Source organism: Kutzneria buriramensis (assembly GCF_003387475.1).
Taxonomy (GTDB): domain Bacteria; phylum Actinomycetota; class Actinomycetes; order Mycobacteriales; family Pseudonocardiaceae; genus Kutzneria; species Kutzneria buriramensis.
The window spans coordinates 226,830-284,346 of the sequence record NZ_QUNO01000016.1 but is presented as its reverse complement, the minus strand read 5'-3'; the positions used below and the strand labels follow the sequence as shown (position 1 = coordinate 284,346).

Sequence of the window (57,517 nt, the reverse complement as noted above, 5' to 3'; positions counted from 1 at the left end):
GGCCACGGGGCGATGGGCTGGTCGTGGGCGTGGAAGATCGCGCTGCGGGCCCGGCTCGGCGACGGCGAGACCGTGCGGTCTCGCTTCTGGAGGCGAACCGGCCGCTGGGTCACGACTGGGACGTCGACGCCCCGGGCGACGACTGGCAGTGGGGCGGTCGGCTGCCGAACCTGTTCAGCTCGCACCCGCCGTTCCAGATCGACGGCAACTATGGCTTCTTGGCCAGCATCACGGAGATTCTGGTGCAGAGCCACAACGGTGTGATCCGTGTGCTGCCGGCGCTGCCCGGCAGTTGGCCCAGCGGAGCGCTGACCGGCGTCCGCCTGCGTGGCGGCCTATGGGCCTGCCTCACATGCAGCGGAGCTCTGGCGTCCCTAGGTATTCGCCGGCTGAGTGGCGATCCACTTCGTACGGTCACAGTTGTCTACACCGGCAGACGCGAGGAGATCTTCCTCGCGATCGGCGAGGAGAGGTGGCTGGTGTGCTAAACATCTGGGAATACTGCAGCTCCTACCAGGAACCGGAGGACTTCGACGACTTCTGGACGTCCACCATCGCCGAAGCTCGGCGGCACGAACTGGTCCTGAAGATCGAACCGGTCGAGACGTACCTGGTCACCGTCGAGGTGTTCGACGTGACGTTCCCTGGTTTCGGCGGTCACCCGATTCGCGCCTTGCTCCGGCTACCCCAGCACTGTAAGGGAAAGCTGCCGGCGGTGGTGCAGTTCCACGGTTACTCCGGCGGTCGTGGCGCGGCCATGGAGGACTTGTTGTGGTCCTCGGCCGGCTACGCCCACCTGTACATGGACGTGCGGGGCCAAGGCGGCGACTGGACCAGTGGCCACACGCCCGTCCCGGTCGGCAGCAGGCCGGCCTACCCGGGCTTCCTCACCAAGGGCATCGAGAACCGGGACGACTACTTCTACCGCCGGGTCTACACCGACGCGGTGCGGGCCGTGGACACCGTGCGCAGCCTGGACTTCGTTGACCCTGAGCGGGTCGCAGTGATCGGCAACAGCCAGGGCGCGGGCATCGCGCTGGCCGCCGCCGGGCTGGTGCCCGACCTGGCGGCGGCGCACTTCCAGGCCCCGTTCCTGGCCGACATCCAGCAGGCCACGCGCACCGTGCGCGCTTTTGCGTACGAGGAGATCACCAAGTACCTGGCGGCGCGGCGGGACAGCGCCGACCGGGTGTGGCAGACGCTGGCCTACTTCGACGGCATCGCCTTCGCCCGCCGGGCGCAGGCCCCGGCGTGGTTCTCGGCCGGCCAGCTCGACGACGTGGTTCCGGCACACGCGGTGTTCGGCGCGTACCACGAGTACAGGGGACCCAAGCAGATCCGGTTGTGGGAGCACAACGGGCATGAGGCAGGCGGCGCCGAGGACCTGGCGATCGCGTTGTCCGCGTTCGCGAAGGTGCTAGGCCCGGGCAGCCCCACCTATCCGGGCAGTCCCACCGACACGAGGAATAGCTGATGACGAATGAGCTGCTCACGGCCACCACGGCGACCGTGTCCGTCGTCGGCCTGCGGCAGCTCCGGCTCCGGGTCGGCGACTGGCACGATCAACTGGTGGACCTGGGAAGACAAGCAGACCTGTACTGTGCCAAAAGTCGATGCGTAGGCGATGTCCAGGAGTTTCGCCAGCCAGCTCAGGCGACTCTGCGCCTGCCGGAAACCTCATCCGCGCCGCCCGCAATCCTCCGCCGCCGCTGAGCGGGTCCAGCGCTACGGCTGCTGCCGATCGGTGACAGGGCCAAAGACATCGAGATCCTTGCCCTGTGCCATCAGATCACCGTGTGGGTGCCTGATACTCGGCCATGGGCGTTGACCTGGGCGATGGCAGGTGGATCGCGTTCGGCATGATCGACGGTCGTGGCGTTGCGACTCGTGTACCTGATCTTCTATCGACTCCTGTCCTGGACAGCCCTATTGGTCCGCTCGGACACCGCCAAGGACGCGGAGATCCTGGTACTGCGCCATCAACTGGCCGTCTTACGGCGGCACGTCGCGCGGCCCCGGCCGTCCTGGGCGGATCGCGCCGTCATCAGCGCACTGGCCCGATTGCTGTCCACCGCGCGCCGTCGGCACTTGTTCGTCACCCCAGGCACGCTCCTACGCTGGCACGCCGACCTGGTCAAGCAACGCTGGACTTACCAGCGCCGACGACCAGGACGACCAGCCACGCGGCCGTCAACTCGCGAGCTGATCCTGCGCATGGCCCAAGACAATCCTGGCTGGGGGTACCGGCGCATCACCGGAGAACTCGCCGGCCTCGGTAACAAAGTCGGCGCCTCCACCGTCTGGGCAATCCTCAAACGAGCCGGAATAGACCCGTGTCCCCGACGCTCGGGCCCAACCTGGGCCGAATTCCTGCGCGCCCAAGCACACGGCATTCTGGCCTGCGACTTTTTCCATTGCGACACCGTCATGCTCACACGACTGTACTGCTTCGCGGTCGTCGAGCACGCGACCCGCCGGGTCCACGTCCTCGGCGTGACCGAACATCCCACCGCGGACTGGATCGCCCAACAAGCACGGAACCTCCTCATGGACCTCGGCGACGGTGTGTCGCAGTTCAAGTTCCTGATCCGCGACCGGGACTCGAAGTTCACGGCGATGTTCGATGCAGTGTTCCTCAGCGAGGGCATTCAGATCATCAAGACGCCGATCCGAGCGCCTCGCGCGAACGCGATCATGGAACGCCGGGTGGGTAGCTGCCGCCGCGAGATCCTTGACCGCATCCTCGTCGTCAATGTCTGGCACCTCCGCCAGGTCCTCGCCGAGTACGAGACCCACTTCAATACCCACCGACCGCACCGAGCCCTCGCCCACGCCGCCCCGCTTCGACCACTCCCCCAGCCCGAAACCATCGACAGCAAGATCATCAGACGTGACCGCCTCGGCGGAGCCATCCACGAATACCGGCAGGTCGCGTGAGGTGGCCGAGTTTCGGGCACCCACAGGCGGCTGAGCGGGTCTCGATCATCCAGGCCTGGAAATGCTCGATGTGGGCGCGCGTGACGTCGGTCGGGTCGTCGGCCGCGTCATTCGCCTCGGGGTCGGGGGAGTACTCCGCGAGGTAGAGCGCGAGCTGTCGGGCGGCGAGCAGGTAGTTGTAGCGGGTGGTCTCCGGGCGGTTGGCCGAACGGAGGGTCCGATCCCAGCTGCGGAGGTAGCTGTCCCACAGTGTGGGAAGGTCGTTGGTGATCTTGTCCAGGTCCAGGAGTGGCATGTGAACCTCGTCAGTCAAGGTGTCCAGGAGCGGCGTGCTTGAGCTCGACGAGCGGAACAAGATCACAAAAAGAGGGTCTTCACAGCGTCTGAGCTGCGAAGACCCTCTCGACCGTCGGGACGACAGGATTTGAACCTGCGACCCCTTGACCCCCAGTCAAGTGCGCTACCAAACTGCGCCACGTCCCGGTCTGGCACTCGGTGTTCGTTGAGTGCTGGGACAGCTTAGCGCATTCGGCGGCAAGATCGAAATCGGGGGGTTGGGGGGCGCTGAGCTGGGGAGATGGGGCGGGACGGGGTGGAGGTGGGGCCTGGAGGGGAGGAGGGTGGGGTTGTGTATAAGGAGACCGACTGAACTGGTGCGGTGGTGGGGGAGCGACGGTTGATGAAACGAACGCTGGGCGCGGTGCTGGCGTGCGTGGTGGCGCTGGGTGTGACGGCGTCGGGAGGGCCGATGCCGACGCCGGCGGTGGCGAAGGCGGCGCTTACGACGCTGGGCCTGCAGGGGTGGCAGGTGCAGAGCAGCGCGGACGCGACGCAGCCGGGCGAGGAGGTCTCGAAGCCGGGGTTCGACACGAGCGGGTGGCTGCAGGTACGGCCGGACGACGCGGGAGCACCGGGTACGGAGATGGGGGCGCTGGTTCAGAACGGGAAGTGCCCTGACATCTACTTCTCGGACAACATGCGCAAGTGCTTCGGTTCGCTGCCGACCGGCGCCAGCCCGATCACGGACGGGCCGTTCGCGGCTCCCTGGTGGTTCCGCACCGACTTCGCGCCGGACCTCGTGAACGGGGAGACGGCGCAGCTGGTCGTGAACGGCGTCATCGGCAAGGCGGACGTCTGGGTCAACGGCCACCGGCTGGCGACCAGTGACACGGTGACGGGCGCCTACACGAAGTTCACCTTCGACGTCTCGAAGATCCTCACGAGCGGCCGCAACACGGTGGCGCTGGAGATGTACCCGAACGACCCGGGGTCCATGTTCACGGTGTCGCGCATCGACTGGAGCCAGATCCCGCCGGACAACGAAACGGGCATCCACTACCCGGTCCAGCTCCGGGTCTCGGGCACCCTGACGAACGGCAACGCACACGTCCTCCAGGACAACGCGAAGGACCTGAGCAGCACCACGCTGACGCCCAAGACGGACGTCACCAACAACACCGACAAGCCGCAGACGACGCTGGCGAAGGCGACGGTGACCGCGCCGGGCGGTCGGCAGTGGACGGTGGCCCAGACGGTGACGGTGCAGCCGCACAGCACCCAGACGGTCACCTTCCGCACCATCACCATCGAGCGGCCGAAGGTGTGGTGGCCGTACTACCTGGGCGCACAGCCGCTGTACACGCTGACAACCGAGGTTGCGGGCAGCGGCACGCGTGAGCAGTTCGGCATCCGCACGGTCACGACGGACCTGGTCGGAAAGTCGGACATGGCTCCGGACGGCGTCCGCAGCTACTCGGTCAACGGCCAGCGGCTGGTGGTCCGCGGCGTCGGCTTCGACGAGGACCTGCTGCTGCACTACGACTCGGCGGACATCGCCCACCAGATCCAGTTGCTGAAGAACATGGGCATCAACCTGGTCCGCGTGGAGGGCCACTTCCTGCCGGACGACTTCTACGAGCAGATGGACCGCGCGGGCATTCTGGTCAACGCCGGCTTCTCGTGCTGCGACCGCTGGCAGCTGCCGCCGGACGAGAGCAGGGTCACCGACGCCGACTTCCGCGTCCTCCAGCTGTCGGCCCAGACGGTCGGCGAGCGCCTGCGCGACCACCCGAGCGTGATCACGTTCAGCTGGAGCGACAACGTCCCCACGCCGCGCCAGGAAGCGGTGTCGTTGCAGGCGTTCCAGGACGCGGACTTCACCGTGCCGCTGGTGGCCTCCGCCGAGTACCAGGGCACCGACAAACTGGGGCCGTCCGGCGAGCGGGAAGGCCCGTACGACTATGTGCCCCCGAGTTGCTGGTACGACACCAGCCACTACGACCCGGCGGACCCCGGCCGCACCAACCTGTGCGCCTCCTGGGGCTTCGACAGCGAGCAGAGCGCGGGTGACACGGTGCCGACGCAGGACTCGCTCAACCGCTTCCTGAGCGCCGACGAGCAGGCCGCGCTGTGGCAGGACCCGAACTACAACCAGTACCACGCCAACCCCTCGGTCGAGGGTCCCAACGGCTACCACTTCGGCACGCTGTTCAGCTTCGACCAGGCTCTGCAGAGCCGGTACGGCCAGTGGTCGGGCCTGGACCAGTACGTGCAGCGGGCGCAGGTGCAGAACTACGAGAACACGCGCTCGCAGTTCGAGGCGTTCATCGACCACTCGACCAACCAGCCGACGCCGGCGACCGGCACGATCTACTGGCAGGGCAACAAGGGCTGGCCGAGCCTGCTCTGGAATCTCTACAACAACGACGGCGACCAGGCGGGCAGCTTCTTCGGCGCCAAGAAGGCGAACGAGCCGCTGCACGTGTTGTACGCCTACGACGACGGCGGCGTGACCATCGACAACATGGGCGCCGACAGGCAGGACGGCCTGACCGTCGAGTCCAAGGTGTACGACTTCGACGGCAAGGTGCTGGACGACCAGCGCTCGCAGCCGGCCGGCCTGGACAGCCAGCAGGTGCGCAACGACGTCCTCAAGCCGAACACGCCCGCGGTCACCACGCCGCCGGACGGGGCCAGCACCTACTTCGTGGAGCTGTTGCTGCGCAAGGGCGATCAGGTCGTGGACCGGAACGTGTACTGGCTGTCCACCCAGCAGGACGTCGTGGACTGGTCGGCCGGCTTCAAGACCCCGCGGGCGACCATGGCGCAGTACGCGAACCTCCAGGACCTCCAGAACCTCGACCCGGCCAAGGTGTCCGCGGTGGCGGCCTCGGAGCAGCAGGACGGCGGCAAGCAGGTCACGAAGGTGACGATCACGAACACCTCCCAGAAGCCGGTCGTCGGCTTTTTCCTGCGGGCGGACATCCGCCGCGGCAACGCGGACGGCACCGAGCAGCAGGGCGACAACCAGGTGACGGCCGGCCTGTGGAGCGACAACGACGTCAGCCTGTGGCCGGGGGAGTCGCAGACGCTCACCGTCACCTACAACACGGCCGATCTGCACGGCGCGACGCCGGTGGTGAGCATCCAGGGCTGGAACCTGGCCAGGTTCGACGTGAAGGCGGGCACGGACGCCGGCTCCGTCGGCGCGCAGCGCGCGGCGGCGACGAAGGCGAACATCCTGCACATCGGGTGATCGACCGCTGACAGAGCGGCGCCGGCGGGGCTTCCTGCCGGCGCCGCTCCTTGTCGACACCGACTGGGAGCGCTTCCAGAAATCTGGTTACGGGATGGCCTCCGACCGTTGACACGGGCGACACAGAGGCTACAAACTCGCCCGCAGCGTCTGGAAGCGCTTCCAGAATGGAGCGGAGCACATGCGTCAAAGACTTCTCGCGACCGCCATCGCGACGGCCCTGGTGGCGGCAACCGCCGCCGCGTGCGGCGCCGGCGACGCGGCGGACAGCAAGATCCACTTATCCATCGCCACGTTCGGCGAGTTCGGCTACGAGGACCTGCTCAAGCAGTACCAGGCCGAGCACCCGGACATCGTGATCACGGCGCACAAGGTCGGCCAGGCCGCGCCGCACCACCAGGAGCTGTTCACCAAGCTGGCCGCGGGCTCGGGCCTGGACGACGTGGAGGCGGTGGAGGAGGGCTACCTGGCCCAGGTCCTCACCAAGGCGGACAAGTTCAACGACCTGAGCAAGATCGGCCCGGCCGACGCCGGCCCGGACCGCTGGCTGCCGTGGAAGTACGACGCCGGCAAGTCCAAGGACGGCAAGCTGATCGGCTACGGCACCGACATCGGCCCGCTCGCCATGTGCTACCGCACGGACCTGTTGCAGCAGGCCGGCCTGCCGGCCGACGCCGACGGCGTGAAGGCGCTGTTCGCCAGCTGGCAGAGCTACTTCGCGGCCGGCAAGACCTACGCCCAGAAGACCGGCAAGGCGTGGTTCGACACCTCCACGCAGATCTTCAACGCCATGCACAACCAGCACGACGTCGGCTACTACGACACCAACAACACCCTCGTGGTGAGCTCGAATCCCGACATCAAGTCGGACTGGGACACGGTCACGCAGGCGATCGCCGACAAGGAGTCCGCGAAGCTGGTGTCCTTCAGCAACGAGTGGCAGGCCGGCTTCAAGACCGGCGCCTTCGCCACCACCGTCTGCCCGGCCTGGATGCTGGGCGTGGTCGAGCAGAACTCCGGCCCGGACAACAAGGGCAAGTGGGCGGTCACCGACGCGTTCCCCAACGGCGGCGGCAACTGGGGCGGCTCGTACCTCACGGTTCCGTTGCAGAGCAAGCATCCCAAGGAGGCCGCGGCGCTGGCCGCCTGGCTGACCGCGCCGGCGCAGCAGATCAAGGCGTTCGTGGCCAAGGGTCCGTTCCCGAGCCAGGTGCAGGCGTTGCAGGCGCCCGAGCTGCTCAACACCACCAACGCCTACTTCGGCGGCGTGAAGACCGGCGCCCTGTACGCGGAGCAGGCCAAGAAGGTGGCCAAGGCGCAGTACAAGGGTCCGCAGGACGGCCAGATCCAGGACAACGTGTTCGCGCCGGCCCTCCAGGCCGTGGAGCAGGGCAAGTCCACCGCCGACGGCTGGCAGCAGGCCGTAGCCGGCGCCGAGAAGGCCGCGAAGTGACGCTGACCCAACTGCCCGCGCGACGACCGGAGTCCGCCACTCCGGCCGTCGCGCGGCGGGATCGCTGGGCCAAGCTGGATCTGAAGGTCTCGCCCTACGTCTACGTCGCGCCGTTCTTCGTGGTGTTCGCGGTGGTCGGGCTGTTCCCGTTGCTGTACACGGGATACGTGTCGCTGTTCGACTGGCAGCTGGGCGACGACACGGCGAAGTTCCTGGGCGCCGGCAACTACACCGAACTGCTGACGGATGCGCAGTTCTGGAACGCGCTGGCCAACACCGTCAGCATCTTCCTGCTCTCCAGCGTGCCGCAGGTGATCGTCGCGATCGGCGTGGCCGCGCTGCTGAACACGAACCTGCGGCTGCGCACGGGCTTCCGGATGGGTGTCCTCGTCCCGTACGTGGCGAGCCTGGTCGCGGTCGGCATCATCTTCGGCAACCTGTTCGGCGTCAACTACGGCCTGGTCAACTCGGTGATGGACCTGATCGGGATCGGCCCGATCGACTGGCAGGGCAACCGGCTGGCCAGCCACATCGCCATCGCCACCATGGTCAACTGGCGCTGGACCGGCTACAACGCGCTGATCGTGCTGGCCGCGATGCAGGCGATACCGCCGGAGCTGCACGAGGCGGCGATGATCGACGGCGCCGGCCCGTGGCGGCGGTTCACCAACATCACCCTGCCGATGCTGCGGCCCACCATCACCTTCGTGGTGATCACGTCCACCATCGGCGGGCTCCAGATCTTCACCGAGCCCAAGCTGTTCAGCGCCCAGCCCGGCTCGAACACCGGCGGCTCCACCAACCAGTTCCAGACCGTCACGCTGTACCTGTACCAGTCGGCGTTCGAGAACCTGCGGCTCGGCTACGCCAGCGCCATCGCCTGGGCGCTGTTCCTGGTGATCGTGGTCGCCGCCGTCGGCAACTACTTCCTCACCCGGAGGCTGAGCCGATGACCCGCCGCCCCGGTTTCCTCGTCTACGGCCTGCTCGGCGCCTTCGTGCTGGGCTCGGTCTTCCCGCTGTACTGGTCGTTCCTGGTGCCCAGCCACGGCAACGACATCCTCACCGACAAGGTGCCGCCGCTGTGGCCGGGCGGCAACTTCCTGGCCAACGCCCAGCAGGTGCTGGACACCGTGCCGTTCTGGCACGCCATGCTGAACAGCCTGATAGTGTCCGGTTCGGTGGCCCTGTCCGTGGTGGTGTTCTCCACGCTGGCCGGTTTCGCCTTCGCCAAGCTGAACTTCCGCGGCAGCAATGTTCTTTTCGTACTCGTGGTCGTCACCATGGCGGTGCCGACCCAGCTCGGCATCATCCCGCTCTACATGGCCATGTCCGAGTTCGGCTGGGCCGGCCACCTGCAAGCGGTGATCGTGCCCAACCTGGTCAGCGCGTTCGGCGTGTTCTGGATGCGCCAGTACCTCGTGGACGCGGTGCCGTCGGAGCTGATCGAGGCGGCCCGCGCCGACGGCTGCTCGATGATCCGCGTCTTCTGGCACGTCGCCGTGCCGGCGGCCCGGCCGGCCGCGGCCATGCTCGGCCTGTTCACGTTCATGCAGTCCTGGAACGACTTCCTGTGGCCGCTGATCGCGCTGGACCAGAACAACCCGACCATTCAGCTGGCCCTGGAGCAGCTCCAGGCCGGCTACTACGTCAACTACGCGCTGGTGCTCGCCGGCACCACGCTGGCCACGATCCCGATCTTCCTGCTGTTCGTCGTGGTCGGCCGTCAGCTCGTCGCCGGCATCATGCAGGGCGCCGTGAAGGGGTGACTGTGTTCCCGGAGGGATTCCTGTGGGGAGCGGCAACGGCCGCGTACCAGGTGGAGGGCGCGGCCGTCGAGGACGGCCGGTGCGAGTCGATCTGGGACGTGTTCTGCCGCATGCCGGGACGGGTTGTCAACGGCGACAACGGGACCGTGGCGACGAACCACTACCACCTGCTCGACGTCGACCTCGCGCTGATGAGCGAGCTCAACCTCAACGCCTACCGGTTCTCGGTGTCCTGGCCGCGGGTCGTCGACGACGACGGCGGGGTCAACCGCAAGGGCCTCGACTTCTACGAGCGGCTGGTGGACGGCCTGCTCGACCGGGGCATCCGCCCGTTCCTGACGCTCTACCACTGGGATCTGCCGCAGCGGCTGGAGCACCAGGGCGGGTGGGCGCAGCGGGACACCGCGCTGCACTTCGCCGACTACGCCCAGGTCGTGCACGAGGCGCTGGGCGACCGGGTGGACGACTGGACGACCCTGAACGAGCCGTACTGTGCGTCCCTGCTGGGTTACGCGGCCGGCGTGCACGCTCCCGGGCGGCGCGAACCGCGCGCCGCGGCGGCCGCCGTGCACCACCTGCTGCTGGCCCACGGCCTCGCCCGCAAGGTGATCGACAAGAGGGTCGGCATCTCGCTCAACCTGTACGCGGTCGACCCGGTCAACCCGGACGACCCCGTCGACATCGACGCCGCATGGCGGGTGGACGGCCTCCAGAACCGCCTCTTCCTGGACCCGGTGCTGCTCGGCAAGTACCCGTCCGACGTGCTCGGCGACCTCGCCCCGCTGGGCTTCGCCGACCACATCAGGGACGGCGACCTGGCCCTCATCGGGGCCCCGCTGGACTGGCTGGGCGTCAACTACTACACCCGTCACCGCGTCACCGGGCACGCCGGCGGCCGCACGCCGGAATGGATCGGCGCCGAGCACCTGCACAACGTGCCCAGCGGCCTGCCGACGACCGCGATGGGCTGGGAGGAATTGCCGGACGGATTGTTCCGCACACTGAACCGCCTGCACACCGAATACCCCCGCCTGCCGATTCACATCACTGAGAACGGGGCGGCCTACGACGACGCCCCCGACGCGGCGGGATTCGTCGAGGACCGGGACCGGCAGCGGTATTTCGAACAGCACCTGCACTGCGTCGAGGCGGCCATCACCGCAGGTGTGGACGTGCGCGGCTACTTCGCGTGGTCGCTGCTGGACAACTTCGAGTGGGCAGAAGGTTACGCGAAACGGTTCGGCATCGCGCATGTCGACTTCGGCACCTTCGCCCGCACTCCTAAGCTGAGCGGCAGGTGGTACGCGAGGGTGGCGGGGGCCAACGCCCTGCCGGAGTAGGGGTTCAGCGTGGTCGAAGACGGCCGGGAGATTCCGACGCTCGACGAGGTGGCCAGGGTGGCCGGGGTGTCCCGGTCCACCGCCTCGCGGGTGATCAACGGCCGCACCTACGTCAGCGCGAAGGCCCGGGAGGCGGTCGCGCAGGCCGTGACCAGCCTCGGCTACAGCCCGAACATGCTGGCCCGGTCGCTGGCGATGAAGCGGACCAACTCGATCGCGCTGGTGGTCTCCGAGCACGGCGACCGCGTGCTCGGAGACCCGTTCTTCGCCCGGGTGCTGCGCGGCGTGCACGCCGGCCTGGCCGGCAGCGGGCTCCAGCTGGTGCTGCTGATGGCCCAGGACGAGCAGGACCACGGCTCGATGGCCACCTACCTGACGTCCGGGCACGTGGACGGGGCACTGGTGGTCAGCCTGCACGGCGAGGACCCGCTGCCGGCGCAGCTGGTCGCCTCGGGGCTGCCGGTGGTGCTGTGCGGGCGGCCGCTGGCCAAGGTCGAGGTGCCGTACGTGGACTCCGACAACTTCAACGGCGCCGGGCAGGCCGCGCAGTACCTGATCGACCAGGGCCGCCGGCTGATCGGCACCATCGCCGGGCCGCGGGACATGGCCGTGGGCATCGACCGGCTCAGCGGCTGGCGGCGCACGCTGTCGATGGCCGGCCGGCCCACCGACGCCATCGCGCACGCGGACTTCAGCCTGGAGGGCGGGATGGCGGCGATGGAGCAGCTGCTGACCGCCTTCCCGGCGCTGGACGCGGTGTTCGTGGCGTCGGACCTGATGGCCATCGGCGCGCTGCACGTGCTGCGCGGCCGCGGCATCCGAGTGCCGGAGGACGTGGCGGTGGTCGGCTTCGACGACTCGGGGCTGGCCGCGACCTCCGTGCCGCCGCTGACCACGGTCCGCCAGCCGATAGAGGAACTGGGGCGGACCATGACGTGGCGGCTGCTGGCCCAGTTCGAGGGGGACGCGGACCTGCCTCCGTCGGTGTTGCTGCCGACCGAGTTGATCCGCCGGGACACGGCCTGAGCGGGTAGCGTTCCGCCCGTGACGACACCCGAGGCACTGGAGCCCGTGGACGAGTCCTGGGCCACCGCGCTGGCCTTCGTCGCCCATCCCGACGACCTGGAGTACGGGACGGCGGCGGCGGTCGCCCGCTGGACCGCCCAGGGCAAGCGCATCGTCTACGGCCTGGCGACCAGCGGCGAGGCCGGCATCGACGGCGTGGACCCGGAGCAGTGCGGTCCGCTGCGGGAGGCCGAGGAGCGGGCCGGCGCGGCGATCGTCGGCGTGGAGACGGTGGAGTTCTACGGCTTCCCGGACGGCACCGTCGAGTACGGCCTGCCGCTGCGCCGGGCCGTCGCCGACGCGGTGCGCCGGCACCGCCCGGACGTCGTGCTCACCGGGAACTACCGGGGCTTCTGGGCCCCGGGCCAGCCCAACCAGGCCGACCACATCGCCGTCGGCCAGGCCGTGCTGGACGGCGTGCGGGACGCCGCCAACCGCTGGATCTTCCGGGACCTGGGGGATCCATGGCACGCCCGGCGCATCCTCGTCAGCGGCAGCCCGGAGGCCACCCACGGTGTGGACGTGACCGACACGTTCGACCTCGGCGTCGCGTCGCTGGAGGCGCACGGCGAGTACCTGCGGGGTTTGGTCGACAACCCGATGAGCGAGCCCCGCGAGTTCCTGGAGTCGATCGCACGGCAGGTCGGCACTCGGGTCGGCGCCAAGTTCGGGGTGTCCTTCGAGGTAATCGAGTTGTAGGCGGCGGCTAATCTCGCCGCATGACCGCACGTCTGGTGAACGTCGTCGATGTCGAGGCGACGTGCTGGCAGGGCAGCCCGCCGCCCGGGCAGGTCAGCGAGATCATCGAGATCGGGTTGACCGTGGTGGACCTGGTGGCGCGGGAACGCCTTGCCAAGCACCGGATCCTGGTGCGGCCGGCGGTGTCGGCGGTGAGCGGGTTCTGCACCGAGCTGACCGGGCTCACCCAGTCCGAAGTGGACGGCGGAGTGTCCTTCGCGGACGCCTGCGCGACGCTCGTGGCGGAGCACGACGGCCGCAAGCGCGGCTGGGCGAGTTGGGGCGACTACGACCGCAAGCAGTTCACGCGACAGTGCCGGGCGACCGGAGTGGACTATCCGTTCGGCAACCGGCACACCAACGCCAAGGCGGTGTTCGCGGGCGAGGGCCGGCAGGTCGGCATGGCCCGCGCGCTGGACATCGTCGGCCTGCCGCTGGAGGGGCGGCACCACCGGGGCGACGACGACTCGTGGAACATCGCCGCGTTGGTGCTGCACATGGTGGAGCGCGGAAGCTGGTCCTGACCCGCTGCTACGGTCGGCACCACACAAGATCGTGCACGGAGGCAGCACCATGAGCGACGCGCCCACCTCGGACCTCACCGGCTGGCGCCAGGCGCCGTTCACCGGGGCCGGCCTGACCTACGACTGCTACGAGAAGGGCGAGGGGCCCGGCGTCGTGCTGGTGCCGGAGGTGCCGGGCATCACGCCGGAGGTCCTCGGCCTCGCCGACCACCTCGTCGACCAGGGCTTCACGGTGGTCGTGCCGTCCCCGTTCGGCACCCCGGGCAAGCCGATGACCGCCGGCTACGTGCTCGGCGTGATCGCCCGGCTGTGCGTGTCGGCCGAGTTCAGGGCGTTCGCGGTGAACGCCCAGCGGCCGATCACCCAGTACCTGCGGGCCGTCGCCCGGGACCTGGCCGCCCGCACGCCCGGCAAGGGCGTCGGCGTGATCGGCATGTGCTTCACGGGCGGGTTCGCGCTGGCCACGGCCGTCGAGGACGTCGTGCTGGCGCCGGTGATGAGCCAGCCGTCGGTGCCGTTCCCGCTGGGCGCGGCCCGGCGCGCCGACCCCGGCCTGTCCGAGGACGAGATGCAGACGGTGGTGAAGCGCACCGAGGACGGCCTGTGCGTGATGGGCCTGCGGTTCACCGAGGACCCGGCGGTGCCCGGCGCGCGGTTCGACACGCTGCGCAAGCGGCTGGGCGACGCGTTCGAGGTGATCGAGCTCGACTCCAAGCCCGGCAACCCGGGCGGCTTCGGCAAGGGCGCGCACTCGGTGCTGACGGCCGAGGTGCGGGACCGGCCCGGGCACCAGGCGCTGGCCGCCCGCGAGCGGGTGGTGGAGTTCCTGCGCGAGAGGCTCACGGCGTGACGGTCGTCCGCAACGTCCACCAGGACGGCCGGCTGGTCGACGTGCAGATCAGCGGGGGAGTCGTGACGGCGCTGACCGAACCCGGCTCGCTGGGCGGTGAGTGGATCGACGGCCACGGCGGCTACCTGCTGCCCGGGTTCGTGGACGCCCACGTGCACATGCAGCAGTGGGCCGCCACGCGGCGGCGGATTCCGTTGCAGACGGCCAAGTCCGCCGCGGAGGCGGTCTCGTTGGTCGCCGGCTCGGGCGAGGACTGGGTGTTCGGCGCGAACTTCGTCGACGGGCTGTGGCCGGACCCACCGCACAAGGACCTGTTGGAGCGGGCGCTGCCCGGGCGCAAGGTCGCGATGTTCAGCAGCGACCTGCACACGCTCTGGCTGAGCCCGGCGGCGCTCCAAGATCTTGGCGTAGATCACCCGACTGGCGTACTGGTCGAGGCGGAGTGCATGGCCGTCACGGCCCGGATCCCGGCCGGCGACCCGGACGCCTGGGTGCTGGAGGCGGCCGACGCGGCGGCTGCGCGCGGCGTGACGAAGATCGTCGACTACGAGCTGGCGGACACGGTCGTGGACTGGCAGCGGCGGCTCGGCCTGCGGATGCCGGCGGTGCGGGTGGCGTGCGTGATCGCCAAGCACCTGCTCGACGTGACCATCGAGCGCGGGTACCGGACAGGTTCTGCGGTGCCGGAGGGCGACGGGGTGCTGAGTGTCGGGCCGTACAAGCTGTTCGTGGACGGGTCGCTGAACACGCGGACCGCCTACTGCCACGATCCTTACGACGGCGACGGCCATGGTGTGGTCGTCGTGCCGCCGGGGGAGCTGGTGCCGCTGATGCGCCGGGCCTGGTCGCACGGGATCGTGCCGGCGGTGCACGCGATCGGCGATCACGCCAACAAGATCGCCCTGGACGCCTTCGAGACCGTCGGCTGCCGGGGCCGCATCGAGCACGCCCAGCTCGTGGCGGACGAGGACCTCGGGCGGTTCGCGGAGCTGGGGGTGATCGCCTCGGTGCAGCCCGCGCACGCCCCGGACGACCGGGACGTCGCCGACCGGCACTGGGCCGGCCGCACCGGGCGGGCATTCCCGTACCAGTCGCTGCTGGCCGCCGGCGCGACGCTGGAGATCGGCTCGGACGCCCCGGTGTCGCCGCTGGACCCGTGGGACGGCATCGCCAGCGCGGTCACCCGCACCGACGACGACCGGCCCGCGTGGCACCCGGAACAGCGGATCCCGCTGGCGGTCGCGCTGGCGGCGGCGTGCGGCGGCCGCAGCGCCGTGAAGGTCGGCGACGTGGCGGATCTCCTGGTGGCGGAGCGGGACCCGTACGGTGGCGAGCTGAGGGACATGCCAGTGGTGTTGACGATGCTAGGGGGACGGATCACTCATGGCTGAACTGTCGTACTCGACGTACTGCGACGGCATCGAGCGGGAGGTGGCGCGGATCGTCGAGGTCGCCCGCGCGCACGACCGCGCCGCGGCGGTGCCGTGCTGCCCGGACTGGACGATCGCCGACGTCCTGCGGCACCTCGGCCTGTTGCAGCAGTGGTTCGCGGCGATGGTGGACCGGCGGTCGCCGCAGCGGCTGGAGTTCGGCGAGGTCGACTTCGGGCTGCCGACCGACGCCGCCGACTACCCGGACTGGGTGGAGTCGCGGCACGTCGAGGTGGCCAAGGTGCTGCGCGCCGCCGACCCCGACGCCGCGATGTGGACGTGGGGTCCGGGCGGCCAGGTGCGGTTCTGGGCACGGCGGATGCAGATGGAGCTGCTGGTGCACCGCTACGACGTCGAGCTGGCGGCCGGCGAGGTGACGGCCTTCGACCCGGCGGTCGCCGCCGACGGCGTCGCGGAGTTCCTCGTCAACCTGCCGTCCGCGGTGGGCTTCACGCCGGCGGTCGCCGAGCTGCGCGGCGACGGGCAGACGATCGGGTTCGGCGTGTGGGGCACCGAGATCTCCTGGGCGGTCCGGCTCGACCCGGACTCGTTCGGGCTGACCCAGGCCGTCGCCGAGCCGGACGCGACCGTCAGCGCCGAGACCCCGGACGCGCTGCTGCTGCTCGTCTACGGCCGGATCGGCGTCGACGACCCGCGCATTCGCACCGCCGGCGATGCCCAGCTGCTGGAGAAGTGGTTCACGCACTCAAAGTTCTGACCCACTCGCGCTGCTGCTCGGTGTCCGGCACCTGGTGTCCGCGGGCCTTGGTGATGCGCGCCCAGGCATCGTCCGGTTCGAGGCCGGACAACACCATGATCGACGCCGCCAGCAGCGACGACCGGCCGATGCCGGCCCAGCAGTGCGTGACGATGCTGGCGCCGGCGTCGAGCCGGGCGGCGAGGTCGCGCAGCGTCGGCAGGATCTCGTCCCGGTCCGGCACCGTCCAGTCCGGGATCGGGAGGTGCACGAACTGGAGGCCGGCGGCGACCGCTGCCCGCGGCTCGTCGGCCAGGCCGGCGTCGGCGAAGTCCTCGGCGGTGAGCGCGCACACCAGGACGTCCACGCCCGCCTCGCGCAGCGTCGGCAGGTCCCGCAGCCGCGGCTTGGCCATCGTGGCGAGCCGGCCCGGCCCCGGCAGCTCGACGGTGTAGATCACTCCTCGGCCATCCGCGCCAGCTCCGCCGCGGCCTGCTGCGCCGTCGACCGGGCGGCGACCAGGCGGCTGCGGAACTCGTTGTGCAGGGCCTGCATCCGGGCCGTGTGCTCGTCGGCGGCCGAGGTCTGCTGCCGCGCGTGCTCGTCCGCCTCGCGCACCGTCAGCGCCGCCCGCTCCTCGGCGAACCGTGTCACCTTCGCCGCCTCGGCGCGGGCCCGAGCCATCAGCTGCTCGTGCTCGCGGCTCAGCTTCAGCTTCAGCTCGTCGTACTCGCGGTCCAGGACGTCGTTGTGCTCGTTGTACTTGTGCTCGAGCTGGGCCCGCCGCTGCTGGAGCGCCGCCCGCTGCTCGGCGAGCTCGCGCTCGGCCGACCGGCGCTGCTCGGCGATCTCCTCCGCCGCCAGCTCCATCATCATGCGCACGCGCTCGTTGACGTTCTCACCGGTCAGCGGCTCGTCCGCGAACTTGCGGACGCGTTCGCGCAGCGCGGTGAGCTCCTCCTCGGCCGCGCCCAGCCGCTTGGCCAGCTCCGCGTTGCCGGCGCGGGCGAGGTCCCGCTCCCGGGTGGCGGTGCGCAGGTCGAACTCGAGGCGTGTCACCCGCTCGTTGACCTGGCGTGTGTTGTAGCCACGGAGGACCACGTCGAAGTGATTCGGTCTGCGGGCGTCCGGGCCCGCCGCTTCGTCGGCTCCTGCCATACCTCCACCCTACTGAGACGATCATCGCCCCGTTCACCCGAACCGGGGATCGGGATCCTCCGGGTAGCCGTCTTGCGCCGACCATCCCGTACAAACGGGCAAAGCGCTCCTAACGGACGCTCATCTTGACGGGTCGGCGGCGGCGGTCCTAGCGTTGCGTAATCCGTCAGGAAGGTTTCCTATCCAATGCTGGAAACGTTCCCAACGGACCGCAGTTCCCGCCGCCTTCCTTGTTCCCTGCTAGGAAGGAACCCTGTCCATGGCAAGCGCAGTTCGTCGTGCCCTCACCATCGCCGCCGCGGCCATGCTGCCCGCGGCCGCGCTTGCGCTGGGCGCGACCGGGGCCACCGCGGCCACGCCCAAGTCCTTCCCGGCCAAGTTCGCCGCGCCCTACCTGGAGCTGTCCAGCGGCTCCGCCGGCGACATGGCCTCGGACAAGAGCGCGTCCGGTGTGAATCACTACACGCTGGCGTTCCTCATTCCCAAGAGCGGCTGCACGCCGCAGTGGGAGGACGGGGGCGCCGCCGTCGGTGCGTTCAAGTCCCAGATCAGTTCGCTGCAGTCCGCGGGCGGCGACGTGATCATCTCCTTCGGCGGCGCCGAAGGCGGTGAGCTCGCGCTCACCTGCACCAGTGTGTCGAGCCTGCAGGCCGCGTACGCCAACGTCGTCAAGACGAACAACGTGCACCGTCTCGACTTCGACATCGAGGGCGGCCCGCTCGACAACAAGGCCTCCATCACGCGGCGCGACCAGGCCCTGGCCGCGCTGCAGAAGGCCGACCCGTCGGTGCAGGTCGACTTCACCCTGCCGGTCGACCCGACCGGCCTGGAGAGCAACGCCCTCAACCTGCTCAAGGACGCCAAGGCCCAGGGCGTCAAGGTCAGCACCGTCAACATCATGGTCATGGACTTCGGCAACGGGCAGAACGCCCTCAACGACGCCGAGTCCGCGTCCAAGGCCACCGCGAAGCAGCTGTCCAGCCTGTACGGCGTGTCCGCCGCCCAGGGCTTCGCGTTGCAGGGGCTGACGCCGATCGCCGGCAAGAACGACGACAACGAGAACTTCACCCAGGCCAACGCCAAGACGCTGGAGGCGTTCGCCAAGTCGAACGGCGTCAGCGAGCTCTCCTTCTGGGAGGTCGACTCCTACGACAAGAAGGTCGGCTACGCCTACTCGAAGATCTTCAAGGGCATCGAGGGGTGAGTTTCACGGCGGAAAGGTGGGCCCCCGTCGCGCGGCGGGGGCCCGCTGTGTTGTTGGCGCGCTGGCGCGCGCGGCTCGGCCCCTTCGGGGGCCGACGCCTCGCCCTTGCTGGATTTCGATCGGCCGCATCGGGCTCGGGTTGTGGGTGCGTGGGTGGCGGCCGATCGAAATCCAGCAACCGGGCGAAGCATCGGCGGGGCCTCGCACTCGGTTGGTTGCCGGGATCTCATCGGGCGGGGGTTGCACTTTCGCAACAGTGTTGATTAAGTCGGGGGCATGGCTGACCCCGACCTGGACGACCTCCGTGACCAGGAACACCGCCTGGTGTTCGCCGGCTTCGACAACGCCGCGGCCTGGGAACTGGGGGCGCGCATGGTGACCGCCGCGCGGGAGCGCGAGCTGCCGGTGGTGGTGTCGATCGAGCGCAACGGCCAGCGCCTGTTCCACGCCGCACTGCCCGGCACCTCCGCCGACAACGACGCCTGGGTGGAGCGCAAGTCCCGCGTCGTCCGCCGCTACGGCCACAGCTCGTACCTGGTCGGCTGCCAGTTCCGCGCCGGCGGCGGCACGTTCGAGGAGAAGTCCCGCCTCGACCCCGACCTGTACGCCGCGCACGGCGGCTCGTTCCCACTGATCATCCGCGACGTCGGCGTCGTCGGCTCGATCACGGTGTCCGGCCTGCCCCAGGCCGACGACCACGCCTTCGTGGTCGAGCAGTTGGAGGCGTTTCTCGGTTAGCCCCGCTCGTCGACCAGCCGGATGAGCTTGCCCGTCCGGGGATTCGTCACGAGATCCCCCGTCCGCACAGCCTCGACGGCGAGCGGCTGGATGAGGCCTCGTCGCACGTGGTCGGCGAACATCGGCCGCACCTGGTCCAGACGCGCCCCGATCGCCCTGGCGTCGATCCCCTCAGCGGTCACGACTCGAACCACCAACTGGTCCTTGGCGTCGACCCGCCGCAGCACGACCTGCATGCCGCTGACCGCCCCGACCACCTGCTCCACAACATCCCGCAAATCGTCCAAGTAGACGGTCACCGGCCCTACCCGGGCACCTTCATCGGACCGCCCGAGCAGCCGGAAGACACCGGCATCACGGTCGACCCACTCGGCGAGATCTCCCACCGGATACCGAATCACCGGCTGAAGCCGCCGTGACAGGTCGGTCACCACAACCCGTCCGGCGACTCCCGCAGCCGTCACCGCCGCGCCGGTCTCGGGATCGACGATCTCCAGGATCCGGCTAGGGCCAAAGGCCCGGTGCACACGGGAATCCGTCGAGTCGGCAACGGGTGCGCCCAGCGCGCCGCCGTCGACGCTGGCGTACCCGATGGAACGGACGACGGCGTTGGGGAACGCGGCGGCGAGCAGCGCCCGCTGGTCGCCGTAGAACGACTCGCCGCTGAACAGAACCACCCGCACCGCAGGCAGCAATCCCACGGTGTCGAGCACGTGCTGGGCCAGCTGACAGAGCGAGGTAGGCGGCGCGGCCACGACGGTAGCGGCGAACTCCTTCATCGCGCGGACGGAGAAGTCGGCGGGGGCGCTGCCGGCGATGGGCAGCTGCACAGTGTCGACCGCCGCCTCCTGCAACAGGTTCAACGTGAAGATGAAGCTGGAATACAGCTCGCCGGCATAGAACAGATTCGCCACACGGTCGCCGGAACGAACGCCGGCGGCGGGCAGCCCGGTGGCGAACGTCGTGACCATGTCCCGCCACTCGGCCCGGGTGTACACCGACACCCGCGGCGCGCTCGTCGTGCCGCCGGTTTTGAACACCATGCCGTCGGTGACCTCGCCGGTGAGCAAGGTGTTGTCGTGCAACGAGTTGGCCGCCCAATAGGTGGCGTGATCGACGATCGGAAGGTCCGCCAGCTCCGGCACCGGCGGCAGGCCGGCGTAGAGCTCCTTGTAGTACGGCGAATTCTCCCGCGCATAGGCGACAAGTTCAGTGAGCATCAGATGTTCCTGGTCCGGCGGTCGACGACGGTCAGTAGCTTGCCGCTGGCGGCGGTGTGCTCGAACTCCTCGACCGGCAGCACCTCGACGTGCAGTTGGAGCTGTCGGTCGCGTTCGACGACGATCCGCAGATCGGGGTAGCCGTCCAGAATGCGGCGGACGCCGTCGTCGAACTGCTCGGTGACGCGGACGGTGAGGTGCTCGAACCGCTCGTCCTCGGTGAGCACGGCCTGCACGGCGCCGGTGTAGTCCAGCGTGTCCTCGACGACGGCGACGAGCCGCCGGTAGTTGAGGAAGTGGCCGCCGCTGCGGAACACGTCGCCGGTCCGGCCGAGCAGCTCGAACCGGGGAGTGCGCCGCCCGCACGGGCAGTCGTCGTCGAGCCAGCGCCCGAGGTCGCCGATCTCGTACCGCTCCAGGCGCTGCCCGCGTCGGGTGTGCGAGGTGATCACCAGCCGTCCCACGCCGTCCACCGGATCGACGATCTCCACCGTGTGCAGGCCGGTGAGCATGTGGTGCACGCGGGCGGGGGAGTGCTCGCACTGGTAGCCGAGCGGGCCGGCGTCCACGCTGCCGTAGCAGGCAGACCGGATCACCTCGACGCCGAAGTCCTCGGTCAGCCGCCGGCGCTGCCGCTCGCCGAAGTGCTCGCCGCCGTAGAAGATCTTCCGCACGCCGCCGTGCGCGCCGAGGATGTCGCCGGCCTCGTCGAACATGCGCAGCAGGTAGCTGGGCATGCCGACCAGCGTGTCCACCCGGTTGTCCACAATGGACCGGGCGACGTCCCGGTGCATGTGCGGCTGGGCGGCCATCGGGAACTGCACGGCCCGCAGCGCCTCGAGGGTGGAGAAGAAGCTGGGGAAGCCGCCGTAGAGGTGGCCGCCGAAGAACAGGTTCATCACCCGGTCGGATCGCGGGTCGAGGCCGGCGGCCAGCAGCCCCTCGGCGGTGAACCGCATGTGCTCGTGGTAGTCGTCCCAGCTGAACGCCGACAGCTTGGGCGCGCCGGTGCTGCCGCCGCTGCGGAAGAAGACCTCGGCCCGGCTGATGTCGTCCTGCAACCGCTCGAACTCGGCCTTGGTGGTGACGGGCACGTCCGGCGCGTCGAGCTGCCGGGTGCCGATGAGGTCGTCCAGGCACGCGTCGGTGCGGAAGCGGTCGTCCAGTTGGACGTCCACCCGGCGGCTGTAGCGCTGCATGGCGTACACGCCGTCGTGCGGCTCGCCGTCGTAGCTGGACAGCATCTCGCCGGGCACGGTCACCCGCTGCACGCCGATGCCGACCAGCAGCCGGGCCAGCGCGGCGGTGTCCCGGCGCGAGGCGCCGAGCCCGACGGTCTGGAGGTATCGGCGCATCGGGCGCAGCGTGGCGGCGATCAAGTTGCGGGGCAAGGGCTTCACCCACACCGTGCGATAGAGCGGCGAGGCCCGTAGCGCGGATCGGACGTCGGCGAGCACCCGCCAGCCGCCCGCTGGATCGGCGACGACCCTGGTCAGGCCGAGGTGTTCCTCCAGCCCGGTCACCACGACGGTGTTGGTGATCTCCGCCCACTCCGCGTCACTTGGCTCGCGCCGCTGCACGTCCGGCGACACCGCGGCCAGCACCGCGGCGAACCGGTCGGCGAACGCGAATACCTCCTCGGCTGAGTCGGTGTCGAGGTAGATCACCTGCGGGCTGGAACAGGCCTGCTGGTCGAGCCGGCACACGTCATCCGCGACGGCGCGCAGCTCGTCCGGCGACGACCAGGAATCGGCGGTGAGATAGGCGAAGGAGAGCTTCGGACCCCAGTCGACGAGCCGACAGCCGGGCGGCAGCAGCTCGGCGACGGCGGCGAGCGCCTCCTCGCCGCCCCACGCGGCGACGGCATCGGCGGGCGCGCACATGCGTTCCAGCCAGTCCCGTCGGCTGGACGGACAGCGCAGCACGATCAGCCGTGCCGCGATCGCGCCGGTCCGGTCGTGCGAGGCGAGTTCGGCCAGCAGTTCCGCCGTGAACGACGAGTCGTCGCCGCTGGTCTTGATCACGTTGAGGTTGCCGGCGAGCAGCCCCTCGATCGCGCTCAGCGCCCCCGCCGCCGGTGCGTTGCCGGGCGCGAAGTGCACGAGCAGACCCACCGGCACCCACGCCTCGAACACGGGCCGCCGCAGGTCGAACCGGGCCAGGCGGGCCGGATCGAGGCCGCCGAGCTCGCGGACGACCTTCTGTTCCAACGCCTCCCGGTCCAGCGCCTTGGCGAGATCGCGGAACGTCCGGTCGATCTCGTCGGCGGGCAGCTCCCACTCCCGCAACCGGGCAGCAAGCCGGTCTCGAACCGGGCCGCCGGCGAGGTCCCGGCCGAGGCGGGCACAGGCCGACAGCACGACGAGTGGGCTGAGCGGCCGACCCGTCAGCACCTCCTGGGCGCACTCGGCCAGCGTGTCCAGCAGCTTGCCGGCGGCCTCGTCGTCGACCGTCTCCCCTTGCCAGTAGTGCATCAGGACCGTCCCTTGAGCATCTCGGCGGCGGCGATCGCGCAGCTGCGGTTGCGGCTGACGCCGGCGCGGCCGTGCACCACGAACCACGGCGTGGGCAGGCCGCAACCGCACTCCTCGGCGGGGTGCAGCGAGGCCAGATCGCCCATCAGCACGCTCTGCGCCGGCACCGAGGTGATGTACGGCGACAGGAACTGGAGGTAACCCCTTTCCCCGTACGGCAGCGGTTCCAGCGTGCGAACGGACCGGATCAGCACCCGCGACCAGCTCGGCACGTGCAGGTTGTGCCGCACGCACTCGAAGTACGGCACCGAGTGCTCGACCGAGCCGAAGCCGTCCCGGATCCGCTCGTCCGGGATGCCGAGCCGGTCGGTGATCCGCCGGTACAGCTCGGCCTTGCCGACCTGTTTGTCGGCGTTGCCCTTCCAGCCGCCGCCGAACAGCACCAGCGATCGCGGCGACAGCTCGATCGGCGGCAACCCCATGTCCCGCATGCGGTCCAGCGTGAACGCCAGGAACGCGGGGAAGCCGAAGATCCGTACGGGGCGGCCCTCCTCGGCGAACCGCAGCAGCGCCCGGACGCAGCCGAACGGGTCGAACTCGTGGCCGGAGCCGGTGTTCGGCAGCCCGTACTCGATGGCGTTGACGGGCGCGAACTGGCAGGTCAGCTGGCCGGTGGCGGACGTGCCGAGGGACAGCCCGGGTTGCGGCTGGTAGTGGTAGAGCAGGTAGTTGACGGGCTCGTCGTCGATCCAGCCGTTGTGCTCGAACAGCCGCGCCACCATCCGCCGGCCGGCGCCGATCGTGAAGGCGTCGAAGAACATCTGCGACTTCTGACCGGTGGTGCCGGACGACGTCAGATGCGCGGTGACGTCCTTGTCCGACACCGACACGATCTCGTGCATCTTGAAGAAGTCGGCGTGCACGAAGGGCTGGTCCTCGAGACGCGTCAGCGGGCCGAGATCCCCGACCAGGGAACGGAAGAACGGCGACCTCGCGGCGTGCCAGGCGTTCGACTCGGTCATGGCCCGCAGGAACAGCCCGTCGTCGTGGGTGTAGCCGTCGGCGATGTCGCACAGCCGCTGCACGTCGGCCAGCGCGACCGGATCCGGCACGGTGACCGGGTCGGAGAGCAGGTTCATCGGTAGACCCCGTGGGTGTTGAGGTACTGCTGCGTCCAGGCCTGGATGTACTGCTCGGTGAACGGCCGGAAGGCGGCGTCGATGGCCAGGCCGCGGAAGTCCAGCGGCTGCACGGTCCGGGCCATCACCACGTAATCGCGGAAACCGTCGCCGTCGCGGCGCATCGCCGGGTACAGCGCGGCCGGAATGAAGCCCCGCGTCAGCAGCACCGACAGCTCGGCGAACGCGTGCAGCGGAACCAGCGTCTCGACGTACATCGCTCCGAGATCGGTGAGCTGCCGGATGGTCTGGTCGAGGTGCTCGGCGACCGCCATCGGCCGTGGCGCCGCCGCGACGAGCGCGCAGTAGCCGTCCCGGCGGCTCAGGTGGACGTACAACTCGTAATCGGTGTCGACGAGCATCATGTTCGGCGTGTGGAAGGGATAGAACCGCCGCACCGGGTCCGCGATCCGCTCCTGGAACCGGTCGAGGACGAACCGCGGAGCGTCCACCAGCTCGGCGGTCGGCGGATCGGTGCACGGCGGTGACGGCTGATCCGGCCCGGGCACGACCTCCGGCGGATCGGGCCAGCCGACCTGTGCGGCGGTCGCGTCGATCAGGCCGGCCAGCCCGGACGGCACGCGCTCCACCGGGATGCGCCGGTCGAGCACGCCGTCGCGGTAGCGGGCCAGCAGCACCATCGTCTCGTGCCGGTCCGACCGCCGCAGGTTCGGGAACACGCCCATCGGGTGGAACCCGTTGCCGAGGAACGTATGTTGCGGCGCAACGGTGGTCGTGCGGGCGGTGGCGTAGACCGAGTCGACCTCACCGCCGGCCAGCACCCGCTCGGCCAGGGCGGCGAGGATCCGGCGGGCGATGCCGGCGCCCCGGTGCGCGGGGTCCACGACCATGCCCTGCACCTTGCCCAGCCGATCGTGCGGATCGACGGTGGCGATGATCGACGCCACCACGCCGTCGGCCGGATGCCTTGCCACCAGCCAGATGGTGCCCGCCGACGCGATCTCGGCGGACATCACCACCGGGTCGGTGCCCAGGGGCAGCGAATAGCTCGCCCCGTAGACTCGTCGATACAGCCGCAACAGTTGCGGCACATCCGACTGATCGGCCGTGTCGAACACGCGTGAACCCCGTTCTGCGCTGGTCTTTCGACGCTAGCAGCGCAGAAACTGTGATTACCCCACCTTTTTGCCGTTCACGGTGACGCCGGTGAACTTCCGACCGTCTATGTTGGACAGTGTGTTGGACGTGTCGGAGACGCCGTTGAACGCGCAGTTCGTCACGGTGAGGCCGGCGATGTGGTCGTTGGACAGGCCGCTGACGTCGAAGGCCTTGCCGTTGACCTTGGTGCTGGAACTGTTGGTGATGCTGAGCGGTCCGAACTTCGGCGGGAAGTTGCCGGTCTGGCCGTTGTAGGTCATCGTCACGAAGGCGATGTCACGATCGAACGTGCCGCTCACGGTGTCCAGGTTGATGTTCTGGGCGAAGCCGCCGCGCAGGGTGTTCGACTTGACGTAGAGGGCGAATTTCGTCGCGCCGACCACCTTGATCTTGTATGCGTACACGTTGCGCACGCCGCCGGTGATCTCGCTGCCGCAGGTGATCGCGCCCCAGTTGCCGTTCATCGTGCAGTTGACCACGACGATGTTCTGTGACGGCACGTTGATCCGCCGGCCGTCGGCGTCACGACCCGACTTGATGGCGATGTTGTCGTCGTGCGCGCCGAGGGTGCAGTTGCTGATCACCACGTGGTCGCAGGACTCGGGATCGCAGCCGTCGGTGTTGGAGTGAGCCGTGCTCGCGTCGGTGGTGACGCCGTCGACCGTCACGTTCTTGCTCAGCGTCGGGTGGATCTGCCAGAACATCGGGTTCTTCAGCGTGATGCCCTGGATCAGCACCGTGTCGCAGGAGTACGGCTCGATGAACGTGGACCGCATGTCGTGGCCCGAGCCCGGCACGATCCGCTGCTCCGGCGGCACGCCCTTGGCCACCAGGCCGTCCAGGTAGGCGCGGTCGCTGCCCTTGTTCCACGACGACGTGCCGCCCGCGTCCAGCACGCCGCTGCCCGTGACGGCGATGTTGTGCTCGCCGTGGGCGTAGATCATGGGGGAGCGGTTCATGCACTCGATGCCCTCGTAGCGGGTGAGGACCGTCGGGTACTTCGAGGCGTCGCCGCTGAACGCCAGCGTCGCGCCGGCCGCCAGGTTCAGGTCAACGTTGCTCTTCAGATAGATCGCGCCCGTGACGTACGTGCCCTTCGCGACCACCACGTGCCCGCCGCCCGCCGCGTTCGCCGCCGTGATCGCCTTGGCGAAGGCCGCCGTGTTGTCCGTCTTGCCGTCCGCCACCGCGCCGTAGTCCGCGACCTTGAACGTCCGGTCCGGGAATGTCGGCAGCTTGGTGCTGGCCACGATGTCGTTCGCCGCCGGCCACGGCAGCGCCGGCACGTCGTGCCTGGCCGCGCAGGCCGGGGCGTCGAACAGCGGGGCCAGCCCGAGCGCGCCGGTCACGGCGGCGCCGAGCTTCATCATCTGACGGCGGGAGAGCGCGCCGGCCATCGACTTTCCTCCTCGGTGAGGGTCGCGGCGGCGGGCCGTCTGCCACTGTAAAGGTTTCCACTCAACCGGGATGTGTGACGCGGGTCACATCAACGGAAAGCCGGTGCGGTCACCGTCACATGATCACATGGCGAGCCTGCCCCGGTTGGAGGTCCCCCCAACACGCTGAACAGGCGGTATCCTCTTCTGATCGGGTCGGCGGAGGAGGTTGACGGTGGTCGAGCCAAGCCACGAGTTCCACCTCCTGCACGTGACCCAGTCCTGGCCGGCGCCGGACTACGACGACCCGATGTACGACGCCATCAAGGCCGACCCGCCCGAGGGATGCGTGCCGGACGACTTCGGCGGCCTGTTCGGGCTGCGCTGCGTTCGCAGCGCGCCGACGCTGTTGGACGCGGTGGCGGAGGTCTGTCACGAGGTGCGGACCGCGCACGGCTTGCTGATGACGGATCTGGGCATCGAGAAACTCTGGGAATGGTCCCCGGACGGCCGGGACGGCTTCGGAGCGACGATCGTCGGCCAGCTCCTGCTGATGGCGTCCTCGCGCGGCCAGCAGCTCGGCTATGACATCGAGGACCTGGTCCGCTTCATCCGCACCGCGGCGGCCGCCAAGTAGCGCGTTGACGGCCACTCTCTGGCGCAATGGCGACTACCTGCTCTACTGGTGGTCACGCGCGAGCTCCATTCTCGGCTCACAGGTCAGCTACCTCGCGATTCCGCTGTACGCGTTGACGGTTCTGCACCAGTCCCCGACGGCCGCGCTGGTGGGCGTCTGTGGTTACGGCTCGGGACTGTTGTTCGCCTTGCACGCCGGCGTGATCGGCGACCGGTTCGATCGCCGGCTGGTGATGGTCGCCGCCGACGTCTGCCGAGCCGTGCTGATGGGAATTCTCGCCATGCAGGCGGCTTTCGGCGTGGCTTCGCTGCTGTCCATGTGCTTGATCGCGCTGGCGGTCGGCGCGCTGTCGGTGGTCTTCGACTCGGCGGCGAACGCGGCGCTGCCGGATCTGGTCGGCGAGGAGTTGTTCGCGCGGGCCATGGCCCGGAACCAGTCGCGGGACTTCGCGCTGGGCATGGCCGGACCGCTGCTCGGCGGCGCACTGGTCGCGGTCGGCCCGAAATGGGCGTTCGCGTTCGACGCCGCGAGCTACGTGGTCTCGGCAATCCTGCTGGTCTTCATCAGGACGCCGCTGGCGCCCGGTGCCGGACCGGGACGGCGTCGAACCCTCGCGATGATCCGTGACGGCCTGGGCTGGGTGGTGAAGGACCGCACGCTCCGGCGAATGACGCTCTATCTGAGCGTGCTCAACTTGGTGCTGACGGCCGGTGTGTTCGCCACCGCCGACCACTTCGTGGCGCGCGCCGAGCCGCTGGGGCAGGGGTTCATGGTCGCCGTGCAGGCGGTCGGCGGATTGCTGGGGTCGCTCGTCGCCGAGCGCCTGCACCGCACCCGGTCCGTGCGGGCGATCATCGGCCTGCACGGCGGGTTGTGGTTCGTCGGCCTGACGGCGGCCGGCATCCTGCCGGTGGCGCCGGTGATCGCGTTCGGGTTCGGGATCGGCTGGCTGGTCGCGCCGGCGCTGCGGATCGCGTTCGGCAGCCGGCTCGTGCGCGTGGTGCCGACCGACGTCCGCGGCCGGGTCAACAGCGCGGTGTCGCTGTCGACGGCGACGTTCAGCATGGTCGGACCGGCCGTCGGCGGCGTGGCGTTCGGCCTTGTCGGTTACGGCGTGACGATGGTGGGACTGGGCCTCGTTGCCCTGGCAGCGGTGCTGCTGGCCCCACGGTCCACAGTGGACTAGGCGGCCAGGCCGTCCTCGGAACGGGCGGCGAGCCGCCACACCAGCTCCTCGGCCTGCTCGGCGTCCAACGACGGTGGCGCGTCGGGTTGACCCGGACAGCGGCCCGCGATCACGTCCTCGACGAACCGGTGGACCTCGTCCGTCTCGGCGAGCACGTCACCGCCGAGATAGGCCAGCACCACCGGGTCGTCGGCGGGCGCCGTCTCCAGCGCGACCGACCAGCCGTGCCGCTCGTCCCACAACAGCATCAGGTCCAGCTCGGGGAACACCGGGCTGCGCCGGTGCAGCGCCAGATAGGCGGTGGAGAGCTCACTCACCTCGTGGTGCACGGCATGGCGCGGCACGCGCAGTTCGGCGGCGACGGTATGGACGTAGCTGGCGAGACCTCGGGCGGCGAGACTATCGGGATCAACATTCACGCACCGCGACTACCCGCGGTCAACCGTCGCGAAACCGGTCACATCCGAAAATCCTGCGGCCCGCCGAGGGCGCTCAGGATTCGCTGCATGACCTGAGGGTCGACACCCAGCGGCTCGTCGGCCAGCGCCTCGGCGGCGGGCGACCGCCGCTGCTCACGCCGCGGCAGCGGCACGGAGCGGGCGTTCATGTTGTTGGGCAGCGCCAGCTCGCTCCACAGGCGTGTGCCGTACGCGGTCGGCACGACGCCGATGCGCGCGCCCGCGACCTCGGGCGACACGACGGGGCGGGTGGCCACTTCCTCGTCCTCGATCTCGATGACCAGACCGTCGCCCTGAAGGCGCAGCCGCACCGTCAGGAAGCCGGCGACCCCCGGGCCGGCGTTGTCCACGACCGCGGCCACCAGATGCCGGCCGACCTGGGTCGCCTGCGGCACGAGGGGTCGCAGCGACCACTCCATGAGGGAGAAGCGGACGAACATCTCGGCGACGTTGACGGCGCTCGGCGTCGCCACCAAGCGCAGGTCGTCCACCTGGGAGGTCTGGTTGTTCAACCGAGTTCCTTCCCGTAGTCGGTGAGTGGTGCCGCGTATCTTGCCAACCTGCGCGAACGTTACGCTAACCGGGTCACTTGTCGTCGCGACGCGCCCGGTCCCGCAGGTAGCGGGTGTGGTCCGCCTGCCGCCGCGAATCGGCCGCGTAGAACTCCTCGGCGACCCGCGTCGCCTCCTGTTCCAGCAGGTCGAGCTGGGTGAGCAGCTGCTCGGCGGCGCTCGGCTCGCTCGCCACCCGCCGCGTCACGGCGTACCACCACGGCATGTTCAGGAACGTCTGCACGGACAGCGGCAGGTCCGTCGCGGCGATCCGGGCGACGGTGTGCAGCGTGTCCGGGGAGGCGGCCAGCTCGGCCGGACGGGCCAACAGGGCGCACAGCACCTCGGCGATCCGGTCCAGCCGTTCGACGGCCTCGGCGGGCACCCGATTGCCGAGCCCACGCACCCGCGCGACGAGTGCGTCCAGCCCGCGCAGCAGCGCCTCGGCCTCCTCGGCCGGCTGCGGGGGCACCAGGCGGACCCGCTCCGGCGGCGCGGCGAGCGCGCCGGCGGCGTACAGCGCGCCGACGATGCCGAGCCAGTACGCGCCGCCGACGCCGGCGAAGTGCAGGCCGAGCCCGACGAGCCCGCCCGCGCAGCCGACCAGGTTCTTGGTCGAGCCCAGATACTTTCCGACGCCCGTCATTGGTAACCGCGAATGTCTTTGAACACGTCGGAGAGCGACTCGCTGCGGCCGTCGAACACCTTGCCGCCGGTGGCCGCCGCGATGGCGTTCATGTCGTCCTGGCTGCCCTCGCCGAACAGCACCGGGAACACCGGCGTGCCCTTCAGCCGGTCCGGAACTCCGGCCACGAACGACTTGAAACCGTTGAGGTCGTCGCCTTCGTTGTTCTCGCCGTCGGTCATCAGCACGATGGAGGTGAACCGATCCGGATCGCTGTCGGACTGCTGCTCCAGGATCTGGTACGCCCGCTCCAGGCTGGTGTAGATAGCGGTGTCGCCGCCGGCCTCCAGCCCGTCCGCGGTCTGCTTGATCTGGTCGAGCGCCGGCTGCCGGTTGTTCGGATCCACCGTGAGCGTGACCGGATTGCCGGGGCTGGTGGAGAACGGCAGCAGCGTGACCTGTTCCCGGGCGTGGAACTGCCGGTAGCGGCCGACGAGCGAATCGTCCACGCCGGTGAGGCCGATCAGCGCCGCCTGCAACCCTTGCAACCGGTCGCCCTCCATCGAGCCGGACGTGTCCAGCACGTACACCGTGCGCGACGGCCGGCGGAGCTTGTCGAAGTACGCGGACACCAGCGTGTCGACGGCCTGCTCGGTGCCGGGGAACGGCAGCTCGACGGGGCTGGCGTCGGTGAACTCCTTGGCCAGCGGCACCTGCGGCGCGATCGGCCGGCGGTGCGTGGTGTCCATGATCTTGCGTTGGACGTCCGGCGTGCGCAGGTGGTCGGTCAGCCGCTGGAACGAGTCGCGGGCGTCGGAATTGGCGGACGTGAGCAGTGTCAACGGATAGTCGGCGGTGACCACGCCGTCGGACGGGTGGATCACGGTCAGCGGCTGCCTGCCGCCGGCGTTCATCTCCAGCAGCACCGACTCGTAGTTGATCAGGCCGTCCACCTTGGGCCCCGGATCCGCGCCACTGGCTCGCTTCTGGAAGGCGTCCGACAACCACCCGGAGGACCCGGCGCTGAGCGTCTGCGCGGCGAAGAACTGCTTGAGCCGCGGGGTGATCGCGGTGATCTGGTCGGCGGTCAGCGCGCTGCCGCTGCCGGCCAGCGCGGCGGCGACCCCGACCAGCGCGGAGAAGCCGGAGTTGGAGGCCGACGGATCGGTCATGCCGTAACTGAACTTGCGCTGCCCGGCGGCGTCGGCGATCTGCGACCAGGTGACCTTGCCGTCCTGCCAGCCCAGCGACTGGAGCATGGCGGCCGGCAGGCCGAGCACCACCGGCGAGCTCATGATCTTCGTCTGCGTGCCGAGCTTCTTCTGCCCTCCCGGCAGGAGCGTGAGATACCGGTTGGAGGAGAACCAGATCGCGTCGTACGCGCCGTCGGCCTTGCCGTCGACGACGGTCTGCGCGCCCTCCAGCGTGCCGGAGAAGGTGAACTTGACCTGCACGCCGGTCGCCTTGGCGGCCTCGTCCAGGATCGGCTGCATGTCCGACAGCTCGCTGCCGGCCAGCACCCGCAGCACGCCCGCCTTCGACTGTCCCAGCGGCTGTTTCGGATCCGTCTGGTCGCCGGAGCAGCCGGCGAGGCCCACAGTCAGCAGGGCGGCGACCGCCAGGGCGGTGAGCCTGGTCCTCATTCTGTCTCCCGTAACCGGTTCTGAGCCCGTCGCAACTCGTCCTCCAACGCGGAGACGGTGGTGGCCATCGCCGACGCGGCGGCGGCCTTGAAGCCCTCGATGTCGTCGATGGCGCGGTAGATCTGGTCGAACGACTGGCGCAGCGTCTCCATGCCGACCGCCGGATCGGTGCTGACGCGCTGGATCTGCTGGCCCTGCATGGCGATCAGGTCGGCGTTGGCCTTGATCAGTCCGTCGGTGGTGGCCCGCAGCGTGTCCATCTCGTCGATCACCCGGCGCTGCCCGGCGAGCGCGCCGCTGACGACCACCGCGATGCGCAGCGCCGACACCGTCGTTCCGGCCGCGCGGTCCACGCCCCGGATCAGCTCGTCATTGTTGCGCCGCAACACATCCAGCGCGAGGTAGCCCTGCACGGAGACCGCGAGCTGGGTCAGCAGGTCCTGATGGCGTTGGCGTACCGGGAAAAGCACCTCCGCCCGCACCGCGTTGGCCCGCGCCGGATCGGCGAGGTCCAAAATGGATGCCTGTCGGTCGATGGCCTCGTCGACCGCGCCGGCCATCGCGGCCGCCTCGGACAGCCGGCCCATGGACTCCCACAGGCGTTCCCGCTCACCCTGGATCGCCGCGTTGTCCCGGCGCAGGTCGTCCTGACGGGCCCGCAGGCTGCGCACGATGGCGTTGATCGGCGCGTCGGCGGCCTGGTAGCGGGCCAGCAGCTTCTTCGCCGGATTGCCCAGGCTGATGCCGAACACCTTGCGCCCGGCCGGATCCAGCTCGTCCACGCGCTGCCGCAGCTCGTTCAGGCTCACGCTGACCTGGTCCGACGGCGGGTTCACGCCCTGCACGGCGCGGTCCAGCAGCCGGCCCGCGATCGTCGCGGCGGTGCGCATCTCGGACTCGCCCAGCGCCAGGACCTTGCCCACCCGCACGGAGAAATCCGGCGCCATCGGGTCCATCGCGCCCAGCTCCGTCGCGATCCGCTCCGCGTCGTCGGCCAGCTCGGCCAGCCGTTCGGCCGGCACCGGCACCATGCCCGCCGCCCGGGTCGCCGGCACCGCGGCCACCGGCTCCGGTGCGGTCAGCGGCTGCTCGCTCATGATCCGTACTGCTTCCCGACGGCGTCCAGCAGGCGTTCGAGCGTCTCGAACGACGGCGGGTCGACCGTGTCCACCAGATCCGTGGGCAGCGGCAGTTTGTGCTGGCTGACAGCCTGCGTGAAGTACTTCGGGTCCTGGGTGCGGAAGCCGAAGGTGGCGGCCAGCGAGGCCAGCTCCGGGTCGCTGGTCAACAGCTGTCCGATCTGATCACCGGGGGACTTCAGCGCGACGAGCGTGTGCTTGGAGTAGACGGTGGGGGACAGGTACACCAGCCGCATGTCGGGCTTGATCGAGCCGTCGTTGCGCACGATTCGGTCCGCGTACTGCGCCTCGTAGACCAGCACCATCGGGTTGCGGCCGATGCCCGCGGACAGGTAGTCCTCGAACGGCGCGTCAGTGCTGTTCTGGGTGTAGCCCTGGTTGGTGAACAGCGGCGTCACCTTGGGCAGGACCGCCGCCTCCTGGTCGGGCGTGTTCACGACGTTGTCGCCGTTGGCCACGTACGTCGCGATGGCCAGGTACATCGCCGCCGAGTTGGAGTCCCGCGGATCGGTGGTGGTGATCAGGACGTTCTTGCGCACCGGGTAGCTGGTGTTGCCGGGCAGCTGGTCCCAGCGCGTGCCGTTCGCGGTGAGCTGCATGTACTTGGCGATGTCGAGCACGTCGTAGTCGCCGGCGCCCTTGTGCACGACCCCTGCCTTGGTGAGCAGGTCGACGATCGGGGCGAAGGTGGCCACGGCCATCGGCGACGAGAAAGGGGCGTAGGTGTGGGAGTTGGCGTGGTCGTGCTGGATGCGGTCGGCGGCCGGGCTGCTCGACGGGAACGCGAAGTCGTACTTCGACAGGTCGGTCTGGGTGGCCATCTGGCGTGAGCCCGCCGGGTCCACCTGGACGTCCAGGCCGTGCTTGGCGAAGGCGTCCTTGACCCGCTGGTCGCTGAAGAAGGCCAGCTTCTCCGAGCCGATGACACCACGGACCGTGGTCAGCTGGGTGCCTTCGGTGCCGCCGCGGCCGAATATCACGGCCAGTGCCACCCCGATCACCAGGACGGCCGCCAGGCCGATGCTGATCAGCCGCTTCACCCTTGTCTCCCAAAGGATTTGCTTCGGTCGCGGCGCCGACCGGCGCCGTCCGAGACGATCATCACCCGGCCCCGGTGGTCGGTATCCGGAGTTGACAGGATCGTGAGTTGAATTCTTGGTGAACGACACGGGGCGTTGCCATACCAACTGGTCGGTACTAACCTCGCGACCAGTCGTCCAACGGAGGTCGCCGCGTGATCGTCAGCACCATGCAGGAGTACCCGCTCACCATCACCGCGATCATGCGCCACGGCGCCGCTGTGTACGGCGGCAGCGAGTGCGTGACGAACACCGGCGCCGGTTTCCGGCGTGCCACCTTCGCGGAGGTCGCCGCCAACGCCGAGCGGCTGGCCGCGGCGCTGACCAGGCTCGGCGTGCAGTCCGGTGACCGCGTCGCCACCTTCTGCTGGAACAGCCAGGAGCACCTCGAGGCGTACTTCGCGGTGCCCGGCATGGGCGCGGTGCTGCACACGCTGAACATCCGGCTGTTCCCGGAGCAGCTGTCGCACATCGTCAACCACGCCGAAGACAAGATCATCATCGTGGACGACAACCTGATCCCGCTGCTGGCCCGCAGCCTGGCGGATCTGGGCGGCGTCGAGAAGTTCGTCGTGGTCGGCGACGGTGACGCGTCCGTGCTCGGCGACCGGGTGCTGCGGTACTCCGAGATCGTCGCCGCCGAGGAACCCGGCTTCGCATGGCCGGAGCTGGACGAGCGCTCCGCCGCGACGATGTGCTACACGAGCGGAACCACCGGCAACCCCAAGGGAGTCGTCTACTCCCACCGGTCCTCGTACCTGCACGCGATGGCCGTGCTGTCGGCGACGCTGATGGGCATCACCGAGGCCGACCGGGTGCTGACCATCGTGCCGATGTTCCACGTCAACGCGTGGGGCCTGCCGTACGGGGCCTTCCTGTCCGGCGCGACCCTGCACATGCCCGGCCCGTTCATGATGCCGGACCAGCTGACCCGGTTCATCGCCGCGGAGCGGTCCACCCTCGCGTCGGCCGTGCCGACGATCTGGAACGCCATCCTGAACTACGGGGCCGGCACCGAGATCGACCTGTCTTCCTTGCGCGCCGGCACTTCCGGCGGCGCCGCCGCGCCCGAGTCGCTGCTCAAGGCGTTCGAGGACCAGTACGGCCTGCGCATCGTGCAGGGCTGGGGCATGACCGAGACCAGTCCGCTCGGCGGCATGGCTATGCCGCCCGCCGAGGTCGCCCAGGGCACGCCCGAGGATCTCCAGTGGCGTCTCAAGTCCGGCCGCGTCGCCGCCGGCGTCGAGATGCGGATCGTCGACGCGGTCGGCGAGGTGCTGCCGTGGGACGGCACGTCCGTCGGCGAGATCGAGGTGCGCGGGCCGTGGATCACCGGCTCCTACTTCCGTGACGACGCACCGGAGAAGTTCGACAACGGCTGGCTGCGCACCGGCGACATCGGCACCATCGACTCCCGCGGCTTCTTCCAGATCACCGACCGGGCCAAGGACGTCATCAAGTCCGGCGGCGAGTGGATCTCCTCCGTCGAGCTGGAGAACCACCTCATGGGCCATCCCGCCGTCGCCGAGGCCGCCGTCATCGGCATCCCCGACGAGCGCTGGGACGAGCGCCCCCTGGCCTTCGTCGTCGTCCGCGCCGGCGCGTCGGTGACCGCCGCCGAGCTCGCCGAGTTCCTCGCCGCCAAGGTCGCCAAGTGGCAGGTGCCCGAGAACTGGACGTTCGTCGAGGAGATCCCCAAGACGACCGTCGGCAAGTTCGACAAGAAGCCGCTGCGCAGCCATTACCGCGACAACGAGCTGAAGGTCGAACGCCTGCGCTGACCGCATCGTGCGGCCGGGTTCGTCCGTTCGGCTGGCATGTCGTCCGCTTGGCTAAAGAGATGCCTCGCGGGCGTCGAAGGTTCCATGTGACCGATCCGGGCCCGGCGCGGCCGGCGTCGCTGACCGCAGCACCGGTTGTCTGGGGCGGCGTGCCGCCCCGCAACCTCAACTTCACCGGGCGCGAGCAGTTGCTGGACCGGCTGCACGAGAGCCTCGTACCCGGGACGACAGCCGCGATCGTGCCGCACGCCCTGCACGGGATGGGCGGCGTCGGAAAGTCGCAGCTCGCCATCGAGTACGTGTATCGCCACCAGGCCGACTTCGAGGTGATCTGGTGGGTGCCGGCCGAGCACGACGTGCAGATCCGGAACTCGCTGGCCGAACTCGCACAGCGGATGAACGTCGGTGTCGGCGTCGAGCCGAACGTCGCCGTGCAGATCGTGCTGGACGCGCTCCGGGGCGGCGCCCGATGGCGGATACCGTCGAACTGGTTGCTGGTCTTCGACAACGCCGAGTCGGTCCTGGAGGTCATGCCCTACCTGCCGACTGGTGGCCCGGGGCGGATCCTCGTCACCAGCCGGAACCTCGAATGGCGCAACCAGGCCCACGGTCTCGAGGTCGACGTGTTCATGCGCGAGGAGAGCAGGCAGCTGCTCCAGCGGCGGGGGCCTGAACTGACGGACAAGGACGCCGACCAGCTGGCGGCCGCGCTGGGCGACCTGCCGCTGGCGATCGAGCAGGCGGCCGCGTGGCGGGCGGTCACCGGCATGCCCGCCGGGGAATACCTCCAGCTGCTGGAGGAGAAACAGGACGAGTTGTTGAACGTGTCCCAGCCCACTGACTATCCGAGCTCCGTCGGTATGGCCTGGAACCTGTCGCTGGAACGATTGGCGGATCGCAATCCCACGGCGCTGCGCATCCTCCAGGTGGCGGCGGTGCTGGCACCGGAGCCGATCTCCCTGAGCCTCTTCACGATCGGCCGGTCGGTGTCGATATCGCCGGACCTCGATCGGGGGCTGCGCGACCGCCTGCGCCTCAACGAGGCGATCCGAGACATCAACCGGTATTCGCTCGCCCGTGTCGATCACCGTACCAACAGCATTCAGATCCACCGCTTGGTGCGATCGGCGTTGCAGAGGCAGATGACCGAGGACGAGTATCGAACGTTGCGTCATGGGGCGCATCTGCTGCTTGCCGCGAGCGATCCGAACATGCCGGGGGAATCCGATCAGCGTGTTCGCTATGCCGAGTTGTTTCCGCATGTCACGGCATCGAACGCGATCGAGTGCGACGATCCCGCGGTCCGTGACCTCATCCACAACATCGCTGTCTACTTGTTCTGGTTGGGCGACCATCGGGCGGCCCTGGAGTTTTCCCATCGGGTCTACGACATACGGCGCGCGGAGCTGGGCGAGGACGATCCCGAGACACTGCGCATCGGGCGCTGGCTCGGTTTGATGCTGCGGTTGAACGGCCACCACCAGAGGGCTGCTGCGCTGGACGACACGGTGGTGGAGATCTCGCGCCGGGTGCTGGGAGTCGATCACGAAGGCACCATCGAGGCCCTGAACAGCGTGGCCGGCGACTTGCGCATGCGGGGCGAATTCACATCGGCGCTGGAGCTGTCGAGAAGCGTCCACGCCACCGCAATGCGGGCGCTGGGCCCAGATGAGCCGGTCACGCTCGACAGCGCGCACAGTCTGGGGGTGAGCCTGCGCCTGGCCGGCGAGTTCGCCGAGGCGCTCGAGCTTGATACCGCCACATTGCGGCAGATGATCGAGACGTACGGCGCCGACCATGCGAAGAGCCTGATCACACAGATCGGCATGGCGCTCGACAGCTGGGAACTGGGGGACTGTCTGCGTGCCGGCGGCTCGTTCGAGGACGTCGTCGCCCGATCCGCCAGTGTGCACGGGGAGCGGCACCCGCTCACGTCGCAAGCCACCCGCCTGCTCGCGGAGATGCGCCGAAGGATCGGCGACCGCGCAGGCGCGGTGGAGGCGGCGGAACAAGCCGTCGACAGCCTCAGTTGGAGCTACGGCGAATCTCACCCGGAGGTGATCGCCGCGAAGCTGTGTCTGTCCATCGCCCAGCGGCACGCATCGAACCTCGACGCCGCACAGCGCGTCGGTGACGAGGCGGTGGCGCGCTACCGCGACCAGTTGGGGGACACCCACCCGCACAGCCTGACCGCCATGGTGAACCAGGCGGTGTTGTTGCGGCTGAACGGAGATCCGGCGGCGGCCCGGGACGTCAGCGAGGCCGGCGTGGCGGGCTTGCGCGACAGAGTTGGCGCCGAGCATCCGTCCACGCTCGCGGCAGCGATCAACCTGGCCAACGATCTGTTCGCGCTGCGCGACTTCGAGACGGCCCTGACGCTGGACACTGTCACAAGGGAGGCCTGTGCTCGGGTATTGGGCGCCGATCACCCGACCACGTCGGGGTGCGCGGCGAACTTGGCGCTGGACCTGATCGCGACGGGTTCGGTCGACGAGGGACAACGGCTGCGTGCCGAGGCCGTGGCCGCGCTGACCGGCAAGCTCGGGCCGCAGCATCCCGCTGTGCTGGAGTTGTCCATGACCGACCAGCGGTTCGACTGTGACGTCGATCCGCTGCCGCTGTGATCGCGCATATGCTTGCGGTGTCAAGAACTCCACCCTGGCAACAGAAGTCACCCGATCGGCCGCTGAATTCAGCTAGCGCCAACAAATCGGCGGGGGCGCGGCACGTCAAGTCGTTGCGCATATTCACCCGGGGTGCGACTGTCTGTTCCCACAGAGGGATGCGGCACCGCGGCGACGCCCACGTCGTTGCTGTGGCACGTCGACCGCGGTGAGGAGAGGGGCGCCTATGGAGCCCACGCACGATGCTGTGCGACTACGTCTGCAAGAGGACTTCGTGTTGTGGCTGGAGGATTGCCCCACCCTGCAGTCGGAGAATGCCCGCCTGGCGCTGGTCGAGAGGCTCGCGGTGTGCTTCGGGGCGCCGCTTCCGCTGCGGGCCATGCCGACCGTCCGGGCGGGGTTCATCGAGCTGGTCACCGTGTGCGGACGTCAGCCGGACGGGTTGGCGGCCCTGGTCAAACAGGTCCGATTCCTCGACCCGCTGGCCGCCGATGGCCAGAGAATGGCCGAACTCGCCGACGAATGGCAGGCCTTCTCCCTCATTTTCGGGACTGGGTCGGTGGATTTGACGGCCGACCGGAGTTGGGCCGAACTCCGGGCCGTGCTGCTGCCCGTTCGGCTGTCGGGCACGACCCCGGGGGAAGAGGGCCGAGCCGTATCGGGATTGGCGCGGGTGGCGACCGACTATCGGCTGGCCGGACTGCCGCCGCACTGCTCGACGGTGTGGAGTGCCTTCACCCATCTCGTCGGCGCGAACGCGGCCCCGAAGTCGCTGCCGCCGTGGATGGTGTTCCTGGACTGTGTCGCCGAGCGGCTGGCCGCGGACCTGGCCCGCGCGCGGGCCGTCCAGCGCTGGGTTCGGCAGTATGCCCGGGAATGGGGTCTTGAGCAGCGTCTCGACGACGCGCCATGGCGGGCCCGCCACAAGGCTGACGAGGTCCGGTGGCCGGCCTACCTGGTGATCCAGGTCAATCCCGATCCGCGGGGATCCGACCGGATCGTCCTCTCCCACTGGTGGCAGCACGACCAGCCGGAATGGCGACCGCGGCGCCAGCGGGACCGCCACATCACCCGGGCCGACCTGAGATCGGAGTTCGACGACGTCGTGACGGAAGTGGAGGCGGCGCTCGGCACGATGGCCGAAGTCCGTCCGACCACGCGGCTCATGCTGGAGTTCGTGCTGCCGCTGGAAATGCTCAACGAACCGGTGGAGTTCTGGCTGCAGCGGTCGCCGGTCGGCGGGGAGCCGAGGCCGTTCGTCCTGGACCACTCGATCGTGCTCCGCAGCCTGGAACGGCTGCGCGAGCCGAGCCTGCATCTGGCCTGGCGGCGGCGTTGGGAAGCGTTCAAGCGCCAGCCGCGGGCGGTGCGTGCGTACTGGTCGCAGCCGAGCGGGGTGAACTACTTCGGACGACTGGCGGCCGATCTCAGCAGTGATCAGACCATCGTGTCGCTGGTGCTGAGCGAACCGCTGACACCCGGCAACGCGAAGGCACGTGAGGAGTGGGCGACCGCGCTGAGGTGCGGCGTGCCGGCGATCCTGTGGCATCGTGAGGACTGTGGCGACTCGGACTTCCGCGCGGCGGTCGCGGCCATCGCCGCCGACGGCGGGCTGGCCCGGCTGCCGGAACGGATCTCGGAGTTGCGGCAGGCCGCGTTGCGCGTCGGCCCGGACGAGCTGGCCGCCCGTCTCGGCCGAAATCTTGCAGTACTGTGGGACGATCCCGAACGGCTTCCCGAATCTCCCCGCGCAGTGGGAGTTTCGGGGGAGGGGACTGCCTGATGGCCTCCGACGGACCGGCCGCCGCACCCGATGATCCCGTTACCGCGGACCCGCCATGGTGGCTTTTCCGAGGTGATGGACGCATTCTCGAGGAGGCCGACCGAGACCGGCGCTGGCCGGCGCCGCCGCCGTGGCGGACCTTCCGCGGTGGGCCGGCGCTGCCAACGCCGGTCGCCGACGAGTTCGAGACCAGCCGCCGGCTGGGCGAGGCCGCGATCACCCGCAAGGCCGATCCCGCCGTGGTGGAGATGGTGAACGCGGCCATTACCCTGGCCCGCCCGCTGATCGTCACCGGTCGGCCCGGCTCGGGTAAGTCCTCGCTGGCCTACCTGGTCGCGCGGGAGTTGGGACTGGGGCCGGTGCTGCGCTGGTCCATCACCACCCGCACGACGGTGAACTCCGGTCTCTACAGCTACGACGCGTTCGGTCGGGCGCAGGCTCTCGGCGCCCGCGAGCAGTCCGGCATCGGCAATTTCGTGCACCTCGGGCCACTGGGCACGGCGCTGCTGCCGCACCGGCTGCCGCGGGTGCTGCTGATCGACGAGCTCGACAAGTCCGATGTGGACCTGCCGAACGACCTGCTCACGGTATTCGAGGACGGCGAGTTCCCGATACTCGAACTGCTCCGGGTGCGGGACCGGGAGCCGGCGGTCACCGTGCACACCGCAGATCTCGGCGTCACCGCGCCGGTGAACGACGGTGTCGTGCGCTGCCGCGCCTTTCCGATTGTTGTCATCACCAGCAACGGCGAACGGGACTTCCCCGCTCCCTTCCTGCGGCGGGCCCTGACCATCGCCATGCCGGACCCGGACCCGGACATGCTGGCCGACATGGTCGCCGCGCACTTCGGCGACCGGGACGGCGAACAGACCGCCGAACTGATCCGGACGTTCACCGACCATCGCGAGCGCAAGAAGGAGTTGGCCGCCGACCAGTTGCTCAACGCCGTGCACCTCGTCGTCTCCGGTTCGGCGCCGACGAGCGACCCCGCGGAGTGGCATCGGCTGCTGGACCGGATCTGGCACCGGCTGGGGCTGGGGTAGTGAGCGGGCGGTGACCGACGAGCACGACCTGACGTGGCAGGACTTCAGGTGGACCACATAGCAGGCCGGGACACAAGCGCCTTGCGGTTGGGGGATCTCACGGCGCGCGAAGTGGCTGACGGGCTATGGCTCGCCTGCCAACGACATCGCGCGATGCGGGCCGGTCGGCCGGACGCGGCGGCCGTCCCGCCGCCGGCGACGAGGGAACGAGTTCCTCCTGGCGAAGTACCCGAGACTGCGGCGGCTGAGTCGCCCGACACCGGGGAACGGAGCGCGCAGCCCGACGCGGCGACGGCGGCAACCGTGGAGACCGTTGCGTTTCCGGTGGTTCGGGCGGTGGATCGCCCGGACGGTGACGGCACACGACTCGACCTCCCCCTTGGCCGCGCACTGGGCCCGCTCAAGCAGGTCATTCCGTCCACAAGGGACAGGGAGCTCGACGAGGAGACGACGGCCGAGTGGGCGCTGACCGACGACCGCTGGCTGCCCGTGTTCCGGCCGGCCGACGAGCGTCGCTGGGAGGTTGTCGTCGTCGTCGACGACAACCCGACGATGGCGGTGTGGTGGGACACCGCGATGGCGTTCGGCCGAGTCCTCGTCCGCCAGGGCGTATTCCGCAATGTGCAGGTGCGCCTGCTGGGAATCGGACCCGCCGGTGAGTGCACGATTCGTGGCACCGGTGCGGGCGCACCGCATCGGTCGCCTCGCGAGCTGATCGAGCCCAGCGGCCGTCGGATCGTGCTGGTGCTGACCGACGGGTGTTCCGCGTTGTGGCAGAACGGGTCGGCGCAGGCGGCGCTGCACATGTGGGGATCCGTGCTGCCGATCGCGCTTGTCCACCTGCTGCCCTGGCAGATGTGGCGGCAGACCGCCATCGAGGTCCACCGGTTGCAGTTGAAGGCGCCGGCGCCCGGCGCGTGCAACGCCAGCCTGCGCTGGGAGCAACAGGTCGACATGATGCTGGTCGACGAGGCGCGGCGGGCCCGGGCGATACCGGTGCCGGTGCTGGAGTTGCAACCCAATTGGCTCGCAGCCTGGGCGCGGATCATCGTCGGCAAGCGTGCCTCGTGGACGAACCTGCCGGCGTTGCTGGTGGATCCGGACGTCACCGCCGCGCCGAGCTCGGCCGGTGACACTGGCGCCGAGCCCGCGAGGCGGGTCGCCGAATTTCATGCGACCGTGTCACCGGTCGCGTTCGAGCTGGCCACGTACTTGGCCGCCGCGCCGTTGAACCTGGGTGTGATCGAGCGGGTCCGGCAGGTCATGCTACCCGACTCGCGTCGGTCGCACCTGTCCGAGATCCTGGCCAGCGGGCTGCTGATGCCGATGGTGCCCCGCGAGGAGGTCGCCGACCGAACCCGAGAGACCTTCGGCTTTGTGCCCGGTGTGCGGGAGGAACTGCTGGCGAGCGGGCGGCAGTCCACGACCGTGCGAGCGATGCGGTTGGCCGAGGAGTGGCTCGCCGACTCGGTGCCGGCCATCCGCGGATACGGCAACGTGTTGGACCGCGCCACGCAGCGGGACGACGAACATGTGGTGACCGCGGAGACCGTACCGTTCCTGACGGCCGAGGCCGCAGTTCTGGAGGCACTGTCCGGGCCGCACCTGGCAGCGGCCGCGCGACTGCGCCGACAGTTGGCGGGGCACCACACGGAAGTGGGCGGGGAGTCATCCCTGAGTCGCATTGCGCCGAGAGGGAGTACGGTGCCCACCACTCACTCGCGGACTTCGTTCCCGCCGCACACCACCATCGCAACAAGGCCAGGAGACTTCGACGTGACGAGAACAGAGCCCGGGGCGCAGATTCGTTCGGGCGCGCAACAGGTGGTCTGGGGCGGAGTGCCGCCGCGCAACCCCAACTTCACTGGCCGCGAGGAACTGCTGCGGGAGCTCGACGACTGCCTCGCGCCCGGCGCGACGGCGGCGGTGCTGCCGCAGGCACTGCACGGCATGGGCGGCGTCGGCAAGTCGCAGCTGGCCGTCGAGTACGCCTACCGGCATCAGAACGACTTCGACCTGATCTGGTGGATTCCGGCCGAGCGCAGCGTCCAGATCCAGAGCTCGCTGGTCGAACTCGGTCAGCGGCTCGACCTCGGTGTCGGCGCCGAGGCGAACGTGGCCGTGCAACGAGTGATCGACGCGTTGCGCGGTGGACCGGGGCGGCAGGTGCCGCCCAACTGGCTGCTGGTGTTCGACAACGCCGAAGACCCGGAGGAGGTGCTGTCCTTCCTGCCGACCGGTGGCCCCGGCCGCATCCTGGTCACCAGCCGGAATTCGCGCTGGCTCACCATGGCCCGCGGTCTGGAGGTCGACGTCTTCGAACGCGAGGAGAGCAAGGCGTTGTTGGGCCGCCGTGGCCCGGACATCACCGATGACGAGGCGGACCGGCTGGCCGAGGCGCTCGGCGATCTGCCGCTGGCGGTGGAGCAGGCGGCCGCCTGGCGGGCGGAGACGGGCATGCCCGCCGACGAGTACCTGGAACTGCTCAACGAGAAGCTGCTCGAGCTGTTGAACATGTCGCAGCCGGCGGACTACGGCCGGCCGGTCGCCGCGGCCTGGAACCTGTCGCTGGAGCAGTTGGAGAACCGCAACCCGGCGGGGCTGCGGTTGTTGCAGCTGGCCGCGTTCCTGGCGCCGGAGCCGATCGCGCGGTCGATGTTCAGCAACGGACGAGGGTTGGCCATCACCCCCGACCTGGACCGGGCCCTGCGCGACCGGCTGCGGCTCAACGAGGCGATCCGGGACATCAACCGGTTCGCGCTGGCCAGGATCGACCACCGTACCAACAGCATCCAGATGCACCGCCTGGTGCAGCAGGTCCTGATCAACCAGATGACCGAGGTCGAGCGGCAGACCATGCGGCACGGCGCGCATCTGCTGCTGGCGGCCAGCGACCCTTACGCGCCGGCCGATTCGGACCAATGGCCGCGCTATGCCGAGCTGTATCCGCACGTCACGACGTCCGAGGCGATCAAGTGCGACGATCCCGGCGTCCGCGATCTGGCCTACAACCTGGCGGTCTACCTGTCCCGCTGGGGCGACCATCGCGCGGCCACGGATCTGTCCCAGGCCATCTACGACACCTGGCGCGACGGGCTCGGCGACGAGCACCGGGAGACGCTGCGCATCGGCCGTTGGCTGGGCTTCATGTTGTGGTCCGACGGCCGTTACGAGGAAGCGGCGACCCTGGACAACCGGATCCTGGAGATCTGCGTGCGCGTGCTCGGCGAGCAGCACGAGGGCACCGTCGACGCGATGAACAACGTCGCGGGCGACCTTCGCGCACAGGGCGAGTTCGACTCAGCGCTCGCGTTGTCGGAGGACATCCACACCAGGTCGGTACGGTCGTTCGGCGACGACGACCCGCTCACCCTCAGTGCCGCGCACAACCTCGGTGTCAGCCTGCGGCTGGCCGGCCGGTTCGCCGACGCCCGCGAGATCGACGACCGGACCTGGCGGCGCAAGGTGGAGATCTTCGGCACAGACCACGCGCTGAGCATTCTCACCCAGATCGGCCTCGCGCTGGACGCTCGTGAACTCGGGGACTACGTGGTGGCGCGGACCATGCAGGAGGACATCGTCGCCCGACTGCGGCAGATCCACGGCGAGGTGCACCCGCAGACCGTGGCGGCCATTCGGTTGCTCGCCGAGATGAGGCGCAAGGCCGGCGACCACGAAGGGGCGCTGGAAGCGGCCGACGAGGCCGTGCGGGGCCTGACCGCGCGCCACAACGAGTACCACCCGGAAGCGATGGCGGCGAGCCTGTGCCTGTCGGTCGAGCTGCGGTGCGCCGGCAATCTCGGTGCGGCCCGGCAGTTGGCCGACAGTGTCGTGGAGCGGTATCGAACCCGGCTGGGCGCCGGGCATCCGCACACGCTGGCCGCCATCGTCAACCAAGCCGTCGTGCTGCGGCTGCTGGGCGAGCGCGAGAGTGCGAAGACGATCAACGAGACGGCGGCCGCCGGCCTCCGGGACCGCCTGGGGCCCGAGCACCCGTCCACCCTGGTGGCCGACATCAACCTGGCCAGCACGCTCTGGGTGCTCAACGACGTGACCGGCGCCCGGCAGCTGGACACCCGGACGCTCGCGGCCTGCCACCGTCAGCTCGGGCCGGAACACCCGACCACACTGGCCTGTATGGTGAATCTCGCCCAGGACCTGCTCGCGGATCACGAGACGGAACAGGCGTGGCAAATGCACGACGAGGCCGTGCGCAAGATCGAGCAGAAGTTGGGGGCGAAGCACGCGGCGTCCGTCGAGTTCGCCGCCGGCACTCAGCGGGCGAACTGCGACATCGATCCGTTGCCGCTCTAGCTCAGACGCCCACCCACGCGGCGAGCTCCTGAATGTCCGGGGCTCGACGCGAGCGCTGAGAGGCCTTGACGTAGATCGCGCGGACGAGCTCGGGCCGACGCAACAGCGCCTCGGCGGCCGGCGAGCCCGCCGCCCACAGCGACAGTCCGAGTCCCGACCACGCCCCGGCCCGGCCCGAGTCGGCCTCGATCTCCTGTTGGTAGAGCCCGCTCGTGTCCGGATCGCCCACCAGGTAAGCGAAGTCAGCCGCGGCGGCGTCCGTGATCGTCGAGGGGGCCGATCGCAGCTCGTCGAAGGTGGCGGGCTCGATGATCCGGACCCGGCTCAGCACCGCCTTCACGTCGATGCGCTGCACGGTGGCCGCGGGCACGACCGTCGCCGTATAGCCCTCAGGAACCGAACGTTCCGCGAGCCACGCGTCCGTCGCGGCGTCGACGTACTTTGTGGATGGTCGGAGGTGGCGAACCTGCCAGGCCGCTTGATGATCCAGTGCGGTCGCCTCGGCCAGCGCGCCGACATCCTCGGGCACGGCCAGGGACTGCAGTGGTTCCAGCCGCGTGGCCACCACGTCGACGAAGCGCCGCCCGAGGTCCGTCAGGATCGGATGGGCCCGAAGTTCGCGCAGCGTCGCCAAGGTCTGACCGCGCCAGTGCGCGAACTCGAACTGCGCCAACGGGTTGTCGTCGCGGTGGGCGGCCCAGAACTCGGTCACCGCGGTGAAGGCGTACACGCCCTGCAGCAGACCGGACGGGGGACGGGGATCGTCCCGCCACGGCGCGTGGTGTACGGCCGGGAACGTCCCGGCGAGCAACGGCACGAGGTGTTGGACGGCGGTGAGTTTGCTGTGTTGGAACTCGTGCACGAGCGTCACGGCGAGCACGCCGGCGTCGGTCGGGCGGGAGATGAGCGGGCCGCCGAATCCGTTCTCGACGGACGCGCTGTGCGTGCGGAACCGAGCAGTGCTCGCGATCGGGACCACCGCGCGCATGCCCGCGGCGAGTTCGGCGGCCTGGTCGGCATGCTTGGCGGACAGCATGGACCAGGCCTCGTCCATCAAGGCGTGCCATTGCGCGATTTCGTTGTCCGGCAACGGGTCCGCGGGCATGGGGTGGTCGAGCCCGCGATACGGGTCGACGTCGTCGAGGCGAATTCGCGGGACCTTCCCCACCGTCGGCGTCGGCCGCCAGCCGGGCCCGCCGACGCGCACGGCGGCGGCGCCAACGGTGATCTCCGCCGTCTCGTCGGCCGTGGACACCGTCGCGACCGTCCACTCGTCGTCGACCGGCAAGGTGACGCAGCCGAGTGTCGGTAGCACGACAGCGCCGTCATGACAGGGGATCGTGATGCGAACCGCGAGGCCGGCGCGGGCCGCCGCAGTCGCGGCGAGAGTGTGCAGGTAGCCGACGTGGAACCACAACGGGGCGGAATCCTCGGCCACACCACGGAATCGGCGCAGCGCGTGCGCCGTCCACATGCCGACCTGAGGATGGCTGAGCAGGTCGGCCACGACGTGTGGATTGCGCCGCTGGGCGTCGGCGAGTACCTGCCACGCAACGTCGACCGGTGGCAACGGTCCGGTGCAGTCGGACTGTTGGCGGGCGTACTGCAGGACCGCCCGCAGCAGCAACAGCCGACGGCTCTGCTGGCTGCGCCGCAACTCGTCCAGCGCCGCAGGATCGTGGCGGCCGGCGGCGAGTGCGTCCAGTTGGTCCGCCGTGAGGTGGTGGCGCGTGCCGATGACAGTTCTCCCCGGTCGACGGAACTCGCTGCTGTGCGGAGCCGTTACGAGTCGTGACCGCCGACGCTGCTGCTGGGACTGTCGATCTGACGCAGCAGCGGCCGCGTCGCGAGAGCCAGGTCGGGATCGTCGGAGGAGGCCAGCGCGTCGAGCGTGACGCCGCTCAGGTCAACCAGATCGGAACGGATCTCGGTCAAGGGGTCCCTCATCCGGGTGAATCTCCCATCGCAGGCGGGGTGACCGCCGGCAGCTCTCTACTCCAGGACGGCGTCATTGTAGCGGGATGCCCGCCAGGCCCGTGGGCGATATCAACGCCGTTGACGAGCCGGTCCAGCGCGGTCGCCGCGTGGGTGCCGCCGGCCACGAAGCCGACCGCCTCGGCGAGCCGGTGCAGGCCGTCGGGAAAGCGGCCGCACGCGGCGACGATGCTGGCGAGGTCGGTCCACGGCGTCTGCTGGCGGCGGATACCGGTCCACATTTCCCGTGGCAACAACGAGAGCATGTGGTCACGGCCCTCCTGCGTGCTCAGTTGGGGGATGTCGGCGAGGATGTCGACGAACAGGCTGAGCTCGGCCAGCGCCATGGGGGTGGGGCGGCTCGCCGCGGCAGGCTGCGGCGCGGCGGGAGCCGGTCCGCCGGCACGCAGCCACGCGTAGGCCTCGGTCTCCTTGACGGACACGGTGATCCGGCGAAACGACGCGGGACTCAGCGCGGGGTCGTGGCGGACGGTGCCGAGGTAGAACCCGTCCGAGATGATGAGGGCGAGCTCCTCGGCGGCGCCGGCGAGCGCCGCCCGCAACTCCTCGGCGTCCAGTAGGCGGCAGGCGTGTATCACCGATTCGCCGGCTGTGCCGTGGCGATCGTGGTGCACCTCGCCGGCGTGGACAGCCATGCGCAGGCGCATCTGGGCGCCTGCCGCGTGGGTTTGGTTGTGCCGCCGCAGCATCGCGGTGAGCCGGTGCGGTAGCCGGTCCACTGTGAGAACCTTCGGCACGTCGGCCGGCAGCAGCACGAGCAGGCTGTCGCCGACGTCGCCGACCTGACATCGCTCCCACGGGATGTCGGACTCCCGGAAGGCGGCGGACACCACCTCGTACATGCCGTCCCGGACTGCGAGGCGGTCGAAGTCGGTGCGGTCGGCGGAGCTGTACTTCTCCACGTCCACGGCGACGATCGTGTGGTGCACGGCGGCGGAAGCGATGTCCATCGGGCCTCACCTCGTCGGCGGTCGATCCGACCTTGGTACCAGGGGATCACCCGCGGCACCGGGGCCTCCGCCGCCGGACCACTCGAAGGCACTAGTTGCTGAACAGGCCGGAGCGGCCGCCCTCGTTCTGCGGCAGGTACGGGGTCAGCGAGTGGGCGAGGCGGTCGATCGGCAGCGACTGGAGCCACACGCGGCCGGGGCCGGTGAGCTCGGCGAGGAAGATGCCGTCGCCGCCGAACAGCTTGTTGCGGATGCCGGGCACGGTGGTGATGCCGAACTGGACGGTGTCCTGGAACATGCCGATGTGCCCGGGGTGGGCGCGGATCACCTGGCCGGGCTGGAGGTCGTAGGGCACGATCTCGCCGGACAGCTGCACCCAGGCTCGGCCCTGCCCGCCGATGCGCTGGAGCAGGAAGCCCTCGCCGCCGAAGACGCCGGCGCCGAGCCGCTGCTGGAAGCCGGTGGTGAGGGTGACGCCGGTGGTGCCGGCGACGTAGGAGCGGCGGTGCGCGAGGAAGCCGTAGCCCGGCTGCGGGGCGACGTCGACGGGGAAGATCTGGCCGGGCAGGTGCGCCGCGAACGACACCGAGCCGGGCTGGTTGACGGCGGTGTAGTTGGTCATGAAGAACGTGCCGCCGGACAGGCTGCGCTTCAACGCCCCGAACACGCCGCTGCTGCCGGCGCCCTGCGTGGACGTGGTCATCTGGATGCTGGCGGACATCCACGACAGCTCACCGGACTCCGCGCAGACGGTCTCGCCCGGGTTGAGCGTGATGTCCAGCACGGGCATGACGGTGCCGTGCACACGATCCTGCATGATCGCTTCCCCTCGACGGTGGCTACCGCACTCAGACGTGGATCATGGCAGGTCGGTTCCGGACGACCCCCGCCCGGTCGGGCGCGGGTCGTCCGGAACATCATCCCATCGGGGGGGCTAGCTGACGGCGAAGTCGTCGGCGTAGACGGTGCCCTGGGCGTACCAGCCGTGCACGTACACGGTGACGGTGCCGGAGGCGCCGGTGGTGAACGGAATGGTGAGCTGGGTGTAGCCGGCGGACGAGGTCCAGGTCTCGCCGCTCGCCCCGCCCTTGACGCCGGCGTAGGCGAAGTTGCCGCGCACCCACACGGTCAGCTTGTGGCTGGCGTTGGGGGACACGGTGATCGTCTGGTCGCACTCACCGGTCTGGCTGTCGGTGGCGGCGACGGACAGGGCGTGGCTGCCGCCGTGCACGGGGGTGCCGACGACGGCCCCGCCGGCCTGGCAGGTCCACGGGCTGAGCGACCCGGTCTCCAGGCCCGGGTTGACGATCGCGCCCGGCGGCGGAGGCGGCGTGGTGCCGTTGACCGTGAGTGTGAAGGTGGCCGAGTGGCTGGTGGAGCCCGAGGTGCCGGTGATCGTCAGCGGGTAGCTGCCGGGCGTCGCCGAGGAGGTCGTGCTCACCGACAGCGTCGCCGTTCCGCCGGCCGACACCGAGGTGGGGCTGACCGACGCGGTGACGCCGGCGGGCGCGCCACTGACCGACAGGGCGACGTTGACGGCGGAGCCGGAGGTGACCGCGGTCTTCACGGACGCGGTGGCGCCGGCGCCGGGGTTGACCGCGGCGGAGCCGGGCGTGACCGCCACGGAGAAGTCGTTCGTGGGCGGCGGCGGGGTGCTGCCGCTGGTGAACGGCTCGAAGGTGTGGCTGAAGTCCCAGGTGTTCTGGCTGATGCCGGAGCACAGGTCGTTGCCGGGCGTGCCGTTGCAGCCGCCGTTGTCCCGCTGGAGCGCCCAGAACGACAGGGTGTTGATGCCCTTGGACTGCGCCCAGCTCAGCACGGTGCTGGCGTTGGCCACGGTGAAGATCTCCGGCGGGCCGGTCTCGCCGGACGAGCCGTAGTCGTCGCGGCCGGGCATCTCGGTGACGCCGACCATGGCGTACAGCTGCGCCTGCGACTTGCCCGGGTAGAGCGGGGCGATCTGGTTGACCAGGCCGGCGACCGCGGTCTCGGTGTCGGTGGCCATGTTGTGCTGCTGGTTGTCGTAGTAGTCGAAGGTCATCAGGTTGACGACGTCGACCCGCGCCTGGTTCTGCACGGCGTTCTGGAGCACGCCCAGGCCGGTGTCCAGGCCGGTCGGCAGCGTGGGCAGGGTGTAGGAGAACTGGATGGTGCGGCCGTTGGCGGCCGCCCAGTCCTCGGTCATCTTGATCGCCTTGTTGCGGCGGTCGATGCCGGCCTGGTTGTTCAGCGAGTCGGCCTCGACGTCCAGGTCGATCCGGCTGATGTTGTACGTGGTGATCAGGCTCTCGAAGCCGGCGGCGATCTTCGAGACGTCCGTGCAGCTGTCGGCCAGCTCGGTGTTGGTGGTGTCGGCGGTGTAGCCGCCGAGCGAGGGGATGGCGTCGCCGCCGGCCGCCTGGAGCGCGGCGATCTCGGTGCCGTAGCTGCCGCCGCCGATCGCGGTGGTGCCGTCCCAGAGCAGTGTGCAGGATCCCTGGCTGGCGGTCTGGAGGAAGGCCAGCGTCAGGTACTTGACGCCGGCCTGCTTGGCGATGCCCGACGGGCTCTGGCCCGACTGGTAGGTCTCGAAGTACGGGGCGAACACATGCGTCGGCAGGGGTGTGGCCTTCGGCGTGGTCGCTGCGTCGGCGCTCGCGACCAGGCCGGATACCGAGGCGGCCACCACGGCCGCGCTCAGTAATGCCGTTCTCAAACGCATCCTGGCTCCCATGAGTGGGCGGGTGGGGACATGGCGACGGCCTGATCACAATTGGACTAGACCACCCGTCGTGTCAAGGGCCCGAACGGCGGATCGCCCCGTGGACCTCTGGTTTCCCGCGACGGCAGGGTTCGGTGTTTCGGGCGGTCCGGGGCTCCCGTTCGACCATGGTCGCCCGGTCGTGTGTTCCGGGCGCACGTCCCGGCGGCTACGCTCCCGCGAATGTCGTCCCGGACCACCTCGGCGCGTATCGAGGCCTCGATCGGCCAGCTGCTGCGGCGCAGCACCCGTGCCCACCTCTACGACAGCATGGTCGCCGGCCTGGACGGGGTGGACGTCACCACGTATCCGGTGCTCAGCGGGGTCGCGCGGTGGCAGCCGATCAGCGCGACCAACCTCGCCGTGGAGATCGGCATCGACCGCACCGCGACCACCCGCTACGCCAGCCGGCTCCAGCAGGCCGGGCTGGTGGACCGGGTGCCCGACCCGGCCGACGCGCGGGCGACGCTGCTGCGGCTGACCCCGGCCGGCGAGCAGGTGGTCGAGACCATGCGGGACCGGCTGGTCAAGCACCTGGACGCGGCCACGGCCGACTGGCCGGACGCGCAGGCGCAGCAGTTCGCGGAGTCGCTGGAACGGCTCGTGGACACGCTCAGCCGGCGCTGACCCGCACCGCCGAGACCGGCCGCTCCTCGACCGGGAAGACGCCCGTGGAACTGGTGTTGACGCTCCACCGGTAACGGGTGAACTCGCCCGTCAGCTCGGCCGCGTAGAACATCATGTGGCCGTATCCCACGCCCTGGAGCTGGCGCTCGCCGACGATCCGGGTGTCGGGGTAGTCCTCGTAGCTGCCGACGCCGGCCAGGCCGTGCGGCTCGGCGGTGCAGTCGGCCACCTGCACGGCGTACTGGATCTCGCCGTCGAAGTTCAGGCCGTTGGACGGCGCGGTGTACACGCCGCGCAGCCGACGCACCATCACCACGTGCCCGGTGTTGGTGTCCTGCGCGTTCGCGTAGTCGATGGCGATCAGATCGCCGGGGCGCAGATCGGCGACCCGGCGAACGGGCTTCATCCGGGGCGTGCCGCCGTCGGCGAAAACGCGCTGGTAGTCCCGGGCGAACGGGCTGGGGCTGCCGAAATACTGGCTGAAGTGCTTCGACCGGGCCCAGGACGGATAGGCCCGGCGCAGGACGGCGGTCACGAACGACGCGCACTGGCTCTGGTTGGACCAGGTGCCGGGCTCGCCCGGCACACCCCAGGTCACGATGTTCGGCTCGGCGGGCTCCTTGTACACGTTCTCGCCCGCGCCGGGCAGCATGAGGTGGTCGATGAGCGCCTCGGCCTCGGCCAGGTGCGGCACCACCAACCGTCTGGGTCTGAGCAGGTGGCGGGCCGTAGCCAGGTCGGCTGCGTGCACGTCTGTCCTCCTTGGATGATCCCGGGACACCCTAGATGGTCGGCGCGCAGCCCTGACGCAACCCTGCCGCAACTCGCGCGTGATGCTGTGGTTGACGCCAGTTGGGGGCAGCCCTCGAGACGTCAGGAGAACCACGTGACGATGACGAATGTGGCGCCCCGCGGGGACACCGTTCTGCGGTCGGTGCTGCACCTCGCCGATCTCGCCCCCAACGCCGGCGGCTACCGGTGGCGGATGACCGACGGCGCCGCCCGCCTGCACCTGGACACCCCGGACAGCCCGCCGAACGTGCTGATCGGCGTCGGCGCGGTGCTGCACCACCTGCGGATCGCGCTCGCCGCCGCCGGCTGGGACGCGCTGGTCGAGCGCGGCGGCTCGGACCCGACCCTGGTCGCCACCGTGCGGGCCGTGCGCGGGGAGCCGCGGACCGAGCAGGTGGCGATGGCCGCCGCGATCACCGTGCGGATCAGCGAGGACGCCGACTACAGCGACGCGGCGGTGCCATGGACGGTGTTGCACCGGCTCGCCGCACAGGCCCGGGGCGAGGGCGCCGAGCTGCACCTCGTCGTCGACCACGAGACCCGGCTCCGGATGCTCCGCCGCTCGCGGGCGCTGCGGAACGCCGGAGTGCTGGCGGTGATCGCCACCAGCGCCGGCAGCGAGATCACCGCCGGGGCGGCGCTGAGCGCGGTGCTGCTCATGGGCACGGTCTGGGGCCTGCACGGCTGCCAGTTGCCCGTGCGGTCGCAGGTAGCGGCGCAGGTGGTCGGGCCGCGTCTGGCCCCGCAGGTGGTGTTGAGGCTCGGCTATCCCCGCACCTGATACGCGCGGAGGTGCTCGGCGGGATGGCCGAACAGGAACGCGGCGCCGTGCGCCCTCTTGAAGAGGCGCTGGGCGTCGTGTTCCCACGTGATGGCGATGCCCCCGTGTAGCTGCACCATCTCGGCCGCGACCCGGCCGAGCGCCTCCGAGCAGTAGATCTTCGCCTCGGTGGGGTGGCCGAGGTCGTACGCCGCCGAGCGGGCGGTCTCGACCAGCACGTGCATGTCGGCGAGGCGGTGCTTGACCGCCTGGAAACTGCCGATGGGCCGGCCGAACTGCACCCGCTGCCGCGCGTAGTCGACGGTCATGTCCAGGCATCGGGCGGCCGTGCCGACCTGCTCGGCGGCCAGCGCGGACAGGGCGAACCGTCGTACCCGTGTCTCGTCATACGGGCCGATCAACCCGGTGAGCTGCTCTGTTGTCACGGTCGCCAGGTGCCGGGACTCGTCCATTGTCCGGAGACCTTCTACCACGACCTGGTCCGGCCGCATCTCGTACAGGCACCCACCTGCAGCGACCAGCAGAACCTCCGCACGGTCGGCGTCGAGGACATAGGTGCCGGCCACCCAGGTGGTGACCTGACCAGCCGCGATTGCCGGCAGCAGCCGTGCGCAGGCTGCTTCGTCGTTGGTGGCCAGCACGGCCTCGGCGGCGATGGCCGTGGCGAGCAGAGGGACCGGGGCGAGGGTTCGGCCGGTCTGTTCGAGGACTATTTGCAGCTCGGTGAGGGTGGCGTCGCTGCCGCCGTACTCCTCGGGAATCGCCAGACCGGCGGCGCCGATCTCGCACAGCCGGGGCCACAGGTCGTCCGGGGCCTTGGCCAGCAGCTTGGCGACCGTCTCCTGGAGGGCGAGCTGCTCGTCGGTCAGCCGCATAGCGTCGCCATCAGGCGTTCGCGGTGCCAGGACTCGGTGCCCCAGGCCGTGACCAGGGCGCGGACCTTCAGCAGCCACCGGCTCAGCTCGAACTCGGCGGTGTAGCCGATCGCGCCGTGCACCTGCAACGCGGTCCGCATCGCCTGGTACGCGGCCTTGCCGGCGGCGATCCTCGCCGCGGAGACGTCCTGGCGGCTCATCGTCACCGCCGCCCCGAACACCAGCGGCTCGGCCAGTTCGAGCGCCACGTGCGCGTCGGCGAGCTGGTGCTTTACCGCCTGGAAGCTCCCGATCGGCTTGCCGAACTGGCTCCGTTGCAGGGCGTAGTCCCGGGAGCGGTCGATCAGGGCCCGTCCCAGCCCGACGAGTTGCGCGGAGCAGGCGAGCACACCCCGTTCGAACGCCTCGGCGTCGATCGGTCCCACGGTTTCGCCGATGTCGTAGGTGAAAAGCCGTCGGGACGGGTCGACCGACGTTCTTTCCTCGACGATCGACGCCCGGTGTTTGGTGTCGTCGACGATCGCGTAGACCTGATCGGCGTTGTCCACGACGTACGGCACGTGCGGCGGCCAGGCCAGCGTGGAGCGCGGTTCCCGGAGTACCGCGAACGACTCGACGATCGGTCCCGGCACGGCGGCTCGGCCCAGTTCAAGGAAGGCGACGACGAGGTCCGGCGCGGACTCCACCTCGTGCACACCCAACGCCAGCAGGGTCTCCCACGACGCCGAGCGCTTGAGCGCGTCGCGCAACGCCTGCGCGAAGTCGCGCTGCTCCTCGGACAGGGTGAATTTCATCGCGGCAGCCCCAACAGTCGTTCGGCGACCACATTGCGCTGGATCTCGTTGGTGCCGGCGTAGATCGGGCCGGCCAGCGCGAACAGGTAGCCGTCCAGCCACGGCCCGGCCAGCTCCGCGTCGGGCCCCAACAGCTCCAGCGCCGTCTCGTGCAACGCCACGTCCAGCTGCGACCAGAACAGCTTGGTGACGCTGGCCTCCGCGCCCACCGGCCGGTCCAGCGAGCCGAACACGTGCAGCCGATACGCCTGCGCGCCGAGCCAGGCGTCCTGGACCTTGTTGCGCAGCGCGGTGTCGGCCGGGTCGCCGACCTCCCGCCACAGCTTGAGCAGCCGGTCTGCCGCCGCGCAGAACCGCCCCGGACTGCGCAGCGACAGACCGCGTTCGTTGCCGGCCGTGCTCATCGCGACGCGCCAGCCTGCACCTGGCTCGCCGAGCACGTCACGGTCGGGCACGAACACCTCGTCCAGGAAGACCTCGGCGAATCCCGCCTCGCCGTCCAGCTGCGGGATCGGCCGCACGGTCACTCCCGGCGCCCTCAGGTCGAACAGGAAGTAGGTCAGTCCCCGGTGCCGCTCGGCCGCCGGATCCGTCCGGAACAGCCCGAACCCCTTGTCCGCGAACGCCGCCCGCGAACTCCACGTCTTCTGGCCGCTGAGCAGCCAGCCACCGTCCGTGCGGACGCCCCGGCTGCGGATGGCCGCCAGGTCGCTGCCGGCCTCCGGTTCGGACCAGGCCTGCGCCCAGATGTCGTCGGCGCGGGCCATCCGGGGGAGCAGCCGGGCCTGCTGCTCGGCGGTGCCATGCGCGTAGAGGGTCGGGGCCAGCAGGAAGATCCCGTTCTGGGCCACGCGTCCGGGCGCTCCGGAGGCCCAGTACTCCTCCTCGAACACCAGCCACTCGGTGAGGGAGGCTCCCCGGCCGCCGTGCTCCGCCGGCCACGACACCGCCGACAGCCGGGCCTTGGCCAGCGTGCGTTCCCACTCGCGGTGCTGTTCGAACCCGTCGGCGGTGTCCATCGAGGACAGGCCGGTCGGCACGTTGTCGTTGAGCCAGGTCCGGATCTCGTGCCGGAACTCGAGGTCGGTGTCGTCAAGATCCACGAGGACCTCGCACAGGCCGCGTCGTCTCGTCAGGAGCCACTCGCGCCTCGCATCGCCTTGGCGTCCATGCCCGCCAGGGAGTCCTGCGACACCTCGGCGTTGTGCGCGTGCGCCAGGTGGTGCAGCCCGAACACCGAGTCCATCCCGGCCCGCATGCCCATCTGGTCCTCGGACTGGTTCACCGCCTTCTTGGCCAGCGCCAACCCGAATCGCGGCATCTCGGCGATCCGCCCCGCCAGCTTACCCACCGTCTCCAGCAGGTCCTCGCGTGGCACGACCCGGTTCACCATGCCCCACTCGTACGCGCGCTGCGCGCTGAACCGATCCCCGGTGAACAGCACCTCCTTGGCCGCCCGCGGACCGAGCATCCACGGGTGCGCGAAGTACTCGACGCCGGGAATTCCCATCCGCACCACGGGATCCGCGAAGAACGCGTCCTCGGACGCCACGATCAGGTCGCACACCCAGGCCAGCATCAGCCCGCCGGCGATGCACGCGCCCTGCACCATGGCGATCGTCGGCTTCGGGATCTCCCGCCACCGCCGGCACATGCCGAGGTAGACCTCGCTCTCCCGGGCGAACCGCTGGTCGCCGCCGGCCTTGTCGACGTGGTCCCACCAGAGCACGGCCCTGCGGTCGAACGAGGTGTCCACGTCCCGGCCGGGCGTGCCGATGTCGTGCCCGGCGGAGAAGTGGTCGCCCGCGCCGGCCAGCACGATCACCTTGACCTCGTCGTCGTTCACGGCCCGCTCGAACGCGGCGTCCAGGGCGTAGGTCATGGCCGAGTTCTGCGCGTTGCGGTAGCGCGGCCGGTTCATCGTCACGGTCGCCACCGCGCCCTCGCGCTCGTAGCGGACGACTTCGTCGGTCACCGGACTTCCTCCCGTAACTGGCGTTTGAGCACCTTGCCGGAGGCGTTCCTGGGCAGCGCGGCCAGGAACGCGACGTGTCTGGGCACCTTGTAGTTGGCCACCAGGGCCCGGCAGTGCTCGATGACGTCCTCGGTGGACAGTGGCTTGGCCGTCACGACGAACGCCAGGCCGACCTCGCCGAGCCGGTCGTCCGGCACGCCGATCACCGCCGACTCGGTGACGCCGTCCAGCCGCGCGAGCGCCTGCTCGACCTCGGCCGGGTAGACGTTGAAGCCGCCGCACACGTACATGTCCTTGAGGCGATCGGTGATCGTCAGATAC

At 69.8% G+C, this 57,517-nt stretch carries 52 protein-coding genes and 1 tRNA gene (2 of these 53 only partly in view); 27 read left to right on the top strand and 26 right to left on the bottom strand.

The genetic code is table 11. From position 1 onward, the window contains the following. From BCF44_RS56960 to BCF44_RS39705, 5 genes are all read left to right on the top strand, one after another. A protein-coding gene (locus BCF44_RS56960) for a glycosyl hydrolase family 95 catalytic domain-containing protein (protein ID WP_211353426.1) crosses the window boundary here: on the top strand, positions 1–264 show its end. 849 nt of this gene lie to the left of the window's left edge; 264 of the gene's 1,113 nt are visible here — the last part of the coding sequence; its start codon lies off the left edge, out of view; it ends in the stop codon at positions 262–264. Further along, the gene (locus BCF44_RS59340; protein WP_394468235.1) at positions 162–488 is read left to right on the top strand and encodes a glycoside hydrolase family 95-like protein; all 327 of its coding nucleotides are present in this window, start codon (positions 162–164) and stop codon (positions 486–488) included. Before BCF44_RS56960 ends, BCF44_RS59340 begins: the two co-directional genes overlap by 103 nt. Continuing rightward, positions 473–1,474, top strand: coding sequence for an acetylxylan esterase (locus BCF44_RS39715; protein WP_211353425.1), 1,002 nt, complete (start codon positions 473–475; stop codon positions 1,472–1,474). Before BCF44_RS59340 ends, BCF44_RS39715 begins: the two co-directional genes overlap by 16 nt. Further along, positions 1,474–1,713 (top strand): hypothetical protein, encoded by a 240-nt coding sequence (locus BCF44_RS39710; RefSeq protein WP_116179650.1) that lies wholly within the window; start codon positions 1,474–1,476, stop codon positions 1,711–1,713. Before BCF44_RS39715 ends, BCF44_RS39710 begins: the two co-directional genes overlap by 1 nt. Before the next feature lie 159 nt (positions 1,714–1,872). After that, entirely contained in the window at positions 1,873–2,937 is a 1,065-nt protein-coding gene (locus tag BCF44_RS39705; RefSeq protein ID WP_116179649.1) for an integrase core domain-containing protein, read from the top strand. Here BCF44_RS39705 and BCF44_RS39700 read toward each other — a convergent pair. Beyond that, positions 2,885–3,232: a phage integrase N-terminal SAM-like domain-containing protein gene (locus BCF44_RS39700; protein WP_116179648.1), complete on the bottom strand. Its 348-nt coding sequence runs from the start codon at positions 3,230–3,232 to the stop codon at positions 2,885–2,887. The two genes, BCF44_RS39705 and BCF44_RS39700, sit on opposite strands and share 53 nt — an antisense overlap. 114 nt (positions 3,233–3,346) lie before the next feature. Continuing rightward, positions 3,347–3,420, bottom strand: a tRNA-Pro gene (locus tag BCF44_RS39695). 196 nt (positions 3,421–3,616) lie between these two features. Here BCF44_RS39695 and BCF44_RS39690 point away from each other — a divergent pair. The 11 genes from BCF44_RS39690 to BCF44_RS39640 all read left to right on the top strand — a co-directional run bounded on the left by BCF44_RS39690 (position 3,617) and on the right by BCF44_RS39640 (position 16,358). Beyond that, the gene (locus tag BCF44_RS39690) at positions 3,617–6,472 is read left to right on the top strand and encodes a glycoside hydrolase family 2 protein (protein WP_116179647.1); all 2,856 of its coding nucleotides are present in this window, start codon (positions 3,617–3,619) and stop codon (positions 6,470–6,472) included. Positions 6,473–6,653: 181 nt separating this feature from the next. Continuing rightward, on the top strand, positions 6,654–7,925 hold the full coding sequence (locus BCF44_RS39685; RefSeq protein WP_116179646.1) for an ABC transporter substrate-binding protein: 1,272 nt from the start codon (positions 6,654–6,656) through the stop codon (positions 7,923–7,925). Next, a complete protein-coding gene (locus BCF44_RS39680; RefSeq protein WP_116179645.1) occupies positions 7,922–8,878 on the top strand; it encodes a carbohydrate ABC transporter permease in 957 nt (318 codons plus the stop codon). Before BCF44_RS39685 ends, BCF44_RS39680 begins: the two co-directional genes overlap by 4 nt. Further along, on the top strand, positions 8,875–9,693 hold the full coding sequence (locus tag BCF44_RS39675) for a carbohydrate ABC transporter permease (protein ID WP_116179644.1): 819 nt from the start codon (positions 8,875–8,877) through the stop codon (positions 9,691–9,693). The genes BCF44_RS39680 and BCF44_RS39675 overlap by 4 nt, the downstream gene beginning before the upstream one ends. A gap of 2 nt (positions 9,694–9,695) precedes the next feature. Beyond that, positions 9,696–11,033 carry a GH1 family beta-glucosidase gene (locus BCF44_RS39670; protein ID WP_211353438.1) on the top strand — a complete coding sequence of 446 codons (1,338 nt, stop codon included), beginning with the start codon at positions 9,696–9,698 and terminating at the stop codon, positions 11,031–11,033. Between the two features lie 9 nt (positions 11,034–11,042). Then, complete coding sequence (locus tag BCF44_RS39665) at positions 11,043–12,059, top strand: LacI family DNA-binding transcriptional regulator (protein ID WP_116179642.1); 1,017 nt, start codon at positions 11,043–11,045, stop codon at positions 12,057–12,059. 18 nt (positions 12,060–12,077) lie between these two features. Next, positions 12,078–12,797 carry a PIG-L deacetylase family protein gene (locus tag BCF44_RS39660; RefSeq protein ID WP_116179641.1) on the top strand — a complete coding sequence of 240 codons (720 nt, stop codon included), beginning with the start codon at positions 12,078–12,080 and terminating at the stop codon, positions 12,795–12,797. 20 nt (positions 12,798–12,817) lie between these two features. Then, a complete protein-coding gene (locus BCF44_RS39655) occupies positions 12,818–13,360 on the top strand; it encodes a 3'-5' exonuclease (RefSeq protein WP_116179640.1) in 543 nt (180 codons plus the stop codon). 49 nt (positions 13,361–13,409) lie between these two features. Continuing rightward, positions 13,410–14,210: a dienelactone hydrolase family protein gene (locus BCF44_RS39650; protein WP_116179639.1), complete on the top strand. Its 801-nt coding sequence runs from the start codon at positions 13,410–13,412 to the stop codon at positions 14,208–14,210. Next, a complete protein-coding gene (locus BCF44_RS39645) occupies positions 14,207–15,601 on the top strand; it encodes an amidohydrolase (RefSeq protein ID WP_116179638.1) in 1,395 nt (464 codons plus the stop codon). Before BCF44_RS39650 ends, BCF44_RS39645 begins: the two co-directional genes overlap by 4 nt. After that, positions 15,594–16,358: a maleylpyruvate isomerase family mycothiol-dependent enzyme gene (locus tag BCF44_RS39640; RefSeq protein ID WP_116179637.1), complete on the top strand. Its 765-nt coding sequence runs from the start codon at positions 15,594–15,596 to the stop codon at positions 16,356–16,358. Before BCF44_RS39645 ends, BCF44_RS39640 begins: the two co-directional genes overlap by 8 nt. On the opposite strand, the gene BCF44_RS39635 is transcribed toward BCF44_RS39640, so the two are convergent. Beyond that, positions 16,339–16,797 carry a protein-tyrosine phosphatase family protein gene (locus BCF44_RS39635; protein WP_211353424.1) on the bottom strand — a complete coding sequence of 153 codons (459 nt, stop codon included), beginning with the start codon at positions 16,795–16,797 and terminating at the stop codon, positions 16,339–16,341. The two genes, BCF44_RS39640 and BCF44_RS39635, sit on opposite strands and share 20 nt — an antisense overlap. Next, a complete protein-coding gene (locus BCF44_RS39630; RefSeq protein ID WP_116179636.1) occupies positions 16,794–17,495 on the bottom strand; it encodes a coiled-coil domain-containing protein in 702 nt (233 codons plus the stop codon). The genes BCF44_RS39635 and BCF44_RS39630 overlap by 4 nt, the downstream gene beginning before the upstream one ends. A gap of 259 nt (positions 17,496–17,754) precedes the next feature. Between BCF44_RS39630 and BCF44_RS39625 the strand changes: the two genes are divergently transcribed. Both BCF44_RS39625 and BCF44_RS39620 read left to right on the top strand, forming a co-directional pair. Beyond that, positions 17,755–18,699: a chitinase gene (locus tag BCF44_RS39625; protein WP_116179635.1), complete on the top strand. Its 945-nt coding sequence runs from the start codon at positions 17,755–17,757 to the stop codon at positions 18,697–18,699. Between the two features lie 276 nt (positions 18,700–18,975). Further along, entirely contained in the window at positions 18,976–19,437 is a 462-nt protein-coding gene (locus tag BCF44_RS39620) for a heme-degrading domain-containing protein (RefSeq protein ID WP_116179634.1), read from the top strand. On the opposite strand, the gene BCF44_RS39615 is transcribed toward BCF44_RS39620, so the two are convergent. From BCF44_RS39615 to BCF44_RS39595, 5 genes are read right to left on the bottom strand one after another with little or no spacing between them, the layout of a single operon-like run. Next, entirely contained in the window at positions 19,434–20,657 is a 1,224-nt protein-coding gene (locus BCF44_RS39615; protein ID WP_116179633.1) for a phenylacetate--CoA ligase family protein, read from the bottom strand. The genes BCF44_RS39620 and BCF44_RS39615 overlap by 4 nt on opposite strands. Beyond that, positions 20,657–23,131, bottom strand: a complete 2,475-nt coding sequence (locus BCF44_RS39610) for an acyl-CoA reductase (RefSeq protein WP_116179632.1) — start codon at positions 23,129–23,131, stop codon at positions 20,657–20,659. The genes BCF44_RS39615 and BCF44_RS39610 overlap by 1 nt, the downstream gene beginning before the upstream one ends. Beyond that, complete coding sequence (locus BCF44_RS39605) at positions 23,131–24,270, bottom strand: LuxE/PaaK family acyltransferase (protein WP_116179631.1); 1,140 nt, start codon at positions 24,268–24,270, stop codon at positions 23,131–23,133. The genes BCF44_RS39610 and BCF44_RS39605 overlap by 1 nt, the downstream gene beginning before the upstream one ends. Then, complete coding sequence (locus tag BCF44_RS39600) at positions 24,267–25,388, bottom strand: GNAT family N-acetyltransferase (RefSeq protein WP_116179630.1); 1,122 nt, start codon at positions 25,386–25,388, stop codon at positions 24,267–24,269. Before BCF44_RS39600 ends, BCF44_RS39605 begins: the two co-directional genes overlap by 4 nt. Positions 25,389–25,442: 54 nt before the next feature. Continuing rightward, on the bottom strand, positions 25,443–26,825 hold the full coding sequence (locus tag BCF44_RS39595; protein WP_116179629.1) for a glycoside hydrolase family 28 protein: 1,383 nt from the start codon (positions 26,823–26,825) through the stop codon (positions 25,443–25,445). Positions 26,826–27,039: 214 nt separating this feature from the next. Here BCF44_RS39595 and BCF44_RS39590 point away from each other — a divergent pair, with 214 nt between their 5' ends. After that, positions 27,040–27,441 (top strand): amidase, encoded by a 402-nt coding sequence (locus tag BCF44_RS39590; protein ID WP_116179628.1) that lies wholly within the window; start codon positions 27,040–27,042, stop codon positions 27,439–27,441. A gap of 4 nt (positions 27,442–27,445) precedes the next feature. Next, a complete protein-coding gene (locus BCF44_RS39585) occupies positions 27,446–28,627 on the top strand; it encodes an MFS transporter (protein ID WP_170217989.1) in 1,182 nt (393 codons plus the stop codon). On the opposite strand, the gene BCF44_RS39580 is transcribed toward BCF44_RS39585, so the two are convergent. The 6 genes from BCF44_RS39580 to BCF44_RS39555 all read right to left on the bottom strand — a co-directional run bounded on the left by BCF44_RS39580 (position 28,624) and on the right by BCF44_RS39555 (position 34,083). Continuing rightward, positions 28,624–29,046 (bottom strand): DUF6292 family protein, encoded by a 423-nt coding sequence (locus BCF44_RS39580; RefSeq protein WP_147328800.1) that lies wholly within the window; start codon positions 29,044–29,046, stop codon positions 28,624–28,626. The two genes, BCF44_RS39585 and BCF44_RS39580, sit on opposite strands and share 4 nt — an antisense overlap. A 38-nt stretch (positions 29,047–29,084) precedes the next feature. Further along, positions 29,085–29,597: an ATP-binding protein gene (locus tag BCF44_RS39575; RefSeq protein ID WP_116179625.1), complete on the bottom strand. Its 513-nt coding sequence runs from the start codon at positions 29,595–29,597 to the stop codon at positions 29,085–29,087. Positions 29,598–29,670: 73 nt separating this feature from the next. Further along, positions 29,671–30,282 (bottom strand): hypothetical protein, encoded by a 612-nt coding sequence (locus tag BCF44_RS39570; RefSeq protein ID WP_116179624.1) that lies wholly within the window; start codon positions 30,280–30,282, stop codon positions 29,671–29,673. Then, on the bottom strand, positions 30,279–31,904 hold the full coding sequence (locus BCF44_RS39565; protein ID WP_116179623.1) for a vWA domain-containing protein: 1,626 nt from the start codon (positions 31,902–31,904) through the stop codon (positions 30,279–30,281). The genes BCF44_RS39570 and BCF44_RS39565 overlap by 4 nt, the downstream gene beginning before the upstream one ends. Continuing rightward, positions 31,901–33,001 (bottom strand): toxic anion resistance protein, encoded by a 1,101-nt coding sequence (locus BCF44_RS39560; RefSeq protein WP_116179622.1) that lies wholly within the window; start codon positions 32,999–33,001, stop codon positions 31,901–31,903. The genes BCF44_RS39565 and BCF44_RS39560 overlap by 4 nt, the downstream gene beginning before the upstream one ends. Continuing rightward, on the bottom strand, positions 32,998–34,083 hold the full coding sequence (locus tag BCF44_RS39555) for a hypothetical protein (RefSeq protein ID WP_116179621.1): 1,086 nt from the start codon (positions 34,081–34,083) through the stop codon (positions 32,998–33,000). The genes BCF44_RS39560 and BCF44_RS39555 overlap by 4 nt, the downstream gene beginning before the upstream one ends. A gap of 194 nt (positions 34,084–34,277) precedes the next feature. On the opposite strand from BCF44_RS39555, the gene BCF44_RS58045 reads away from it, so the two are divergent. From BCF44_RS58045 to fxsT (BCF44_RS39530), 5 genes are all read left to right on the top strand, one after another. After that, positions 34,278–35,903, top strand: a complete 1,626-nt coding sequence (locus BCF44_RS58045) for a long-chain fatty acid--CoA ligase (protein ID WP_342775696.1) — start codon at positions 34,278–34,280, stop codon at positions 35,901–35,903. A 59-nt stretch (positions 35,904–35,962) separates the two neighbouring features. After that, a complete protein-coding gene (gene fxsT, locus BCF44_RS39545; RefSeq protein ID WP_116179620.1) occupies positions 35,963–38,527 on the top strand; it encodes an FxSxx-COOH system tetratricopeptide repeat protein in 2,565 nt (854 codons plus the stop codon). Between the two features lie 247 nt (positions 38,528–38,774). Then, positions 38,775–40,310, top strand: a complete 1,536-nt coding sequence (locus tag BCF44_RS39540) for a VMAP-C domain-containing protein (protein ID WP_147328798.1) — start codon at positions 38,775–38,777, stop codon at positions 40,308–40,310. Further along, entirely contained in the window at positions 40,310–41,353 is a 1,044-nt protein-coding gene (locus BCF44_RS39535) for an AAA family ATPase (RefSeq protein WP_116179618.1), read from the top strand. Before BCF44_RS39540 ends, BCF44_RS39535 begins: the two co-directional genes overlap by 1 nt. A gap of 33 nt (positions 41,354–41,386) precedes the next feature. Next, the gene (gene fxsT, locus BCF44_RS39530; protein WP_342775695.1) at positions 41,387–45,667 is read left to right on the top strand and encodes an FxSxx-COOH system tetratricopeptide repeat protein; all 4,281 of its coding nucleotides are present in this window, start codon (positions 41,387–41,389) and stop codon (positions 45,665–45,667) included. 1 nt (position 45,668) lies between these two features. Here the strand turns inward: fxsT (BCF44_RS39530) and BCF44_RS39525 are convergent, their stop codons facing one another. The 5 genes from BCF44_RS39525 to BCF44_RS39510 all read right to left on the bottom strand — a co-directional run bounded on the left by BCF44_RS39525 (position 45,669) and on the right by BCF44_RS39510 (position 51,313). Next, positions 45,669–47,324 carry an HEXXH motif domain-containing protein gene (locus BCF44_RS39525; RefSeq protein WP_246016071.1) on the bottom strand — a complete coding sequence of 552 codons (1,656 nt, stop codon included), beginning with the start codon at positions 47,322–47,324 and terminating at the stop codon, positions 45,669–45,671. A gap of 125 nt (positions 47,325–47,449) precedes the next feature. Then, a complete protein-coding gene (locus tag BCF44_RS56000; protein ID WP_170217987.1) occupies positions 47,450–47,614 on the bottom strand; it encodes a hypothetical protein in 165 nt (54 codons plus the stop codon). After that, positions 47,611–48,612 (bottom strand): effector-associated domain 2-containing protein, encoded by a 1,002-nt coding sequence (locus BCF44_RS39520; protein ID WP_116179615.1) that lies wholly within the window; start codon positions 48,610–48,612, stop codon positions 47,611–47,613. Before BCF44_RS39520 ends, BCF44_RS56000 begins: the two co-directional genes overlap by 4 nt. 91 nt (positions 48,613–48,703) lie before the next feature. Continuing rightward, positions 48,704–49,429, bottom strand: coding sequence for a TIGR00266 family protein (locus tag BCF44_RS39515; RefSeq protein WP_116179614.1), 726 nt, complete (start codon positions 49,427–49,429; stop codon positions 48,704–48,706). A gap of 117 nt (positions 49,430–49,546) precedes the next feature. Continuing rightward, positions 49,547–51,313, bottom strand: a complete 1,767-nt coding sequence (locus BCF44_RS39510) for a glycosyl hydrolase family 18 protein (RefSeq protein WP_116179613.1) — start codon at positions 51,311–51,313, stop codon at positions 49,547–49,549. Positions 51,314–51,535: 222 nt separating this feature from the next. On the opposite strand from BCF44_RS39510, the gene BCF44_RS39505 reads away from it, so the two are divergent. After that, positions 51,536–51,979, top strand: a complete 444-nt coding sequence (locus BCF44_RS39505; RefSeq protein ID WP_116179612.1) for a MarR family winged helix-turn-helix transcriptional regulator — start codon at positions 51,536–51,538, stop codon at positions 51,977–51,979. On the opposite strand, the gene BCF44_RS39500 is transcribed toward BCF44_RS39505, so the two are convergent. Continuing rightward, entirely contained in the window at positions 51,966–52,730 is a 765-nt protein-coding gene (locus BCF44_RS39500) for a hypothetical protein (RefSeq protein WP_116179611.1), read from the bottom strand. The genes BCF44_RS39505 and BCF44_RS39500 overlap by 14 nt on opposite strands. Before the next feature lie 135 nt (positions 52,731–52,865). On the opposite strand from BCF44_RS39500, the gene BCF44_RS39495 reads away from it, so the two are divergent. After that, complete coding sequence (locus tag BCF44_RS39495) at positions 52,866–53,552, top strand: hypothetical protein (protein WP_147328797.1); 687 nt, start codon at positions 52,866–52,868, stop codon at positions 53,550–53,552. Here the strand turns inward: BCF44_RS39495 and BCF44_RS39490 are convergent. The 5 genes in view from BCF44_RS39490 to BCF44_RS39470 are tightly spaced (at most 29 nt apart) and all read right to left on the bottom strand, a layout consistent with a single transcriptional unit that may run on beyond the window. Further along, positions 53,537–54,427, bottom strand: a complete 891-nt coding sequence (locus tag BCF44_RS39490; protein ID WP_116179609.1) for an acyl-CoA dehydrogenase family protein — start codon at positions 54,425–54,427, stop codon at positions 53,537–53,539. The genes BCF44_RS39495 and BCF44_RS39490 overlap by 16 nt on opposite strands. Beyond that, on the bottom strand, positions 54,418–55,221 hold the full coding sequence (locus BCF44_RS39485) for an acyl-CoA dehydrogenase family protein (protein WP_116179608.1): 804 nt from the start codon (positions 55,219–55,221) through the stop codon (positions 54,418–54,420). Before BCF44_RS39485 ends, BCF44_RS39490 begins: the two co-directional genes overlap by 10 nt. After that, the gene (locus BCF44_RS39480) at positions 55,218–56,324 is read right to left on the bottom strand and encodes an acyl-CoA dehydrogenase family protein (RefSeq protein WP_116179607.1); all 1,107 of its coding nucleotides are present in this window, start codon (positions 56,322–56,324) and stop codon (positions 55,218–55,220) included. Before BCF44_RS39480 ends, BCF44_RS39485 begins: the two co-directional genes overlap by 4 nt. A 29-nt stretch (positions 56,325–56,353) precedes the next feature. Then, positions 56,354–57,196: an enoyl-CoA hydratase gene (locus BCF44_RS39475; protein ID WP_116179606.1), complete on the bottom strand. Its 843-nt coding sequence runs from the start codon at positions 57,194–57,196 to the stop codon at positions 56,354–56,356. Then, a protein-coding gene (locus BCF44_RS39470; protein WP_116179697.1) for a FadD3 family acyl-CoA ligase crosses the window boundary here: on the bottom strand, positions 57,193–57,517 show its 3' end. The gene runs 1,115 nt beyond the window's last position; only the last 325 of its 1,440 coding nucleotides appear in the window; its start codon lies off the right edge, out of view; the stop codon is at positions 57,193–57,195. The genes BCF44_RS39475 and BCF44_RS39470 overlap by 4 nt, the downstream gene beginning before the upstream one ends.

Excerpts from the sequence above, each read along its gene's own strand:
- BCF44_RS39615 (WP_116179633.1), bottom strand. The coding sequence starts at position 20,657 with ATGCTCACTGAACTTGTCGCCTATGCGCGGGAGAATTCGCCGTACTAC.
- BCF44_RS56000 (WP_170217987.1), bottom strand. The coding sequence starts at position 47,614 with ATGAGGGACCCCTTGACCGAGATCCGTTCCGATCTGGTTGACCTGAGC.
- BCF44_RS39505 (WP_116179612.1), top strand. The coding sequence starts at position 51,536 with ATGTCGTCCCGGACCACCTCGGCGCGTATCGAGGCCTCGATCGGCCAG.
- BCF44_RS39650 (WP_116179639.1), top strand. The coding sequence starts at position 13,410 with ATGAGCGACGCGCCCACCTCGGACCTCACCGGCTGGCGCCAGGCGCCG.
- BCF44_RS39710 (WP_116179650.1), top strand. The coding sequence starts at position 1,474 with ATGACGAATGAGCTGCTCACGGCCACCACGGCGACCGTGTCCGTCGTC.
- BCF44_RS39595 (WP_116179629.1), bottom strand. The coding sequence starts at position 26,825 with ATGGCCGGCGCGCTCTCCCGCCGTCAGATGATGAAGCTCGGCGCCGCC.
- BCF44_RS39520 (WP_116179615.1), bottom strand. The coding sequence starts at position 48,612 with ATGGACATCGCTTCCGCCGCCGTGCACCACACGATCGTCGCCGTGGAC.
- BCF44_RS39605 (WP_116179631.1), bottom strand. The coding sequence starts at position 24,270 with ATGAACCTGCTCTCCGACCCGGTCACCGTGCCGGATCCGGTCGCGCTG.
- BCF44_RS39570 (WP_116179624.1), bottom strand. The coding sequence starts at position 30,282 with ATGACGGGCGTCGGAAAGTATCTGGGCTCGACCAAGAACCTGGTCGGC.
- BCF44_RS39685 (WP_116179646.1), top strand. The coding sequence starts at position 6,654 with ATGCGTCAAAGACTTCTCGCGACCGCCATCGCGACGGCCCTGGTGGCG.
- BCF44_RS39515 (WP_116179614.1), bottom strand. The coding sequence starts at position 49,429 with ATGCAGGATCGTGTGCACGGCACCGTCATGCCCGTGCTGGACATCACG.
- BCF44_RS39535 (WP_116179618.1), top strand. The coding sequence starts at position 40,310 with ATGGCCTCCGACGGACCGGCCGCCGCACCCGATGATCCCGTTACCGCG.
- BCF44_RS39510 (WP_116179613.1), bottom strand. The coding sequence starts at position 51,313 with ATGCGTTTGAGAACGGCATTACTGAGCGCGGCCGTGGTGGCCGCCTCG.
- BCF44_RS39675 (WP_116179644.1), top strand. The coding sequence starts at position 8,875 with ATGACCCGCCGCCCCGGTTTCCTCGTCTACGGCCTGCTCGGCGCCTTC.
- BCF44_RS39620 (WP_116179634.1), top strand. The coding sequence starts at position 18,976 with ATGGCTGACCCCGACCTGGACGACCTCCGTGACCAGGAACACCGCCTG.
- BCF44_RS39490 (WP_116179609.1), bottom strand. The coding sequence starts at position 54,427 with ATGCGGCTGACCGACGAGCAGCTCGCCCTCCAGGAGACGGTCGCCAAG.
- BCF44_RS39640 (WP_116179637.1), top strand. The coding sequence starts at position 15,594 with ATGGCTGAACTGTCGTACTCGACGTACTGCGACGGCATCGAGCGGGAG.
- BCF44_RS39630 (WP_116179636.1), bottom strand. The coding sequence starts at position 17,495 with ATGGCAGGAGCCGACGAAGCGGCGGGCCCGGACGCCCGCAGACCGAAT.
- BCF44_RS39655 (WP_116179640.1), top strand. The coding sequence starts at position 12,818 with ATGACCGCACGTCTGGTGAACGTCGTCGATGTCGAGGCGACGTGCTGG.
- BCF44_RS39625 (WP_116179635.1), top strand. The coding sequence starts at position 17,755 with ATGGCAAGCGCAGTTCGTCGTGCCCTCACCATCGCCGCCGCGGCCATG.
- fxsT (WP_116179620.1), top strand. The coding sequence starts at position 35,963 with ATGCCTCGCGGGCGTCGAAGGTTCCATGTGACCGATCCGGGCCCGGCG.
- BCF44_RS39700 (WP_116179648.1), bottom strand. The coding sequence starts at position 3,232 with ATGCCACTCCTGGACCTGGACAAGATCACCAACGACCTTCCCACACTG.
- BCF44_RS39610 (WP_116179632.1), bottom strand. The coding sequence starts at position 23,131 with ATGCACTACTGGCAAGGGGAGACGGTCGACGACGAGGCCGCCGGCAAG.
- BCF44_RS39565 (WP_116179623.1), bottom strand. The coding sequence starts at position 31,904 with ATGAGGACCAGGCTCACCGCCCTGGCGGTCGCCGCCCTGCTGACTGTG.
- BCF44_RS39485 (WP_116179608.1), bottom strand. The coding sequence starts at position 55,221 with ATGAAATTCACCCTGTCCGAGGAGCAGCGCGACTTCGCGCAGGCGTTG.
- BCF44_RS39690 (WP_116179647.1), top strand. The coding sequence starts at position 3,617 with ATGAAACGAACGCTGGGCGCGGTGCTGGCGTGCGTGGTGGCGCTGGGT.
- BCF44_RS39560 (WP_116179622.1), bottom strand. The coding sequence starts at position 33,001 with ATGAGCGAGCAGCCGCTGACCGCACCGGAGCCGGTGGCCGCGGTGCCG.